Source organism: Pararhodobacter sp. (assembly GCF_034676545.1).
In the GTDB taxonomy this organism is placed as follows: Bacteria; Pseudomonadota; Alphaproteobacteria; order Rhodobacterales; family Rhodobacteraceae; genus Pararhodobacter.
On sequence record NZ_JAUCBZ010000011.1, the window covers coordinates 112,506 to 167,850 of the forward strand.

Annotated in this window: 58 protein-coding genes and 3 pseudogenes (1 of these 61 running past the window's edge); 37 read left to right on the forward strand and 24 right to left on the reverse strand. The window is 61.6% G+C overall.

What is annotated here, in order from left to right:
• The first annotated feature begins 165 nt into the window (after window positions 1-165).
• On the forward strand, window positions 166-1,008 hold the full coding sequence (locus tag VDQ28_RS02220; RefSeq protein WP_323034411.1) for a hypothetical protein: 843 nt from the start codon (window positions 166-168) through the stop codon (window positions 1,006-1,008).
• Window positions 1,009-1,407: 399 nt separating this feature from the next.
• Here the strand turns inward: VDQ28_RS02220 and VDQ28_RS02225 are convergent, their stop codons facing one another.
• On the reverse strand, window positions 1,408-1,845 hold the full coding sequence (locus VDQ28_RS02225; protein WP_089258439.1) for a MerR family transcriptional regulator: 438 nt from the start codon (window positions 1,843-1,845) through the stop codon (window positions 1,408-1,410).
• 83 nt (window positions 1,846-1,928) lie between these two features.
• Here VDQ28_RS02225 and VDQ28_RS02230 point away from each other — a divergent pair, with 83 nt between their 5' ends.
• The 5 genes from VDQ28_RS02230 to VDQ28_RS02250 are packed head-to-tail and all read left to right on the forward strand — an operon-like array spanning window position 1,929 to window position 6,434.
• A complete protein-coding gene (locus tag VDQ28_RS02230; RefSeq protein ID WP_413081135.1) occupies window positions 1,929-4,244 on the forward strand; it encodes a heavy metal translocating P-type ATPase in 2,316 nt (771 codons plus the stop codon).
• Between the two features lie 4 nt (window positions 4,245-4,248).
• A complete protein-coding gene (locus VDQ28_RS02235; RefSeq protein ID WP_089258441.1) occupies window positions 4,249-4,872 on the forward strand; it encodes a methyltransferase family protein in 624 nt (207 codons plus the stop codon).
• Complete coding sequence (gene lspA, locus VDQ28_RS02240; protein ID WP_089258443.1) at window positions 4,869-5,354, forward strand: signal peptidase II; 486 nt, start codon at window positions 4,869-4,871, stop codon at window positions 5,352-5,354. Before VDQ28_RS02235 ends, lspA begins: the two co-directional genes overlap by 4 nt.
• Window positions 5,341-5,778 (forward strand): disulfide bond formation protein B, encoded by a 438-nt coding sequence (locus tag VDQ28_RS02245; protein ID WP_089258445.1) that lies wholly within the window; start codon window positions 5,341-5,343, stop codon window positions 5,776-5,778. The genes lspA and VDQ28_RS02245 overlap by 14 nt, the downstream gene beginning before the upstream one ends.
• The gene (locus VDQ28_RS02250) at window positions 5,775-6,434 is read left to right on the forward strand and encodes a DsbA family protein (RefSeq protein ID WP_089258447.1); all 660 of its coding nucleotides are present in this window, start codon (window positions 5,775-5,777) and stop codon (window positions 6,432-6,434) included. Before VDQ28_RS02245 ends, VDQ28_RS02250 begins: the two co-directional genes overlap by 4 nt.
• 6 nt (window positions 6,435-6,440) lie before the next feature.
• Here VDQ28_RS02250 and mntR read toward each other — a convergent pair whose 3' ends face one another.
• The gene (mntR, locus tag VDQ28_RS02255; protein ID WP_089258449.1) at window positions 6,441-6,893 is read right to left on the reverse strand and encodes a manganese-binding transcriptional regulator MntR; all 453 of its coding nucleotides are present in this window, start codon (window positions 6,891-6,893) and stop codon (window positions 6,441-6,443) included.
• A 366-nt stretch (window positions 6,894-7,259) separates the two neighbouring features.
• Window positions 7,260-10,151, reverse strand: a complete 2,892-nt coding sequence (locus VDQ28_RS02260) for a Tn3 family transposase (protein WP_096873666.1) — start codon at window positions 10,149-10,151, stop codon at window positions 7,260-7,262.
• A 120-nt stretch (window positions 10,152-10,271) separates the two neighbouring features.
• Here VDQ28_RS02260 and VDQ28_RS02265 point away from each other — a divergent pair, with 120 nt between their 5' ends.
• The 4 genes from VDQ28_RS02265 to tnpC all read left to right on the forward strand — a co-directional run bounded on the left by VDQ28_RS02265 (window position 10,272) and on the right by tnpC (window position 13,251).
• Window positions 10,272-10,883, forward strand: a complete 612-nt coding sequence (locus VDQ28_RS02265; protein WP_038148987.1) for a recombinase family protein — start codon at window positions 10,272-10,274, stop codon at window positions 10,881-10,883.
• A 51-nt stretch (window positions 10,884-10,934) separates the two neighbouring features.
• Window positions 10,935-11,219 (forward strand): hypothetical protein, encoded by a 285-nt coding sequence (locus VDQ28_RS02270; protein ID WP_323034412.1) that lies wholly within the window; start codon window positions 10,935-10,937, stop codon window positions 11,217-11,219.
• The gene (tnpB, locus tag VDQ28_RS02275) at window positions 11,216-11,563 is read left to right on the forward strand and encodes an IS66 family insertion sequence element accessory protein TnpB (protein WP_238368854.1); all 348 of its coding nucleotides are present in this window, start codon (window positions 11,216-11,218) and stop codon (window positions 11,561-11,563) included. The genes VDQ28_RS02270 and tnpB overlap by 4 nt, the downstream gene beginning before the upstream one ends.
• A 62-nt stretch (window positions 11,564-11,625) precedes the next feature.
• On the forward strand, window positions 11,626-13,251 hold the full coding sequence (gene tnpC, locus VDQ28_RS02280) for an IS66 family transposase (RefSeq protein WP_323034413.1): 1,626 nt from the start codon (window positions 11,626-11,628) through the stop codon (window positions 13,249-13,251).
• A 246-nt stretch (window positions 13,252-13,497) separates the two neighbouring features.
• On the opposite strand, the gene VDQ28_RS02285 is transcribed toward tnpC, so the two are convergent.
• The 3 genes from VDQ28_RS02285 to VDQ28_RS02295 all read right to left on the reverse strand — a co-directional run bounded on the left by VDQ28_RS02285 (window position 13,498) and on the right by VDQ28_RS02295 (window position 15,335).
• Window positions 13,498-13,668 (reverse strand): hypothetical protein, encoded by a 171-nt coding sequence (locus VDQ28_RS02285; protein WP_323034414.1) that lies wholly within the window; start codon window positions 13,666-13,668, stop codon window positions 13,498-13,500.
• A gap of 157 nt (window positions 13,669-13,825) precedes the next feature.
• Window positions 13,826-14,470 carry a hypothetical protein gene (locus VDQ28_RS02290; RefSeq protein ID WP_323034415.1) on the reverse strand — a complete coding sequence of 215 codons (645 nt, stop codon included), beginning with the start codon at window positions 14,468-14,470 and terminating at the stop codon, window positions 13,826-13,828.
• A gap of 10 nt (window positions 14,471-14,480) precedes the next feature.
• The gene (locus tag VDQ28_RS02295; protein WP_323034416.1) at window positions 14,481-15,335 is read right to left on the reverse strand and encodes a ParA family protein; all 855 of its coding nucleotides are present in this window, start codon (window positions 15,333-15,335) and stop codon (window positions 14,481-14,483) included.
• A 422-nt stretch (window positions 15,336-15,757) separates the two neighbouring features.
• Between VDQ28_RS02295 and mobC the strand changes: the two genes are divergently transcribed.
• The 3 genes from mobC to VDQ28_RS02310 all read left to right on the forward strand — a co-directional run bounded on the left by mobC (window position 15,758) and on the right by VDQ28_RS02310 (window position 20,661).
• Window positions 15,758-16,252 carry a plasmid mobilization relaxosome protein MobC gene (mobC, locus tag VDQ28_RS02300; protein ID WP_323034417.1) on the forward strand — a complete coding sequence of 165 codons (495 nt, stop codon included), beginning with the start codon at window positions 15,758-15,760 and terminating at the stop codon, window positions 16,250-16,252.
• 181 nt (window positions 16,253-16,433) lie between these two features.
• Window positions 16,434-18,686, forward strand: a complete 2,253-nt coding sequence (locus tag VDQ28_RS02305) for a relaxase/mobilization nuclease domain-containing protein (RefSeq protein ID WP_323034418.1) — start codon at window positions 16,434-16,436, stop codon at window positions 18,684-18,686.
• Entirely contained in the window at window positions 18,679-20,661 is a 1,983-nt protein-coding gene (locus VDQ28_RS02310; RefSeq protein ID WP_323034419.1) for a type IV secretory system conjugative DNA transfer family protein, read from the forward strand. Before VDQ28_RS02305 ends, VDQ28_RS02310 begins: the two co-directional genes overlap by 8 nt.
• An 88-nt stretch (window positions 20,662-20,749) precedes the next feature.
• Here VDQ28_RS02310 and VDQ28_RS02315 read toward each other — a convergent pair whose 3' ends face one another.
• The 16 genes from VDQ28_RS02315 to VDQ28_RS02390 all read right to left on the reverse strand — a co-directional run bounded on the left by VDQ28_RS02315 (window position 20,750) and on the right by VDQ28_RS02390 (window position 36,571).
• Window positions 20,750-21,403: a hypothetical protein gene (locus VDQ28_RS02315; protein ID WP_323034420.1), complete on the reverse strand. Its 654-nt coding sequence runs from the start codon at window positions 21,401-21,403 to the stop codon at window positions 20,750-20,752.
• Entirely contained in the window at window positions 21,403-24,501 is a 3,099-nt protein-coding gene (locus VDQ28_RS02320; protein ID WP_323034421.1) for an HsdM family class I SAM-dependent methyltransferase, read from the reverse strand. The genes VDQ28_RS02315 and VDQ28_RS02320 overlap by 1 nt, the downstream gene beginning before the upstream one ends.
• A 638-nt stretch (window positions 24,502-25,139) precedes the next feature.
• Entirely contained in the window at window positions 25,140-26,165 is a 1,026-nt protein-coding gene (locus VDQ28_RS02325; RefSeq protein WP_323034422.1) for a type IV secretion system protein, read from the reverse strand.
• Window positions 26,165-26,584 (reverse strand): hypothetical protein, encoded by a 420-nt coding sequence (locus VDQ28_RS02330; RefSeq protein WP_323034423.1) that lies wholly within the window; start codon window positions 26,582-26,584, stop codon window positions 26,165-26,167. The genes VDQ28_RS02325 and VDQ28_RS02330 overlap by 1 nt, the downstream gene beginning before the upstream one ends.
• Window positions 26,585-26,601: 17 nt before the next feature.
• Complete coding sequence (locus VDQ28_RS02335) at window positions 26,602-27,636, reverse strand: ATPase, T2SS/T4P/T4SS family (protein WP_323034424.1); 1,035 nt, start codon at window positions 27,634-27,636, stop codon at window positions 26,602-26,604.
• A 1-nt stretch (window position 27,637) separates the two neighbouring features.
• Window positions 27,638-28,960 (reverse strand): TrbI/VirB10 family protein, encoded by a 1,323-nt coding sequence (locus tag VDQ28_RS02340; protein ID WP_323034425.1) that lies wholly within the window; start codon window positions 28,958-28,960, stop codon window positions 27,638-27,640.
• Window positions 28,957-29,643, reverse strand: a complete 687-nt coding sequence (locus VDQ28_RS02345) for a TrbG/VirB9 family P-type conjugative transfer protein (protein WP_323034440.1) — start codon at window positions 29,641-29,643, stop codon at window positions 28,957-28,959. Before VDQ28_RS02345 ends, VDQ28_RS02340 begins: the two co-directional genes overlap by 4 nt.
• 23 nt (window positions 29,644-29,666) lie before the next feature.
• Window positions 29,667-30,314, reverse strand: a complete 648-nt coding sequence (locus VDQ28_RS02350; protein ID WP_323034441.1) for a type IV secretion system protein — start codon at window positions 30,312-30,314, stop codon at window positions 29,667-29,669.
• A 26-nt stretch (window positions 30,315-30,340) separates the two neighbouring features.
• Window positions 30,341-31,138, reverse strand: coding sequence for a type IV secretion system protein (locus VDQ28_RS02355; RefSeq protein WP_323034426.1), 798 nt, complete (start codon window positions 31,136-31,138; stop codon window positions 30,341-30,343).
• Window positions 31,135-32,301, reverse strand: coding sequence for a lytic transglycosylase domain-containing protein (locus VDQ28_RS02360; protein WP_323034427.1), 1,167 nt, complete (start codon window positions 32,299-32,301; stop codon window positions 31,135-31,137). The genes VDQ28_RS02355 and VDQ28_RS02360 overlap by 4 nt, the downstream gene beginning before the upstream one ends.
• 4 nt (window positions 32,302-32,305) lie before the next feature.
• The gene (locus VDQ28_RS02365; RefSeq protein WP_323034428.1) at window positions 32,306-32,521 is read right to left on the reverse strand and encodes a hypothetical protein; all 216 of its coding nucleotides are present in this window, start codon (window positions 32,519-32,521) and stop codon (window positions 32,306-32,308) included.
• Window positions 32,518-34,914, reverse strand: a complete 2,397-nt coding sequence (locus tag VDQ28_RS02370) for a type IV secretion system protein B4 (protein ID WP_323034429.1) — start codon at window positions 34,912-34,914, stop codon at window positions 32,518-32,520. Before VDQ28_RS02370 ends, VDQ28_RS02365 begins: the two co-directional genes overlap by 4 nt.
• Window positions 34,904-35,182: a type IV secretion system protein VirB3 gene (locus tag VDQ28_RS02375; RefSeq protein ID WP_045682577.1), complete on the reverse strand. Its 279-nt coding sequence runs from the start codon at window positions 35,180-35,182 to the stop codon at window positions 34,904-34,906. The genes VDQ28_RS02370 and VDQ28_RS02375 overlap by 11 nt, the downstream gene beginning before the upstream one ends.
• A gap of 9 nt (window positions 35,183-35,191) precedes the next feature.
• Complete coding sequence (locus tag VDQ28_RS02380) at window positions 35,192-35,482, reverse strand: TrbC/VirB2 family protein (RefSeq protein WP_323034442.1); 291 nt, start codon at window positions 35,480-35,482, stop codon at window positions 35,192-35,194.
• 20 nt (window positions 35,483-35,502) lie between these two features.
• The gene (locus tag VDQ28_RS02385; protein WP_416349343.1) at window positions 35,503-36,288 is read right to left on the reverse strand and encodes a lytic transglycosylase domain-containing protein; all 786 of its coding nucleotides are present in this window, start codon (window positions 36,286-36,288) and stop codon (window positions 35,503-35,505) included.
• Window positions 36,212-36,571, reverse strand: coding sequence for a hypothetical protein (locus VDQ28_RS02390; RefSeq protein WP_210730706.1), 360 nt, complete (start codon window positions 36,569-36,571; stop codon window positions 36,212-36,214). Before VDQ28_RS02390 ends, VDQ28_RS02385 begins: the two co-directional genes overlap by 77 nt.
• 195 nt (window positions 36,572-36,766) lie before the next feature.
• Between VDQ28_RS02390 and VDQ28_RS02395 the strand changes: the two genes are divergently transcribed.
• The 24 genes and pseudogenes from VDQ28_RS02395 to VDQ28_RS02505 all read left to right on the forward strand — a co-directional run bounded on the left by VDQ28_RS02395 (window position 36,767) and on the right by VDQ28_RS02505 (window position 53,909).
• Entirely contained in the window at window positions 36,767-37,042 is a 276-nt protein-coding gene (locus tag VDQ28_RS02395) for a hypothetical protein (RefSeq protein ID WP_323034430.1), read from the forward strand.
• A 180-nt stretch (window positions 37,043-37,222) separates the two neighbouring features.
• Entirely contained in the window at window positions 37,223-38,224 is a 1,002-nt protein-coding gene (locus VDQ28_RS02400; RefSeq protein WP_323034431.1) for a DUF4236 domain-containing protein, read from the forward strand.
• 326 nt (window positions 38,225-38,550) lie between these two features.
• Window positions 38,551-38,658 (forward strand): annotated as a pseudogene (locus tag VDQ28_RS02405) (integrase); the annotation flags it as partial.
• Between the two features lie 160 nt (window positions 38,659-38,818).
• Window positions 38,819-39,043, forward strand: coding sequence for a hypothetical protein (locus VDQ28_RS02410; protein WP_323034432.1), 225 nt, complete (start codon window positions 38,819-38,821; stop codon window positions 39,041-39,043).
• 19 nt (window positions 39,044-39,062) lie between these two features.
• On the forward strand, window positions 39,063-39,512 hold the full coding sequence (locus tag VDQ28_RS02415; protein WP_323034433.1) for a 3-methyladenine DNA glycosylase: 450 nt from the start codon (window positions 39,063-39,065) through the stop codon (window positions 39,510-39,512).
• A gap of 23 nt (window positions 39,513-39,535) precedes the next feature.
• Window positions 39,536-39,652 (forward strand): annotated as a pseudogene (locus VDQ28_RS02420) (DUF1348 family protein); the annotation flags it as partial.
• Window positions 39,653-39,750: 98 nt separating this feature from the next.
• A pseudogene (locus VDQ28_RS02425) lies at window positions 39,751-40,812 on the forward strand (IS1380-like element IS1247 family transposase); the annotation flags it as partial.
• Window positions 40,706-41,164, forward strand: coding sequence for a DUF1348 family protein (locus tag VDQ28_RS02430; protein ID WP_416349344.1), 459 nt, complete (start codon window positions 40,706-40,708; stop codon window positions 41,162-41,164). The pseudogene VDQ28_RS02425 and the gene VDQ28_RS02430, both read left to right, overlap by 107 nt.
• 62 nt (window positions 41,165-41,226) lie before the next feature.
• Entirely contained in the window at window positions 41,227-42,075 is an 849-nt protein-coding gene (locus tag VDQ28_RS02435) for a pyridoxamine 5'-phosphate oxidase family protein (RefSeq protein WP_158212771.1), read from the forward strand.
• Complete coding sequence (locus VDQ28_RS02440) at window positions 42,072-42,989, forward strand: TIM barrel protein (RefSeq protein ID WP_081791463.1); 918 nt, start codon at window positions 42,072-42,074, stop codon at window positions 42,987-42,989. The genes VDQ28_RS02435 and VDQ28_RS02440 overlap by 4 nt, the downstream gene beginning before the upstream one ends.
• A 9-nt stretch (window positions 42,990-42,998) precedes the next feature.
• Window positions 42,999-43,871, forward strand: a complete 873-nt coding sequence (locus VDQ28_RS02445) for a LysR family transcriptional regulator (RefSeq protein WP_028720600.1) — start codon at window positions 42,999-43,001, stop codon at window positions 43,869-43,871.
• Window positions 43,872-43,972: 101 nt separating this feature from the next.
• Window positions 43,973-44,413: a peptide-methionine (R)-S-oxide reductase MsrB gene (msrB, locus tag VDQ28_RS02450; RefSeq protein WP_028720601.1), complete on the forward strand. Its 441-nt coding sequence runs from the start codon at window positions 43,973-43,975 to the stop codon at window positions 44,411-44,413.
• The gene (gene msrA, locus VDQ28_RS02455; protein WP_028720602.1) at window positions 44,410-44,922 is read left to right on the forward strand and encodes a peptide-methionine (S)-S-oxide reductase MsrA; all 513 of its coding nucleotides are present in this window, start codon (window positions 44,410-44,412) and stop codon (window positions 44,920-44,922) included. The genes msrB and msrA overlap by 4 nt, the downstream gene beginning before the upstream one ends.
• A 3-nt stretch (window positions 44,923-44,925) precedes the next feature.
• On the forward strand, window positions 44,926-46,365 hold the full coding sequence (locus VDQ28_RS02460) for an FAD/NAD(P)-binding protein (RefSeq protein WP_081791464.1): 1,440 nt from the start codon (window positions 44,926-44,928) through the stop codon (window positions 46,363-46,365).
• Window positions 46,362-46,862 carry a peroxiredoxin family protein gene (locus VDQ28_RS02465; RefSeq protein WP_028720604.1) on the forward strand — a complete coding sequence of 167 codons (501 nt, stop codon included), beginning with the start codon at window positions 46,362-46,364 and terminating at the stop codon, window positions 46,860-46,862. Before VDQ28_RS02460 ends, VDQ28_RS02465 begins: the two co-directional genes overlap by 4 nt.
• Window positions 46,863-46,919: 57 nt before the next feature.
• Complete coding sequence (locus VDQ28_RS02470) at window positions 46,920-47,372, forward strand: DUF417 family protein (protein WP_051578301.1); 453 nt, start codon at window positions 46,920-46,922, stop codon at window positions 47,370-47,372.
• 23 nt (window positions 47,373-47,395) lie between these two features.
• Window positions 47,396-48,874 carry a protein adenylyltransferase SelO gene (locus VDQ28_RS02475; protein WP_199416804.1) on the forward strand — a complete coding sequence of 493 codons (1,479 nt, stop codon included), beginning with the start codon at window positions 47,396-47,398 and terminating at the stop codon, window positions 48,872-48,874.
• Window positions 48,875-48,902: 28 nt separating this feature from the next.
• On the forward strand, window positions 48,903-49,472 hold the full coding sequence (locus tag VDQ28_RS02480; RefSeq protein ID WP_028720606.1) for a hypothetical protein: 570 nt from the start codon (window positions 48,903-48,905) through the stop codon (window positions 49,470-49,472).
• Window positions 49,473-49,492: 20 nt separating this feature from the next.
• Window positions 49,493-50,905, forward strand: a complete 1,413-nt coding sequence (locus VDQ28_RS02485; protein WP_036763621.1) for a mercuric reductase — start codon at window positions 49,493-49,495, stop codon at window positions 50,903-50,905.
• The gene (locus VDQ28_RS02490; protein ID WP_028720608.1) at window positions 50,898-51,425 is read left to right on the forward strand and encodes an N-acetyltransferase; all 528 of its coding nucleotides are present in this window, start codon (window positions 50,898-50,900) and stop codon (window positions 51,423-51,425) included. Before VDQ28_RS02485 ends, VDQ28_RS02490 begins: the two co-directional genes overlap by 8 nt.
• Window positions 51,426-51,427: 2 nt before the next feature.
• On the forward strand, window positions 51,428-51,886 hold the full coding sequence (locus VDQ28_RS02495; protein WP_028720609.1) for a carboxymuconolactone decarboxylase family protein: 459 nt from the start codon (window positions 51,428-51,430) through the stop codon (window positions 51,884-51,886).
• A 73-nt stretch (window positions 51,887-51,959) separates the two neighbouring features.
• Window positions 51,960-52,388, forward strand: coding sequence for a peptide-methionine (S)-S-oxide reductase (locus VDQ28_RS22545; RefSeq protein WP_231879130.1), 429 nt, complete (start codon window positions 51,960-51,962; stop codon window positions 52,386-52,388).
• Window positions 52,385-53,575: a cation:proton antiporter gene (locus VDQ28_RS02500; RefSeq protein WP_028720611.1), complete on the forward strand. Its 1,191-nt coding sequence runs from the start codon at window positions 52,385-52,387 to the stop codon at window positions 53,573-53,575. Before VDQ28_RS22545 ends, VDQ28_RS02500 begins: the two co-directional genes overlap by 4 nt.
• A gap of 19 nt (window positions 53,576-53,594) precedes the next feature.
• Complete coding sequence (locus tag VDQ28_RS02505; protein WP_051578302.1) at window positions 53,595-53,909, forward strand: antibiotic biosynthesis monooxygenase family protein; 315 nt, start codon at window positions 53,595-53,597, stop codon at window positions 53,907-53,909.
• Between the two features lie 20 nt (window positions 53,910-53,929).
• Here VDQ28_RS02505 and VDQ28_RS02510 read toward each other — a convergent pair whose 3' ends face one another.
• The gene (locus VDQ28_RS02510; RefSeq protein ID WP_323034435.1) at window positions 53,930-54,859 is read right to left on the reverse strand and encodes a CorA family divalent cation transporter; all 930 of its coding nucleotides are present in this window, start codon (window positions 54,857-54,859) and stop codon (window positions 53,930-53,932) included.
• 3 nt (window positions 54,860-54,862) lie between these two features.
• Window positions 54,863-55,345, reverse strand: partial view of a hypothetical protein gene (locus VDQ28_RS02515; RefSeq protein ID WP_052432431.1) — the 3' portion only. The gene runs 198 nt beyond the window's last position; 483 of the gene's 681 nt are visible here — the last part of the coding sequence; its start codon lies beyond the right edge, outside the window; it ends in the stop codon at window positions 54,863-54,865.

Below are 55,345 nucleotides of genomic sequence, written 5' to 3' on the forward strand. Positions count from 1 at the left end.
AACAGAAACGACGCCAGACCATAGGCCTGACGCCGCGCTGAATTCCCTCGTGGTAGTGGGAATTTAGCGCGAGCTTTGGGTCCGTTCAACCGGCAAATGCCTTTGCCGAAACGAAATTTTGCACGCCTCACGGTCTGGTGTCGCCCCAAGACGGAACGACACATCATGGAACTCACGACCGGTGCCATCCTGCGCCGTATCACCGAAACGCCGCTCTCCACGGCGGCGCACAAGCTCGCGACGATCATCCTCGACGGGATCGCCTGGAAGGATGGCTACAACGGCCTGGAGCGCGGAACAGCCGCGTTCACGCTGGCGCATCTCGCCGAGAAGATGGGAGTGTCGCGTCAGCACCTCACGGCACTGTTGGTCGAGCTTGCGGCTTCAGGATTGGCGCTGGTCCGGTGGAAGCCAAACGGTAAGTTCGCGCCGTGGCTCTTCAGGTTTGGGGGGCACGAGGCTGCCGATGCGCCGCCAGATGTCGTGTCAGCCTCAGGCGACACATCACTATCTAGAGACTCTAAGAACAAAACTATCTTTGCAGGCAGGATCGACATTGATGCAGGGAGCAACGTTTATCGCACACCTTGGGCGGATCTGATCAAGGCTGCGAAAGCGTCGCTCGCCTGCTGGAACGTCGATGCGCAGGTCATCTGGGAGCGCTTCCTTGCGTTCAACAGAGCGCGCGGGAATGCAGCTGTGCCCGCGGGGTTTCTTCTGGGCTTCATGCGGCGGTGGCGCGCCTTGCCAGAAACGAAAGTGAAAGGCGCTGTGCACGTAGAGCCGAAGCGCGCGGCAACCCTGAAGGAACAGGAACTGCAGCGGCTGATTTCGGCTGCTCCGAGCAAGAATTGGCAGTTTCACGCATCTGATCTCTGCAGGCTTATTGGCAAAGCGGCCTACGATGCCCGGGTTATTAGAGTCGCTGAACAATTCGGATGCGCAAGGTTCGCGGCCATCCTTGCGGTCCATGGCTACGCGGTCATCGCGTCTGAGATATCGCGATGAGAAGAGAAACTCCGAATTCTAATTCATCGTGGCCACGGTAAGCAGTCGTTGACCAGCTTTTTGGTTTGAGCGATTGCTTGTTACGTGACGTCTCGCGCCGGTCAGGAGGGAAAAAAGAACGACTGGTGCGTTAGTCAGACATGATTCGACCACTACTGCTCTGCACGCCAGGAACCGAAAGTAAATGATGTAGATCTCATCATTCACCGCACCCGACCTTCTTGCAAGATTCGAAAGTACCAAGGTTAACAGACTGGAGAAGATGGCAGGACTTGCCAAACCGGGAACCAGTCAAAGTTTTGTTGCGACTTGGCGCGTATATGTCCAATAGATGAAGCACACCGCGATCTCGCGCCGACGCCGCTCCGGCATCAACCGCACGCGCGCTTTTGGCGGCCGTCAATTCGGCTCAGGCTCGGGGTGGCGGTGATCAGCAGAGCATAGGGAATGGTCGCCCAGCACTTCGATCACCCGGCAATCGGCGATTTTCCCGCCTGCGCATTGCACGACCATGCGTTCCAGTTCACTTTTCAACGCCGTCAGCCTCGCAAGACGGCTTTCGACCTCAGCCAGTTGCGCCTTGGCGATGGCATCGGCGCCGGCACAGGATTGGTCGGGCTTGTCCGACAGGCTGAGGAGGTCGCGGATTGCCTCGAGGCTGAAGCCCAGGTCTCGGGCGTGGCGGATGAAGGCCAGCCGTTCCAGCGCTTTGCGGCTGTAAAGCCGCTGGTTACCTGAGCTACGCTCCGCTTCGGGCAAAAGGCCGATCTGCTCGTAGTAGCGAATCGTCGGAACCTTCACCCCGGCGGCTTCGCCCAATTTTCCGATGGTCAGCATCAGATTCCTCTTGAAGCTATAGTTGCTAGAGACATTAAGTTACTGATTCGATGAAATCAACTGCCCGCCCTGCGGCAGGAGGAATGACGATGCCAGAAGCTGCACGCGAAACGTCCTGCGACTGGACAGTGACAGGCATGGACTGCGGGTCCTGCGCAACTAAAATCAAAGATGCTGTCGCGCGTCTGCCGGGAGTAAGCGGCGTTGAGGTCGGGATCATGTCGGAGCGCCTGCGACTGACGCTCGATGAAACACAGACCGGGAAAGACAGGATCGAGAAGACTGTCCGCGCACTTGGCTACGAGATTGCGCCACGCACGGCATCGGCGAAGAAAGAGTTCGTTTTGCCCGGACAAGCTGCAGTCGAAAAGACTGACGCGGATGCGGATGTCAATCACGCCAAACACGATCATGCCAGTCACAATCATGCCGGTCACGATCACGGCCTAAAGGCAGCCGGCACCAAGCAGGACGAGTCCAGCCACGGTAGCGCCGGCCATATCCATGACGACCCTGCTGACCGGAGCAAGCGGTGGTTTCAAACGGCCAAGGGTAGGCTGGTGATCTTCACTGCCTTTTTGCTGGGTGCCGCCTGGATCATCGAATATCTTGCGCCCGAGATCGGCAAATGGGCCTTCGTCGCGGCCTGTCTGATCGGCGTGGCCCCGGTGGCGCAGCGTGCCTTTGCGGCATTGCGGATGGGGCAACCATTTACCATCGAAAGCCTGATGACCATCGCTGCCATCGGCGCGCTGTTCATCAATGCGGCCGAAGAGGCGGCGTTGGTCGTTTTCCTCTTCGCCGTGGGCGAAGTTTTGGAAGGCGTCGCGGCAGGCAAAGCGCGCGACGGGATCCGGGCGCTGGCAAATCTTGTCCCGAAGACCGCGCAACTCGTCACCGGCGACACCACGCGCGAGGTGCCTGCCGCAAGCCTGAACGTGGGCCAGACCGTGCTGGTCCGCCCCGGCGACCGGATTCCGGCGGATGGCGAGATCGTGGACGGCACGTCGGGCGTCGATGAAAGCCCGGTCACTGGCGAAAGCGTGCCCAAGACGCGCGGGCCGGGGGATGCGGTCTTCGCAGGCGCAATCAACACCGAGGCAGCGCTGCGGGTAAAAGTCACTAAGGGCGCGGAAGACAACACCATCGCCCGCATCATCCGTCTGGTCGAAGAGGCCGAGGAGGCCCGCGCGCCGACCGAGCGCTTCATCGACCGCTTCAGCCGCTGGTATATGCCCGCCATCGTTGCCGTGGCGGCGCTGGTGGCGCTGGTGCCGCCGCTGGCGTTCGACCAGCCTTGGGACACCTGGGTTTACCGCGGTCTTGCCCTACTGCTGATCGGTTGCCCTTGCGCGCTGGTCATTTCGGTCCCCGCTTCCATTGCCTCGGCTATGTCCACGGGCGCGCGGCGCGGCCTCTTGATGAAAGGCGGTGCCGTGATCGAGGCGGCGGCGAAGGTTGATGTCGTGACCTTCGACAAGACCGGGACGTTGACACATGGTCGTCCACAGGTGACGGACGTCGTGCCGTTCGGGGCCACCACCAAAGCCGAGCTTCTGGCCGTTGCGGCCGGGGTCGAGACGGGGTCGAGCCACCCGCTGGCCATCGCCATCCTGAACAAGGCAAAGGACGCAGGCGTGGCCGCGCTGTCGTCGCAGGATGCAAAGGCGTTGATGGGGAAAGGCGTGGTCGCGACGGTGGGTGGTGCGCCTGCATGGGTCACCTCTCCGCGTTACGCGATGGAACATGGTGGGCTTGAAGCCCTTGGTTTGCGACAGGCCACAATCTTCGAAGAGGATGGCAAGACCGCTGTTGCGGTGTTCCGGGAGAAGACCCCACTTGGGTTGATCGCCATGCGAGACGAGCCACGGGCGGACGCCAAGGATGCTGTGCGCCAGCTGACGGCCATGGGGGTGACCTCTGTGATCCTGACCGGGGATAACCCCCGCACAGCCTCCGCGATTGCCGGAAGCCTCGGCCTGCGGTTCGAGGCCGACATGCTACCCGAAGACAAGCTCGCCTATATCCGCGAGATTGGCTCCAAGGGTGGCGTCATGATGATTGGCGACGGTATCAACGATGCGCCGGCGCTGAAGCAGGCGTCGGTCGGCGTGGCGATGGGCTCGGGCACCGATGTGGCGCTGGAAACCGCCGATGCGGCAATCCTGCGCGACCGGGTGACAGACATCCCCGCCACGATCCGCCTGTCGCGTGTAGCGATGGCCAACATCCGCCAGAACGTGACCATCGCATTGGGGCTGAAAGCCGTGTTTCTGGTGACCTCGGTTTTCGGTCTGACCGGCCTGTGGATTGCGATCCTGGCCGATACCGGGGCGACAGTGCTTGTGACCCTGAACGCCCTGCGCCTGCTTCGGTTCAACCCTGAGCGTGAGAGCTGACATCATGATCTCAGGTTTTGGCTGGGCCGCGTTGGCCCTTCTGTTCGGCTATCTGGCTCTGTTCTTCTGGGGTAGTGCGCTGGCGGCGCAAGCGGCGGGTCGGCCTGTCTGGCTGTTTTCGCGCGCCACGGGACGCGACCGTCTGGCTGCGATGGGCTTCCGTCTCGCCTTCGTACTTGCCTTTTTCGGGCCACTCCTCTGGCTCGCCATGCCTGCCCTGCACAAGGTCGATCCCCTCTGGACCGAGGGGGGTGCCGTGGTCCTCGGCCTGATCGGAGTATTTGTCGCCGGACTTGGCGCGATGGTCGCCTTTGCAGCACAGATGTCGATGGGATCGTCGTGGCGCGTCGGCGTGGCAGGCGGCGAGACCGGCGATCTGGTCTCGAACGGGCTCTACCGCTTTAGCCGCAACCCAACCTTTGTCGGTCAGTTTGCCCTGCTGGCAGGTGTTGCGATGGCGGTTCCGGCAGTCCCGACAGTCCTCGCGCCAATCCTGTTTCTCTGGTCGGCCAGCACGCAAGTCCGGTCGGAAGAGGCCGCCCTGCATGACGCAATCGGGTCTGACTATGACCGTTACGCCGCATCGGTCCCGCGCTGGATCGGCATAAACCGAAAGGCTGCACGATGACCCGAGCGGTGCTGATCTGCCTGATCGCTGCCACAGTGGTGGCAGACCAATTGACCAAGGCAGCGGCCCTGTCTGCGCTGTCGCAGGGGATTGCGGTCCCGGTTTTTCCGGGCTTCAACCTCACCCTTGGCTTCAACGAGGGTGCGAGTTTTGGTATGATGGGTGGCGTCATGGCGGGCAAGCCGCTCCTGATGGCGGCGCTGACGGGCGCGCTGACGCTTGCCTTCGCCGTCATGGCTTTTCGGGCGCAGCACCCGCTGGAACGAATAGGTTATGGCCTGGTTGTGGGTGGGGCGCTTGGCAACATCATCGACCGCCTGCGACAGGGTGCCGTGACCGATTTTCTTGATTTCTATTGGCGCGACTGGCATTGGCCCACGTTCAACGTCGCCGATATTGCGATCACTCTGGGCGCGGTCTTGATCCTTGCCGCCTCTCTTCCCCTTCGACGCCGCAAGGAGCCTGTTCTTGACCAAAGCTGACCCGCAGAGTTTGTCGCGCGACGATCTCTCACTGATCGCCGCCTTCCTGATTGCATTGGCGGCGACGCTTGGCGCGCTCTTTATCGGCGAAGTGTTGGGACAGATGCCCTGTACGCTCTGCTGGTATCAGCGCATCGCCATGTTCCCGCTCGTGCCAATCCTTGGTCTGTCGCTCTGGCGTGCAGACGGCATAGCGCGCACATACGCCTTGCCGTTGGCCTTGGCCGGGCTGGCGCTAGCGGCCTGGCATTCGGGCCTATACGCCGGCCTCTTGCCCGCGCCTATCGTGCCTTGCACTGAGAATGGCCCATCCTGCACCGGCGAGGCGCAGATGATCCTCGGCCTGCCCATCCCCTATCTTTCAGCGGTCGCCTTCGCGGCGATCCTTGTTTGTCTCCTCTTGCCGAAAGGGCACCGCCCATAAATCGCCGCAACCTCCTGATCGGAGCATCCGCAGTCGGGCTTGCCGCCTTTGCAGCTGGCACCATCATCCTGAACCGTCGCCGTGAAGCCGAGGCCGAGGCACTGGCAGCCGCCACGCCCACCGCAGATCAGGCGCTTTTGGTCCGAGAGTATTCCCCCAGCTTCGGTCCCGCCGATGCGCCCGTCACATTGGTCGAGTTCTTCGATCCCTCTTGCGAGGCCTGCCGCGCTTACCACCCGGTGGTGCAGGAAATCCGACGGCAGTTTCCGACGCAGGTCCGCGTTGTGCTGCGCTACACCGTCTTCCACGAAGGCTCGGACGAGGCCGTGCGCATCCTCGAGGCCGCGCGGATGCAGGACAAGTTCGAGCCGGTGCTGGACGCACTTCTCGAGCAGCAGCCCGGTTGGGCCGTTCACGGCTCGCCAGAGATGGATGTCGCTTGGGAAATCGCTGGTGCGGCAGGTCTCGATCTCGAGAAGGCAGAAACCGACCAGTTCTTCCCGGGGATCACCGGAATTCTGAACCAGGACGCGGCCGATGTCGAAGCCCTGGGCATCCGCCAGACACCGACGTTTTTCTTGAACGGAAAGCGGCTGGAAAACTTCAGCGCCGACAGCCTGATCGCCGATGTGCGGTTCGCGGTCCAGAATAGCTGACGGCGTTCAGGACCGGCTAGCGAAGGCCGAAAACAGGGCCAGCGTCCGCTCGCTGACGTGATGCTCGATGCCCTCGGCATCGCGCTCCGCCGTTACGGGGTCGAGACCTAGACTGATGAGAAAGCGCAGCACGATCTCGTGCCGCCGCCGGCATTCCTTTGCCAGCGAACGCCCGTCATCTGTCAGAAAGACCGACCGATACTTCGCGCGCGTGATCAGCCCCTCCCGCGCCAGGCGGTCGAGCGTCTTGCTCACCGTCGGCACTTTCACGCCAAGCCGCGCGGCGATGTCCACGGGCCGCGCCTCACCTTGGTCGTGGATCAACTCCGCAATCAGTTCGACGTAATCCTCGGCCAGCTCATTGCGCCGGGCTTCGCGCACGCCCTGAAACGCTCCGGCGCGCAGGTCCGCAGGCCGGTCATCCGATGTGGCGTGGGGTGCAGGATCAAACTCTGTCATCGCGTCAGTGTCGCATGGGATGGATTGACAAGTAAAGGCATAGGGCAGATTGTTAGCCCTGTCTAACTTTGTGCGCCAAGACTTTGGCGCGACCATATGACTGCAGAAAGCAAAATCCATGTCCGCGAACGCTTGGCGTCGAGAGAGCGAGACACCCTCCCTTTCGGAAGTCTTCCGCACTATCGCGGTCGGCAATGGCGGCACCAGCAGGTTCAGGCGCTTCCTTGCTTTCATCGGCCCCGGATACCTAGTGGCCGTGGGCTACATGGACCCCGGCAACTGGGCGACCTCGCTCGCGGGTGGTGCGGCCTTTGGCTACACGCTGTTGTTCGTGGGGTCTGCTGCCGGACGGTGCTAAATCCTACGCTAAGCTCTTTTCGGCCACCTGTACTCCCCTGTGAGTAAGATGTGCGCCCATCCGAGGGGCGAGATGTGAGCCAGAAGGCCGGGCGAACAGTCGAGACCGGCGCGGTGGCGGCTTGTGACTGCCTGCCCGAGATGTTTGGTGTTCCAGTAGATGATGATGGCGGCGAGCAGATTGAGGCCTGCCATGCGGAAGTGCTGCCCTTCGGCGGACCGGTCGCGGATTTCCCCTTGGCGGCCGATGCGTAGGGCGTTTTTCAGAGCGTGATGAGCCTCGCCTTTGTTCAGCCCGATCTGTGCGCGGCGCTGCATGTCGGCATCGAGCAGCCAGTCGATGATAAAGAGCGTGCGCTCGACACGTCCGATTTCGCGCAAGGCCAAGGCCAGCTCGTGCTGTCGGGGATAGGCAGCGAACTTCCGCAACAATTGGCTCGGGGGCATGACGCCCGCGACCATGGTGGCAGCGCTGCGCAGGATGTCGGGCCAGTTTGCCGTGACGAGGGGTTCCTTGATCTTGCCGCCGATCAGCCCCTTCAGCTCTTTGGGGCAGGCTGCCGGGTCGAAGAGATAGAGGCGCTTCAATGGCAGGTCCCTGATGCGGGGGATGAACTGGAAGCCCAAGAGGGCTGTTACCGCGAAGACATGGTCGGTGAAGCCGCCCGTGTCGGCATACTGCTCGCGGATATTCTGGCCCGCGCCCGTCATCAGCAAGCCATCCAGAATGTAGGGAGCTTCGTTCACCGTGGCCGGGATGGTCTGGGTGGCGAAGGGGCCGAACTGGTCGGACACATGGGTGTAGGCCTTCAGCCCGGGCTCTTGGCCGTATTTGGCGTTGATGAGGTTCATCGCCTCGCCTTGTCGTGTCGTCGGGAAGAATTGCCCATCACTCGATGCCGTTTGTCCGGCACCCCAGAACCGTGCCATCGGCAGCGCGGACTGCGCCTCGATCACCTTTGCCAGTGCGCGCGACATGGCCTCGCCTTCGACATGCCATCGCGACAGGCGGGAGAGCTGGAAGTAGTCATGGGTGTTGGTAGCCCCTGCCATCTTGCTGAGGCCGAGGTTCAGTCCCTCGGCAAGCAGCACGTTCAAGAGGCCGATCCTGTCCTTGCAAGGCACACCCGTATGCAGATGCGTGAAGGCTTCGGTGAACCCGACCTCGTCATCCACTTCCAGCAAGAGATCCGTGACCCTGATTTCCGGCAGGCGCTTGTAGAGGTCGAGGACCATGGCTTCGGCTTCTTCGGGAACAGCGGCGGTCAGGCGGTCGATCTTCAGCACACCATCTTCGATCGACCCGCCCGGAATGGCCCCGGCCTTTGCAGCCCGCGCCAAGCGACGCAGGGCGTCGGACATTCGTGCCTTGCGGTCGGCGAGCCAGATATCGGGCTCAAACGGCATGGCTAGCTTCGGCGTGGCGCGGGCAACCTCTGCCGGAACAAGCGCCTCCTTCAGGTCGCCAAACCGCCGTGAATGGGCGAGCCACACATCGCCCGAGCGGAAGGATTCCCGCAGATGGAACAGAACCGCGACTTCCCACAGACGGCCTGCATCGCCGCCATCCGCGTTCAGGTGCCGCAACCACTTCGACCCCCGGCGCAGAAACGTCAGCGGCAGGATCTCCGTCGTCTCCGTGCCCGCGATGATTGTGCTCGCCGCCAGCAGCGGTTCCGCCACGGGCGCGGCGCGAATGTCGAGCGTCCGCAGCATGCGCGGTGCGTAGCGGCGGAAGCGATGATACCCATGTCCGACATGCGCCAGAGGGTCGGCGGCCAGGGTGTCTGTCAACTGGGCCGCTGTCGCGACCAGCCCCTTGAGGGATAACCAGCCACCGGCATTGTCGACAGCCTCCTCGAGCGATGCGCGATCTTCATGGGCTTCCAGCAGCGCCGAACCGAGGGTGGCGAAGGACTGCAAGGTGTCCTTTAGCGCTGCCTTGGCATCTTCCGCACGAGCGTCACGTCGGGACTTCGCCTCGCGCCAGGTCTTGCCGACGATCCGGTCATGGGTCTCCACAATGGCGTCGGCAAGGGCGCTGCGCCATTCCAGTACGCAGACGGCAAGGATGGCGAGACGGCGATCACCGGAAATGTCTCGCAAATCGCCCGCGAAGTATCGCTCTCCCTGCCTGCGAAGTCGGGCAATCCGGTGCGGCGGCACCCCAGCCAGAACCGTCTCGGTCAGCCCAAGGCGTTGCAGGAATTCCAGCCGATCCAGAAGACGGTTCATGTCGGCCGAGTTCTGCCCGGCCTCGAATTGACGCAGCCAGACAAACCGCGTGACCGATCCGCCAGCGTCTTCCGTCAGCAAGGCATCGAGGCGGGTCCTCATGGCATCGTCCAGCCGCTCCGCGATCCGGGACTCGATCCGCCGCTCCGCAGCCACAAGCGCGTCCGCGCATAGGCGCTCGATGATCGTGACGCCAGGCAGTATGGTTCGGGTCGCCCGGCACTGCTCGACAAAGCGCCGTGCCAGATCGTCATTGGAACGGGCACCCTCGGCCGCATCCTGCAGCCAGCCCTTCAGGTCGCGCGCCCCTCTCCCAGAAAACATCCTGTAGCCATACTGCTCTCTGAGCGTCGCCAGATGTTCATGGCGGGTCTCTTCACGGGTCGCGTAACCGGCCAGATCATCAGGCTTCAGGCCAACCTGCGCGGCCAGAAAGCGCGTAACTGCCAAGGGAATGACTTCACCGGGTGTCAGCAGACGACCGGGATATCGCAAGGCGCACAGTTGCAGAGCAAAGCCGAAACGGTTGTGTGGACGGCGTCGGGCGCGGATGATTTCCAGGTCATCGTCCGACAGCGTGTAATGATGCAGCATCTCGGCCTCAACGGTCGGCAGATCGAACAATGCTGCGCGCTGCCGGTCGGTCAGAACTGTGCGATGTGCCATATATCTTTTTCTTTCCGCGAATAGTTTGTGATATTCTGTTTAAGATATGGGATAAGGAACAGGGTTGATGCCGAAAAGCACCGGCCGCACGAAAGCACCTCAAACGAACGTTTGTGAAACATGTTGATCGGCTACGCACGCATCTCCAAGGCTGACGGGTCGCAGTCTCTGGATCTCCAGCGCGACGCCCTGATCGCCGCAGGAGTGCCCGCGGAACGCATTTACGAAGATCAGGCATCCGGCGCACGCGATGATCGCCCAGGACTGGAGGCCTGCCTGCGGTCATTGCGGGAAGGGGATGTTCTCGTGGTCTGGAAGCTGGACAGGCTCGGGCGCACGCTGACCCACTTGGTCAACACCGTGCGCGACCTGTCGGATCGCGGCATCGGCTTGCGCGTGCTGACTGGTCAAGGCGCTGAAATCGACACCACCACCTCGGCCGGTCGCATGATCTTCGGCATCTTCGCGACCCTGGCGGAGTTCGAGCGCGACCTGATCCGGGAACGCACCATGGCAGGTCTCGCAGCCGCCCGGGCGCGCGGTCGAAAAGGCGGGCGAAAGTTCGCACTGACCAAGGCTCAGGTCCGCCTGGCCCAAGCGGCCATGTCAAACAGGGACACCTCAGTCGCCGCCCTCGCGGCCGAGCTGGGCGTCAAACCGGTGACCCTCTATCGCTACGTCGATGCCAACGGAAACCTCAGGGACCACGGAAGGCGCGTTTTATCGGCTTAGCGTAGGATTTAGCACCGTCCGGCAGCAGACCCCGGGATCGACGGCGCGACGGTGACCCAGGTGGCGCAACGCCATGAGGTGACGCGCCAGCAGATCTACGCTTGGCGTCATGAACTCAAGCGGAAGGGTTTGTGGTCACCTGATGCGGGCGCGTTGTTCTTGCCCGCCGGCATGGTGCCCGCGATGGATCTGACGATGGTGGAGGATCGCATGCCGGCCGCCACTCCAGTGGTCTGGGTTGAGTTGCGGCTTGCGAAGGGCCGCGTGCTTCGGTTCGAAAGCAACATAGACGATGCGGCACTGTCCCGCCTGATCCGCGCGGTGGATGCCGCATGATCGGGCCGGGCACCGGGGTGCGGGTGTATCTGGCCTGCGGGCCGACGGATATGCGCAAGGGGATCGGCGGGCTGGCGGCGCTTGCGCAGGATGTGCTGCGCCAGAAGCCGACCGGCGGCGCGGTCTTCGCCTTCCGGGGGCGCAAGGGTGATCGGCTGAAGCTGCTTTATTGGGACGGCCAGGGGTTCTGCCTTTACTACAAGGTCCTTGAGCGCGGGCGCTTTCCCTGGCCGAACACCAGCTCGGGGGCGGTGCGACTGACCTCGGCGCAACTGGCGATGTTGTGGGAAGGGATTGATTGGCGGCGGCCGGATTGGGGCGCGCCACCGGCCCGGGTCGGGTGATTTATCTGCCTGAAATAACGTGTTTTTATGGCGCTTTCTGATCGATCATGGTAGGTGTTGGCATGTCGAGCGATGCGCCCATCCTTCCCGAAGATCCTGCGGTTCTGAAGGCGATGATCGCCGCCTTGCAGGCGGAAAACGCCAAGATGTCGGCGACGATCCGGGCGCATGACCAACTCATCCAGACGCTGCGGCTGCGCATCGCGAAGCTGAAGAAGCAGGCCTTCGGCAAATCCTCGGAGAAGATCGAGCGCGAGATCGAACAGCTGGAACTGGCGCTCGAGGACCTGCTCATCGCCAGCGCCGAAAGCGCCACCACCCCGGCGGACAAAGACGAGGCAGATCCTTCCCCTGAGGCGAAGGCTAGCGATGTCGACAAACACAAACCCCGCCGTCGTCCCCGCGTCTCGGAGGCTACCCCGCGGGAGCGGCGCGAGCTCGACCCCGGCAGCTGCTGCCCGGATTGCGGTGGCGACCTGCGGCTCGTTGGCGAGGACATGAGCGAGATGCTCGACCTGGTCGCGGCACAGCTGAAGGTCCTGCAGATCACGCGGCTGAAAAAGTCCTGCCGTCGTTGCGAGAAGATGGTTCAGGCGCCCGCACCCAGCCGACCGATCCCCGGCAGCATGGCAAGCGCGGCCCTGCTGGCCTGGATCCTCGTCTCCAAGTTCGATGACCACATCCCCCTCTATCGCCTGAACGAGATCTTCGCCCGCATGGGGGCCGACATCCCGGACAGCACGCTGGTCGACTGGTGCGGGCGCGCGATGCAGGTGCTGGCGCCGCTGATCGAGCGGATCGAGGCTGATGTGATGGCCAGTGATCTCCTCCATGCCGACGACACCCCGATCCGGGTGCTGGACCGATCCCTCAAGGACCGCGGCCTCGGCAAGGGGGTGAAGCAGGGACGCATCTGGGCCTATGTCCGCGATCCACGCCCCTGGGCCGGAACCGCGCCACCCGGGGCGGTCTACCGCTTCGCCCCGGACTGGAAGCAAGAGCACGTCCATGGGCATCTCGCCCAGACGCGCGGCATCCTGCAGGCCGATGGCTACAAGGGCTATGCCAAGCTTTACGAACCCGGCACCGACGGCACGCCCCGTCTGCAGGAGGCGTCCTGCTGGGCGCATCTGCGGCGCGACTTCCATGACGCATGGGACAAGACGAAATCCGCCATCGCGCGCGAGGCGCTGGATCGTATCGGCGCGCTCTATGACATCGAGCGCGAGATCAACGGACAGTCCGCCGAGATCCGTCTCGCCGCGCGCCAGAAGCACAGCGCGCCGAAGGTCGAGGCCTTCTTCGCCTGGTCCGAAACCCAGCTCACGCGGATCCCCGGCAAGGGGGATCTGGCCCGTGCGTTCCGCTATGGGCTGGCTCGCCGCGCCTCGTTCAGCCTCTTCCTGACCGACGGCCGCGTGGCCATCGACAACAACCCGGCCGAGCGCGCCCTGCGCCCGATCGGCATCGGTCGGAAAAACTGGCTCTTCGCCGGTGCCGACACCGGCGGCGAAACGCTGGCCCGCGCCATGACGATCATCGAGACCGCCAAACTAAACGGCCTGGACCCGCAGCTCTATCTCGCCGACCTGCTCGACCGCATCCACGACCACAAGATCAACCGGCTCGACGAGCTCCTGCCATGGAACTGGACACCGGTCGCCACCGCTCAGGCCAAGGCCGCCTGATCAACTGCGGTATCAACCGTGCGCTTACGCTACGTCACCGGAGGGGTTAGAGGACCTTTTGCTCGTTAGGTCCGATGGGGCGCTGTCCCAACGGAAGTTCAGCGCTTGGGATGGTGTTCAGTGTCCACGTATGAGTTATAGAAATCCCTTCTATAACTCATGATGCGTGGAAATTGGCGCGGCATGCCGTGCGACTTGTCTTCCGCACCGTCATTGATCGGTTCGCCCGTAGTCTGATCACGTGTTTCAAGCGGCCTGCACCATGGGCTCGTAGCGCACCTCGGCCATGGCCTCGTTGATCCATGACGGTTGCAGATCGCCGTTGTTCCACTGGTAGAGATAGCCCACGAGGGCGTCGGTTTTCTTGCAGAGGATGCGCATGATGGGTTCGCCTGTCAGGCGGGCTGTGTTGGACATAATCGGCTCCTCTACCTGGACCTCTGCACCGGGAACAAGGAGGCCACTCTATCCTTGGCAGGGTTGTTAATGACTGGTTTCTGCAACTGCAAGATGAACAGGCACTTTCGGGAAAATTGTGATCTGGCGCATGGCGGAAACACGCTCAAACAAGGGGTTAATGGTCGCCACCTTCACGCGGCACCGCAGCATTGGTGGCGATCTCGTCCAGGATCGTGTCGATCTCGGCCCAAACGCGGGGCTCCACCTGGCCGCGGATCAGGGTCCATTTGCTGAGGACATCGAGGGGGTCTTGGGCGCGGAGCAGCAGCGTGAGCGTGGGGGCGTCGACCGCAAGCGAGGTGCGCGCGCGCCATTCGGTGATCCGGGTCCGCTGCTCTTCGGAGGGTGCAACGAAATCCGGCTCGAGCGTCCAGTTCTTGACTGCCCGGCGCAGGGCAGCGCGGATCACATGGGCGGGATCGACGCCGCAGTCGATCAGGGCTTCCTCCTGTCGCTCCAGCGCATTCACCCGGATGTCGATCTTCCGCGTGGTGGTGAGGCGTCGGACGGGTGCTGATGCTCTCTCAGCCTGAGGCATCGCCGCCTCGGTGCTGACCAGGGCAGCCGGCATTGACAAAGAGGGTGTCGCGACCGGCTCCTGCGGCATCGGCACCGTAGGCTGCACCGGTCTTGCCATCACTGGGCCCCGACCGGCCAGCATACGCCCGTCCTCCCTTTCCGGGTCTTCCTCGCCCTCCGACCGCAGCGCGGTGGCGTAGGCCGGATCGGGCCGCGTGATGGTAGGGATTTTCTTGCGCAACGTCCTGACCTCACGCGGCAAGGATGTTGTTGAGAATGTCGGTCGCTTCCTCCAGGGCCTCGACCACATGGCGCACATGGGGGCGCATGAGGGGGTTCGGATCGGCTTGCTTCTGCAACGCCACAGCGTGCAGAAGGCCCTTCTCGTCCATCTCCTTGTAGACATTGCGGCGCATCATCACGGTCTCGACCACCGGGAACCGTGCGATAGCCGCCTCTATGAGGGCTGCATCGGCGCGTGTCGTCTTGGGATCGACCATGTTCAGCACGACGTGGTGGCGCGGCAGGCTTTCGGGATCATCGACGCGGGCACGCAGCTTCTCGAACCAGTCAGCGGTCTGGGCGCCGACATCGAGGTCGGAGGTCGAGAGCATCACGGGCGTGACTATGTGATCGGCCAGCACGGCGATGCCGTCCGACCACTCCGCCCCGACTCCTGCCGTATCGATGAAGATGAAATCCGCCGAGTCCGCTGCATAGACCTGCTCGATCCGGCGATCCACGGCACCCACGCTCTCGACGCTCGCCGAGCGCAGGAGCGGTGATCCCAGCCCCGCAGCTTCCGCCCGCTTGTGCCAGGTGCCGAGCACGCCTGTGCTGTCGGTATCGATCAGAAGGACGCGACGGCCGGCGGCAACAGCAGCACTGATCAAGGCGCGCGAGAGCGTGGTTTTCCCACTCCCCCCTTTCCGGGCCATCGTGGCGATGACCACGAGATTGTCGTTCGGCATGGGGTGGAGGCTTTCGGCAAGGATGGTGAAACACGACGAGAATGCGTGAACGTCGCTAGACGGTTGAATTGCGCGCGTCAAGCGGAAGACGTGATGCGCCCGGCCAATGAGCGGAATCCAGACGACGCGATCCATGAAACAGCGGACGCGAGACACGGAACACGATGCGGGCTGCAGCAAGCGTGCTCCAGTTCCCACCCTCCAGAGGGCGCGATGCGGGGAACACGGGACGCAAGACGTGGGACGGGATGCAGAGGCCACTCTGCGCGATGCGGGATGCGTAGGCCATTTGCCACTTGCCAGACGACGCGAAGCGGGGCGCGGAAGACGCGTTGCAAAGGACGCGATGCGGGGTGCAATGCGCGGGAAACGCAGTGCGGAAGACGCGAAACGCGATGCAATGAGCGCCCTGCGCGATGCATTTGACAGAAGACGTCAAATCGGCCCCCTGGGCCGATTTTCTACATTGAGTACAAGCCCTTGGCGCCTTCTCCGCTTGTGCTGGGAGAAGGCGGGCTTGTACGAAGTTGGCAAGAAATAGGAACGTTAACTTCAAAATGTCACGCGGCCGCAGACTGACCGAGACCGAGCGCCTGAACATCGCCCAAGAGCGATTGCAGGGCGTCGCCGCTGGCGATCTCGCCACCCGCTACGGGGTCAGTCTCAAGTCCGTCTACAACGCGGCCTACCATGCTGCAGATCGCCAGACGGCGAACGGCAGTCGGCCGAAGGTGATTGGCGTGCGCGTCAGTCCGAAGGAGCTACAGCGCTTCGACGCGGCCCTTGCGCGCCACGGTGTCCTCCATCGCTCGGATGCTCTGCGCTGTCTTATCCTGGCCGCTGACGACATCCTGCGCCCGGATGAGGGCATGACAGACGAGCTGAGGGGGCTGAGCGCGGCGCTGAACCGGGTCGGCAACAACGTGAACCAGGTCGCGCGCCGCCTGAACGAAGCAAAGCTCAAAGGGGAGCGACTGCCCTACACCCCCGCCAGTCATGCCGAGATCCGTGATCTTGCGGTGCTCGTCTTCGACATGGCCGACCAGATTTAGGAGATGTTCCGCGGTCGGCGCCGCGCGCTGGACATTGAGGTGACCAAGGCCCTTGCCGGTTTGGCACGGCAGGGGGCCGAGCATGGCGCGGAGTGAAGCGCGTGGTGTCAGCCCCGCCCTCTTCGATCGCGACTGGAGCCGGGTCTCGGGCAGCTGGCAGGGGCTGGCCAGGAATGCCCAGATGGTCCGGGCCGCGCGCGGCTACTCTCCGGCCATCTTCAAGCCGATCTCCAAGGGTGGGTGCCACACCGGCGCGCAGCTGAAGGCCCAGCTGACCTACCTCACCACCAAGTCGAGCCATATCCTCGACAGCCGTGGCACCCATGATGGCAAGAAGACCCTGTCAGAGGCGGAGATCGACCGGGTCGTGCGCCGCTTTGAGAACCAGTGGGGTGAGCGGCACAGCCCCAAGCTCGGCCATACCTCGCATCTCTTGATGGCCTTTCCCGTCGGCACCAGCGGTGAGGAAGTGCGCGCGATTACGGAATCCGTCTGCGAGCGGTTCTTTCAAGGTGAGGGGTCGCAATTCGACTATATTGCTGCAATACACCAAGATCGCGCGCATCCACATGCGCATATCGTTCTGAACCGCCGCAGCAAGGATGGCGAAATGTTCTTTCTCGGGAAGGATCACCACTTCAACTACGACGCCTTTCGGGCGGCGATGGTTGACGCGGCGCAGGTCCAGGGGATCCGGCTCGAGGCGACACGGCGTCTTGACCGGGGGGTCACGACATACCGCGCCGAGACCCGCGAGGTCTACAAGGCCCATGACGAAGGTCGGCCGCCGGTCGCGCGCCAGCGCACGGGGGCCGACCTGGCTGCCGCCCTGCAAACGGTGGCGCGCAATGCGCTCACTTATCGCGGTCTGGCGGCCGAGGCGTCTCGGTCGAACTTCGACGACGTGGCCGAGGCACTCGAGCGGGCTAGCACCATCCTTGCCAGTGGCGGTCAGATTCAATCTGACGGAGCCATCTACATGTCCCAAGACGAAACAGCGTTCGACACGCTGATCACCGAATTTTCCCAGAACATCCGTCAGATCGAAGCCGCGATCGACCGGGCACCCCCATCCGAGAGGCCGGAGATCGAGCGCAAGCTCACCGATGTGCTGGCCTCCGTTGCGCATCTCAATCCGCTCGGGGACCGCTCGGCCGCGCTCCTCGACGCACCATCCCGGGACGGGGTCTATGCGAGGGCCAACATGCGCGAGGGTCAGATGGTGCGTCTCGACGACGACACGGTGAAGGCGCGCCTCAGCGAGGCGCTGCAGGGCACGGGCATCGACCCCGAAGCCGTGGCCGCCCGCATGCGCGAGGGTGCAGGCAATGCTGCGCTCGAACGGCAATGGCTGGCGCAGGATCTGCGCGCCATCGCTAAAGCGGGCGATCTCGACTTGGAGAAGGGCGAGGACCGCGAGGAGGCGTTGGACCGGCTGGAAGCCGTCCATGTCCGCCTTGGCGACACCCTGACCGATGCGCGTATCCTGCGGGCCATCGATGATGTGGATGAGACCGACGGTGACCCGGTTGCCCTGGCCGAACGCGTCACGCTGCCCGAGCGTGAGCGCGCGGCGGGCGAGCCCGACATTTTCGCCCCGTCCGAGCGCCGGGATTTCCAAGAGCTCGTCGCCCAATTCCGCCGGACAGACTTCGACCATCCCTTTTCGGACGACCCTTCCGTGCGCAGGGCTGGCGCCGTCGAAGTGGAAGAAGCCCGCGCCGCCTTCAACGCCTATGCACAACGATCGCCTGATCATGCTGAACTGGCCTCGATGGCCTGGGATAAGATCACCGACAGCCGCAAACCGCAGGAATTCGCCGTCGATGAAAAGGACCGCAGGCTCCACGCGGGCGATATGGACCTGGCCCTGCGCCATCCTTCGGATGATCTTGGGCCCATCACGGAAGACGCGCGCACCGTCGCCCGCTACCGCGCGGAAATGCCGGATGACGAGTTCCGGGCAGCAGTGCAGAACGAGATCAACCAGCTGCGCGCCATGGGCGCCTCACGCGCCTATATCAGCGAGCGGAGCTTCGAAATCGAGGACAAGGCTCGGCAGGATTATGCCGAACGGCGCTTCATGACCGAGACTGCCCCTGATGTGCTGACCTTCCTGCAGCGGGCCGAAGCCGAGGATGTGAAGCCGCTCTCAGATACCGATGGGCAGCGCCTCGCCGCCCAGATCGACCGCAACCTCACGCCGAACGCGGTGACTGCCCTCCGCGCAGGACACGCGGATGTGCTGGACAAGTTCACCGGGGACCCACTTCGACAGTTGGAACTTGCCAAGGCCTATCTGGAAAGCAGCGAAGTAACGGCGCATGGCCCTGCCATGGAACGGGTGCTGGATGCCCTGACCGAAGAGCAGATCGAGGCACAGCGCGCCCGCCATGCCGCGGCCCATGGCGAAAAGGGGATCACCCATGGATAAGGGCAAGATCGCGGGTGGGATCCTCAGCTTGACGCTGGTCGGCCTCGCCATCGGTTATGTCGTGGCCACGGGCTACCTGACCATCCGCTATGGGCTGTCGACGCAAGCTTTCGACGTCACCCTGCTCGCGCGGGAATACCGCGCCCTCGGAGCCAGCGCCCCGCGGGACTTCCTCTGGGTGAACCTGATCCTCGCAGGCTTCGGCGTTGCCGCGCTCATGTTGAGTGTCACGCTTCTCGGCGATGCCCTGACGCGCTTCGGCACGACACATTGGCAGACCCGGGGCGAGATGAAGAGGAATGGTTTCTTCGCCAAGCCGGGTGGCGGCTTCCTTCTGGGCAAGCTCGGCCCCCCGAAATCGAAACGCCCGTTTCTTGTGTCGAAGACCTTCCCGCATGCGCTGATCGTGGCACCGACGGGTCGGGGCAAGGGGGTGGGCTTCGTGATCCCGAACCTGCTCACCTACAAGGGCTCGGCCGTGGTGCTCGACGTAAAAGGCGAGAACTTTCGCGAGACCTCGCGCTTCCGCGCCAGCATGGGCGACAAGGTATTCCGCTTCGCGCCGACCGACTGGGACCGGCCGACGCATCGCTACAATCCTCTGGCGCGCATCGCGGCCATGACCAATCCCGACCGGCAGCAGATGGAGCTGAAGCTCACCGCCAAGCTCTTCCTGCAGACCGACAATGAAAAACTGAGCGGGCTTCTGGCAGGCGGCATCGACCTCTTCGTGGCGGCCGGCCTTCTGGCTTTCGAGCGCGGCGTGCCGACCATCGGTGAGATCTATCGGATCACCGCCTCCGGCGGCGACAAACAGAAGGAATATCTCAAGCGCGCGCATGAGGTGAAGAACACCTCGGCCAAACTGATCTTCGAACGTATGGCCTCGACCAACAATGATACCCTGACCTCCTACCTTTCTCTGCTGATGACGTCGGGTCTCGACACTTGGGACAACCGCGCCATCGACGCGGCCACCGCAACCTCGGACTTCTCCTTCCGGGACATCCGGCGCCGCCCCCACGCGATCTATCTCGTGGTCGAGTCCGAGATGATCCCCCCGTTGGCCCCGCTGATCAGGCTGTTCTTCTCCGACCTGATCGCCTCCCTGCAGGCGCAGGAGCCTGGGGACGACGAACCTTGGCCGGTCATGATCATGCTCGACGAATTCGACCGGCTCGGGAAGATGCCGATCGTCGCCGAGAGCATCAAAACGCTGCGCTCTTTCGGCGGCAACCTTGCCATCGTCACCCAGACCATCCCGGCGCTGGACGAGATCTATGGCGAGAACACCCGCCGGTCGCTGCAGGGCGGCGCGGGCGTGAAACTCTACCTTACCCCATCCGAGCAGAAGACCATCGAGGAGCTGAGCCAGGCCGTGGGCAAGACCACCAAGCGCGTGGTGACGCGGTCCCGCGCCGTCGGACGAAACCCGTTCGAGGGGCGCAGTGTATCTGAGCGGACCGAAGACACGCCGCTCCTGACGGAAGACCAGGCTCGCCGCATGGACCTGGACGAGGTCATCCTCGTGATCGATGCGCAGATGCCGATCCGGGCGCGGCGGATCAAGTATTTCGAGGACCCGGCGCTGAAGGTGCTTCATGTCGGCCAGGCGGGGAGTTTCCCGTACCCCGATGAGGACGGGGTTCGGCGGGATCGGCAGATGACCGAGACGCGGGAGACGGTCGAGAAGCTGAAGCAGGAGCTGCAGGCGGTGCGGGCGGCTGCAGGGGTGCAGGGGTCTGGGACTGCATTTTCGTCGAATACGATTAAGACACCTGCAATGGAGACGCAAAATCCGCAGCCGGCGCTATCCGGTCGGGCGCGCGGCCGTGCAGCACGAGCTGCGGCTGGTGGCGGTGGGTCAGGTCAACTGTCGCTCGATCTGGGAGGGCTGGGGCTAAATGGGGCTGACAGGACCGAGCTGGCTGCAGCGGTTCAGACGACGCGGGCGATCATCGCGGAGTTCGCGTGATCAACCCAAACCAACTGGTAGTGCGTTCGGCAAGCAGCCGCGCAGCACTCCGGCAAGCTGTAGTTCGAGTTGCTTGCAGCTAACCCCGTTAGCATTTTTCCGCCGCCGCTGATATCTTCGAAAGCAGCGCGTGTCGAAGTTCGATTTTCGACCCAGATGGGCGGGTGTGCACTGTGCGGAAACGTTCTATCGTTTGGATGGCGGCAAGGGGTGTAGGCCCCTCAGCGAGTTCAAGAGGGCGATGGCCGCTGATTGCGTCTGCAATACGCGAAAGTGCGAAGTGTACGTCGCCGTCGATCACATAACCCACCATGCACCCTACAGGTAGTTGCTCGGCGTACTGTTCGGTGAGAAAACGCATCATGCCCTGCGTGACGTACACAGTAGCCAAGGAACTGCGGTTTCCGCCATTGATCACGTTGAGCCGCTTGCACTCATAGGCCAAGTATCGCTCCCGATCCCAGTCGAAGAGCACGGCGATGTCGATGATACCCTTGCTGTATTTCGACCCGTCAGCCGCTAGGCCGAACGGCTCGAACTGATACTCAACCCAATGGCATAGCCGACGCACTACGATGTCCTTGGCGAGTCGGTCGACGAGGTTGATGGTGATGTCATCTTCCCCTGGTTGTTCAGGAAGAACAGCCATGCACTCTGGCCACACCGCCACGATCCTCTCCATGAAGCGATCGTCAAACGAAACGAAATTGTCGACCCATCCCTGCACATCACCGATCAACATCAATCCGCGCCCCGCTGCTGGGGCGCGGCGGCGGCTTGCTGAAGGTCGAGCGCTATTCCATCGGCGTCGGCGAGCGCCGTGGAGCGTAGCCAGAAGCGCATCTGCATAGGCTTTATGAGGTAGAGGCAGTTCCCGACGAAAACGCGCAGTTCTGGCATGAGCTGGAAATTGCCGTTGAGGGGTCTGTGAATGTGGGCGGCAAGTTGCTCTAGCACGTCGCTGAGCTCGCCTGCCGCGTCTTCGGCATAATCTTCATGACCGCCCAGGTGCAGGCGTAGGATCGCGAGGTCAGCGCCGCGCGCGACAAGGCGCGCATCGATCTTCTTGCCTTTGAACCATTCCGCGAGGCTCGCCGACAATGTGTTCGCATATTGAGCGCGTTGCAGTTCGTCAGGCGCGCCCCAGAGCTTCGGGAAGTGGCCTTCATGGGGCTGAAGCGCAGGAAGGATCGCCTCGACGGTATCGTCAATCAGCACGATTTCATCAGGAGACAAGCAAAAATATTGGTATGCAAGCCGGTCGATCGTCCGAAGGATCTCGATGTCATCGACCTGAACTGAAAACGGCTCGTTGGAACGTTTTCGTGCATCGTCCACGATTGCGATCAGCTCCAACGCCGCTCGGGCTGCTCCGGCTTGATCTGGGACATCGTCAGGTGATGGGAATGGCAAGCGGAGTAGGTCGGCCTGCTGAACCTCGGGTCGATCTGACCCGAATGATGCAGTGCCATGAAAAGCGTACCAAACCGCGATGCGACTATTGAGTATCGCGGTCAGGAGCTTGGCACGGTCGCTCTCGCCCTCCGGCACCACGATCGCCTGAAAGATATGCTGGAAGGACAGAGGCTGATCACAATAGGCGGCGCGAAGACGGTTCTGCGATGTCTCGACCCCACGCGGGATAAGGATCCGCGGGCCATTGAACCCGGCCTCGAATCCGCGACGGCGAACCGTCGACGATGCGGCCGGAATCAAGCCTTCCACTGTCTGAGCTAGGCGCGAGTAGGCCGCGATGGGTAGGTCCGGCAGTCGGCCCACATACGCGCTTTCTAGTGGCGGCGCATCGCTATCGCTGTCGTCATTGAAAGGTTGATAGCCTTGCCCGATCACCCAGCGATCGCCCGGCTCTTCGCGCCGACGGCTTAGGCTACCAAAATCATTGATGAAGGCCTCTAGCTTGGGAAGCCGTGAGAGATAGCCGAAAAGCTTGGCGTCCGGTTCGCGCATCCAAAGGCGCTGCTTGAAGATCAGCGGATTGTCGAGCACCGCACCTACCCCGAGCGAGGCCTTGTCTGCGCTGCTCAGAGTGATGACACGCTTGATGCGCAGGTTGAGGTCTGCCTTCGGCGCCCAGTAGTCGAAGCGATACGGGAAATCACCCGCATTCGCGCTGCCATAGATGATCAGAGCCGTAGGGCGATGGGCTTTCTCGAAAAGCTGAAAGCGAAGGTCGGCAAAGTTGACGACGCGACGGACTTGGGATTTCCGGAAAAATGCATCACGTGCTTCAACAGTGTTTTTTGCATGGTTGTGCAAAAACCCCATCGCCGGCAGGAGGAACGCAACCAGTCCACCGTCGGCAAGATGCGAGAGGGCTTTCCAACTGAATGCCCAAGCGTCCTCGCCACCCGGCATCGGGTACCCTGCTTTCTTGGTCCACTTCACGGACGAACGTGCCTGACCGCGCCGACTAGTCCACGGTGGATTGCCGATGATGACCTCGTACCGGTCGCTGTCCGGCGACACTTCAAAAAAGTCACGGCAAACAAGTGTCTTGCCCCAGAGTTCCGGGAGGAGCTTTCCGCGGGTGATGAGTTTTCGGATGTCGCGTGGCGACACCTCCTCGAGGAGGGCAACGTAGAGCGAGAATACAGCGACCCGAACTGCGCCGCTGTTCAAATCCCAGCCATGGATTTGGCTCAGCAGCGATAGCAAAGTCTTCCATGAAATCGTCTGCGTTTTGTGTTTAGCCCGCCAATTCTCACACATCCTCTGAAACGAGCGAACGAGGAACACGCCAGACCCGCAGGCAGGGTCAAGGAAGTTCCCGGTCGTCCTAGTTGAATCCGGCAACATCTCCCAGACTTGGGAAATGACGGTGTCGGCAAGGAACATGGGTGTGTAGAACGCGCCGTTGGCGCGGCGTTCGGCCTCGCGCTCACCTAGAAATCGATCATAGACGGCGCTGACCAGTTCTATCGGGATATAGCGGAAATCATAGCCCCAGAACCGCTGCTGGCCGGAATTCGCTATCTCTTCGCGGCCTGATCGGAAGACAGCCAGAATTTTTAAATGGTCGGACGTGACTTCTGGTGCCTCGTCCTTGGGCTCAAAAGAGCATGGCGCGACGAACAGATCGCCGTTGAAATCCGCATGGAGCGTTCGAAAGAAAGACCGGAAGAGATCGACGTCGCCGCTTTCCAACAGCGCCGAAAAACTCTCGACTCTATTGGCAGAGACGGCTCCAAAATAGGCAGGCGTTACGATGTCCCGGTCTTCAAGATAGGCGATAAACATCGCCTGTATGAGCAGCGCTTGTGCTGCGTCGGGGGCAAGCGCTGCTTTCTGCAGGAGATTGTGGGACTCATTCAGATTGTCGAGCAAGACCTGATCGATGCGTTCTTTTTGCGGGAAAAACTCGCAGAAGTCCTTCCAGAGACGCCCAGACTCTGCACCGTAGATGAGATTTTGAAATCTAAGTGTTTCTGTGGTCAAGCTCAGACTGTCGACAAGACAGCGCGTCTCGAAGGCATCACCGGGATCGCTCAACGGAGTACGGGCGAGCGAAAACGCTCTGAGCTTATTCTCGGCAATGACCAACAAGAGGCTCGCCAGTCCCTGATTCCACAGTGCGCCGTGAAGGTCGATTATCCTCGCACGGTCGTATTGATCGGCTTCGAGGATCGCGACAGTTGGGACACCTTGGACGCAGAAAACTGCAGATACGCCCATTTCGGTCAGGGCGGCGCGGATGGCCGCCGCATGCGGCACGTCGCTGACGCTCTCGGCTGACTCGTAGAGTTCGGGTGCGCGTCGGCGTGTCAGCCCCAAACGATCCTTCCACTCCGGTGCCAACGTGGATCGCACGATATCTGTCATGCTCGTTTACCGCTGCGTTCCGGCCTCATGGGCAATGAAGTCGGCGGAAACTTCAGATTGCCTTGGACTTGATCGACTTCAGTTGCCGTAAGCGTCACGCGCAGACGCGCAATGATGGGTGCACATGGAACACAGATTGTTGACACGTCCCATAGGCGGCCTTGGACAGAACTTACGTTGACTAAGGAGAAGCTATCGGCATCAATCAAGCACACACAGTCTTCAAGCGAGAGCCAAGACTTTCCTCGGCATTCCGTGAAGAGTTGATCGAAACGGTCGCTCGCTGTTCCCACACGCATACCGAAATCCCTGATCAACTCAGCCATGATCGCCAAACAAACGACTTCACCGGGTGTGAAGCTCGGCGCATGACCTCTGTGCGCAGCCAACGCCGGGATGGCTTCCCGCCACGTTCGAAAGGCGTCCACAGAAATGGACAGGAGTTCACGGATCTGGCTCTGAGTGTAACGCATGGCACCACATTATCCGGGAATTATGCCCAAAGCAATCCGGGGTAAGCCCCCGGATTGTTCATGGTGTGTTCTTTTCGTCCTTCTTCAACGGTGCGTGGCCGCATCACTCAACATGATGATTGAACGACCAAAAAACCTTGTTCATCGTGAAAGAACTGTATGACCTCACCCCCCCAGCCGCTTCGCCCTCTCGGCCATCCGTACCACCTGCGCGCTTGCGGTTGCCGCGGCGCTCCGCACGGCGCCAGGCGTCTGCACCGCACCCCGCCCGATCGCCTCACCCGTCGTCAGTGCGCCGATCCTCGCCCGGCCCTGCACACCAGAGGTGTTCATTAGCCCCCGCAACACCCCTGCTGACCCGCTGACGATTGCAGGTGCTGCAGCCACCATCAGGTTCCCCGAGATCCCCCGCACGATCAGCGGCGTTGCTGCGACGAAGCCCTTGGCCAGGAACACCATCACGAAGAACGGCACCAGCGAGCCGATGTTGGTGGCCGAGTTCGGGTCGCCGAGCTGGGCCAAGAGCGAATTCGCCATGCCGACGACGGTCGAGAACATGGCGGCGATGACGATGGGGTAGAAGGCGTAGCTGATCGTCGTCGAGACCCATCTGTGGAAGAAATCCTTGGTCGCATCGAAGAGCGACAGGGCGATCATGATCGGCGCAAGACCGAGCATCAGTGTCAGCATCATCTTGGCGAAGATGAGGACGATGCCGGTCATGAAGCCAAGGAGGCTCAGGAGCACCAGACCGATGCCGCCGAGTATCGCGCCAGTCATCCAGTTCAGGTTGTTGCCGATCGCGTTCAGGTACTGGCTGAACTCCGTGATGAGATCATCGAACTCGGCGGCAAAGTACGTGGCCCCTGCCCCGCCGCCACCGACCGAAGAGATCAGGGCCCCGGCGACGTAGTCGAGCCCGCCGATCACGGCATTGGCGACCGCGTTGAAGTTGGCCCAGTTGAAGGCAAAGAGACCTATAAGCGTCAGCTTGATCAGGTACCAGAAGAAGCTGGCCCCATCCATGCTGCGGAACTGGAAGGCCATGTTGATACAGACGCCGATCAGCGAGAGCGTGACCATCAGCAGGACGATCGTGCCGGTATTGCTGGCCACAGCCCCGAACTGGGACTCTGCCGCATCGGCAAGGAAGCCGTCGGCCGTTCCGACCATCCAGCTGACGATGCTCATTACCAGTTGCCTTGCGTTTCGCAGATATCCTGGACGTCGCGGGCAATCTGGTTCTGCTCGTTCCGAATGGCCAGCCGAGCTTGAGTATGCTCCGCCTGAGTGCTTGTCGCGAACCGTTCCTCGTACTCGGCGGAGGCCGCATCCCATGACGGGAAGCGGACATCACAGCCGCAGTCGCCAGTTTCCTTGATCGCCTCCCAGGACCGCAACTCATAGAGCCGCATCAACGTCAGCGCCTCGTAGGCCTCGCGCGGGTGAACCTCGTCCATCCAGGTCGGCCGTGCGGGCCGGTCGTTGCAGATCCGGTATTGCTGGGGCGCGATGGTCACGGTGAGATCATTCGTGACCTGAGGCGAGGTCTGCGCCGCGAGCGGCGCGGCCAGCAGGGTGACAGCTGCGGCGAGGGTGATCTTGCGCATGGGGATTTCCTTTCGGTTCATTTGGCCGCGACCGTGGGGCGCTTCGTGCCCTCGGTCGGACCCTTGTTCTGGTCTGGATGTCTTGCCTGCCCGGGCAGGAAGAACTCGGTGATGCCGCGGGCGCCGTCGTGGCGGCCCGCCTGGATGATCACGTCGATGGAGCCCTCGATGTAGTCGACCATGTCGGCATAGGTCATCGGCACATCGGTTTTCAGGGCCGCGATGGCGAGGCGGCGGACGGCCAGTTGCGGGGTCTCGGCATGCAGGGTGGTGAGCGAACCGCCATGGCCGGTGTTGATCGCCTCGAGGAAGGTCATGGCCTCCCGCCCCCGAACCTCACCCAGCACGATCCGATCAGGCCGCATGCGTAAGGTCGAGGCCAGAAGCACATCGGCGCTGCGGGCATCCGTGTCCCGGTCCGCAATCAGCGTCACGGCATTCGGCTGTTCAGGGCGCAGTTCCGCCGCCTCCTCAATGGTGATGATCCGCTCCTCGGGTGGGATCAGCGAAAGGATCTTGCGCGCCGCGACTGTCTTGCCGGTCGAGGTGCCGCCTGAAACGATCATGTTGAGCTTGTTCTCGACGCAGAAGCGCAGGGCGGCATCGATGTCGCCGGAGGCCACCACATCGCGGAGCGCAGCGTTCCGTTCGCGGCGCAGACCTTCGAGGCTGCGCTCCTTGCCATAGAGGAAGCCAAGCTTGATGGCCTCCAGTGGCAGGGAGGAGAAGAACCGTAGCGAGATGGAGAAGCCGCCCTCGACGGCAGGAGGCTGGATCACCTGCGCCCGGATCGGACGAGCCCGGTAGAGGATCGAGACCGAGACGATGGGTTTCTTGGTGCTGAGCGTGGTCGAGGCGGCCGAGGCGATCTGATTGCCGAGGTCCTTGATCTCGGTCTGGGTCAGCGGCGTACCGAGGCCGCGCATGAAATGATCGCCCTGGAATTCGCCCCAGACGTGGCCGTCGGGGTTGATGCAGATCTCGATCGTGTCGTCGCGCTGCACGGGCGCGCCAAGCCGGTCGAGCGAGGCTTCGAGATAGCTCGCTGCCATGTCAGAAAATCTCCAGATCGCGGTCGACCATGACTGTGATCCGGGTGCCCTGGTCGACATGGATCACGGGCCGGATCGCCAGATAGTCCTGCATGACGCTTTGGGTACTGTCGCGCAGGTCCGTGCCGACGTCGCTCGCGATGTCGGCGGCAGCCTCATCCTCGATTTGTCCGGCGGCGGCTGCGGGCAAGGCCCCGATCAGCGAGATCAGCGCGGCGGAGCCGAAGCGCTGCGCAAAACGGGTGTCAACAAACCCGGTGGTACCGGTGCGGCCGAGCTCGTCTCCGCCAAAAGCGCTGATTTCCACGGTCTGGTTGTCGGGCAGGATGATGCGGTCCCAGGCCACCATCACCCGCGACTGCGCGAGCGCCACATCGGAGCGATAGCGCCCCACAAGGCGCGCGCCGCGCGGGATCAGGACGCGCGTACCGTCGAAGGAATGAACGTCCTCGGAGACGATGGCGCGGATTGCACCAGGCAGCGTGCTGTCCAGTGCCGTCTCGGTCACGGCCTGGATCATCGTGCCTTGCACGACGGTGTTGCCAGGGTTCACGATCACCTCGGCCCGCGTCACCGGGGCGGGCCTTGCGCCTGCGCGCACGAAGGCTTCGTCCTCATTCAGGCGCGCGGCCTCGATGCTGTTCTCCCGGTCGGTCCCTGCCCCGATCCCGGAAAACGCGATCATGGGCGAGGCGATGCGTTCGGCCCGCGCCTCGGCCTCCGCGATCCGGCGGCGTTCAAGTTCCGCCAGACGCAAATCCTCCTCGTTCGGTCCGAGGTCCGTCGGCGCAGGCGGTGTCAGCCGCGCGACCTCGAGGTCCATGCGCAGCTGGTCAAGCTCGCGATCGCGTTCGGTCAATTGCCGTTCGAGTGCTCGCTGCGCCTCGGTCGAGGCCTCCTGCAGCGCCGCGATCTGCGCCGTAAGATCGGCGATGGCCTGCTCCGCGCCGCTGTCCGATGCCTCGACGGGCCGCGCGCGCAGGTCTTCGAGTTCCGCGCGCAGCGTGGCGAGGCTTTCCATCAGCGCCAGTTCTGACGCGGAGGGGCCGGTCTCGGCCGGCGCCGGTGCAGACTCTACCACGGGCATGGGCGCGAGGTCACCGAAGCCCGATCCTGTCGTCTGGAACTCTTCGGGGGCGGCGGTCGGCAGGGGCGCTTCTGGCGATGGCTGCAGGGCCGCCCAGGCCAAGCCGCCCACGGCCACGATCCCGGCCACACCGAGGATGGCGGCCAGCGGGGAGGGCCGTGCGGCACCGCGCTTCTTGTCGCCCGTTGCTTCAAGCGCCGCGAGGCGCGCGACGAGGTCTTCGGTATCCTGGCTCATGATGTGGGCCCACCCATATCCTGAACACAGACCTCGTCTTCGCCGAGGCGCAGGACCCATTGGCGATTGACGCCCGAGACGCGGATGACACCATCCTCGAGTGCCGTGCTGTTCACCGCCCGCTCGCCGCCATTGGCATAGCGGAAGATCGCCGGGACCGGCGCGTTTCGCGCGAAGCGGAAATAGGTGAAGGTGCCGTCATCCCAGACGGCCGTCGGTGTGAACTCCTCTTGGGCGCTGACGGCGTAGTTTGCATTCGGCGCATCAGCGGCAACCGCGCGGGCCGGTTGTGCGCGGCTCTCGGGGTAGCGGAACTGAACCACGTAATGCGGGGTCTCCCGCGCCTCGACGACGTGGAAATAGTAGGAACGGCGGTTCGTGTAGACCGTGATGTTGGTGGCCACACCCGAGGCGGCGGGCTTGATCGCGAAGGCGCGTCCGCCCGGCACGCCGTCGAACTGGAAGCCCACCGTGTCGCCCGCGATGATCGAGCGGATAGTCTCGCCCTCGCCGAATTCGACGGTGGTGACCCGGGTCAGGGTGGTGACGATCCGGTAGACCTCCCCCTCGGTCCAGCTCGCGATCCGGACGCGGTTGTCATGGGGGCCAGCGCGCGGCGTGGTCTCGGCCGAGGCTGGGAGTGAAGTGAGCGCCAGGGCACTTGCGACCAGCAGGGCGTGCATGGAAGTACGGACGAAAACAGAGGTCATTCGGAACGGTCCGATCGGATGGCATATTGGGTGACGGTGAAGCCGAAGGGGTTTTGCCAGACGTCGTCGATCGTGCGGGTCCGTTCGGGTTGGAAGGCAAACATCAGTGTTGCAGTGAACGACCCGTCCTGCGCCCCTTGCGGGCTCGTCAGGCGCTTTCTGAGGCGCACCTGCGCGCGGTTCTCGCCGATGAGCGTGATCGAGGCGATCTCGACGGCCATCTCTGCGGCTGGGCCGTAGCGGGTCGGCGGGTAGCTCTCCTGCCCCGAGGTCCACATGGCGCGCATGCTGGCCTCGGCAGCACCGCTGGATTGCGCCAACACACGGCGCACGCGTAGATCGTTGTCGAGCTGGTTGTACGCCTCGCGATCCAGAATGTAGCGATAGATCTGCGCCTCGATGATGGCCGGGCGCTCGGCAAGCGATACCGTCTCAACCGTTGCATTCGGCAGGGCCAGACCCGTGGCGGGATCATAGGGCACGACGACCGGTGGGGGCGTCTCGACCATCAGGGCGACAGCAGCGGCCGCAAGGCAGCCGAAAACGCCGAAGCCTGCCCCGCCAAGGCCGATCATCCGCCAGAGCTGCTCCCGGCGCAGTGCGCCGTGGATCAGCTCCTCTTCGACCAGTTCGCGCGCGCTCATGCCAGCCGTCATATCTGGAGCCTTGCTCATGGCGCGAGGCTCGGCAGGGTGAAGTCCATATAGCGGCGCTCTTCGGCGACGGTGGCGGCATCCACCACCCCGGCGTTCCCTGCGCCGAGGGTCTGGATGGCTTCAAGTTCCCACATCCGAGTCATGGCGATGGCCAGTTCCGCGGTGACGCGGGTGTTGTGGTCCATCGATGCCTTCAGGTCCTCCATGTCGGGGATCATCGCGACAAGCTGTTCGACGCGTTCGAGTGACTGGGCCGCCTCGGAATGGCTGTTCTGGGCGGCCGCCGACATCACAGCACCGGTCGTGGCGCGGGTGGCGACACCTTCGGCCCCAGGATTGCCGCTAGTGGCGATCTCGCGCAGCGAGTCCTCGTCGAAGCCAGCACTGGCAAGCGCCTGTTTCATCTGCGTGCGCAGAGGCCCCGCGTTGGGGCCGATCAGGCTCGACCAGTCGCCCGCCTGGATGCCCCGGATCAGACCAGGGATATCTTCGAAGTTGGCCTGCAAGAGGCCGTCGAGGTCGCCGCCCATGGCGAGACCCAGAATGCTACGCGGCCCGGTCAGCGAGGCATACATCTCCTCGAGCTGATCGAACTGCTGCTGCAGGAGGTCGAGCTGTGCCAGCGCATTGTCCAGAAGATCGGTCTGGATCCCGAAATCTTGCAGCATCTGCTGAAGCTGGCGGATTTCCTGGGCGATGTTCTGGGTATCGACCGTGGGCACGCCCTGTGACGCGACGGGACCTGCAAAAGCGAGGCCAAGCGCAAGTGTCGCGGCACCGGTGGCAAGGGAACGGGACATGCGCTTGATCATCGCAAACTCTCCAAGGTGAAATCCATGAACTGCCGCTCGGCGGCTTGGGCCGCGGCCATGGCGAGTTGCTCCTCGCTCAGCGGCTGGGTCTGGGCGGCCTTGATCCGGGTGCGGATCGCGACGAGCCGGGCAAGTTCGGCGCGCGCATAGGTATTGAGCGCGATGGCCTCGTGCAGGTCTTCAGTCTCGCCGATGCGGCGGATGATGTCCTGAACCCGCAGGGCTGCGGCCTGGACCGAGACCAGCGAATAGTCGCCATAGACGCCTGCGCCATGAGCCGAGAGGCTGAAGCTCGCATTCGCCAGAAGGACCGGATCGATCGTGCCGAGCGCATCGATCCCGCCCACGGCGGCGAGGTAGCTGTTGTACTGCTGCGGTATCACCACCACGTAGTGCTGGGTCTCTGCAAAGGGCGGGACGCCGCCGTAGTCCTGCACGTTGCCAGGGCCTGCGTTGTAAGCGGCCAGCGCATGGATGATGTTGCCATCGAACATGTTCAGCATCTGCGCGAGGTAACGCGCACCGCCTGTGACCTGCAGGTACGGGTCGTCGTAGTAGGCCGGGTTGATGCCAAGATCGCTAGCGGTAGCGGGCATGATCTGCGTCAGCCCGAAAGCCCCAACGGGGGAGCGTGCCCCGATCTGGAAGCGGCTTTCCTGCCAGATCAGGGCCTGCAAAAGGCAGCGCCACTGGACCAGTGACAGCCCTGCGCGGCTTACGCCTGGCAGGCTATGCGTGTCGCGCGCGGCGCGGATAATCAGCTCCTCGATCCCTTCCCGGGCATCGCCAAACATCCGGGCTGCAGCCGGATTGTTGTCCTCGGGCGCGTAGAGGCTGGCGGCTGCGCTTTCGACGTCGCCAACAGCCCCCTGCCCCGCCTCGAGCCCGGCCACGGTGCCTGCGACATCGCCGGAGCCGAGGGACATGGCATCCACCAATCCTTCGAGGGAGGCGAGTTGCTCGCGTTCGATCTCGGCCAGCTCCTCCTCGCGGGTCAGCCGGTCCTGCTGCAGCGCCAGATCCTGATCGGTCTGCCCGAGGATTGCCTGCCGCTCTGCGAAGAGGCGCAGGTCGAAAGTCGGCACGCCTTGGGCGTTGGCTGGCCCCGCAGCGGGACCAGCCAGCGCCAGGCTGACCATCGAGAGGGGAAGCCAAGTCCGCATTGGCTCAGCCGCCCGCCCCCAGCATCACGAAATCGCAGGTCGTGTCGCGCCGCGTGACTTCCGTTCCCATGGTCGAGATCGTGGTCGTGGCAGTGGCACCTCTTGCGGGTGCATCGCGAAAGTTGAAGCAGTTGGCCTGCGCGGGATTATGCTGCGCGCATGCTGTCAGGGTCAGGCCGAGGCCAAGCAGCACAACGTTGCGGATTATGGAACGGGTCATGTCACTCTCCAGAAATCAGGGCGGTCACGGTAATCCGGGCCGACAAGGGCCTCGCCCTTCTCCATGCCGCCAAGGATGGTCACGAGGGGGCCGAGCGCGCTGAGATCGGCGTCGATCACCATCGCGCCCCGGTCATCGCGCACGAGCGCAAGCCGCGAGACGGAGCCGACGCCCAGAAGCACGTCGAGTTCTTTGTCGCTGAGGCCCAGCATCGCGTAGTCTGCGGCTGAGGCGCGGATGTTGGGCAGGAGCACCTGCGTTGGCACGGCTTCCACGATGGTCTTGCCGGTCCGGGTCCGCTCGAGCTGGCTGGCATATTGAGTCATCATCACGACGACCGCGTTCTGCTTGCGCGCCGTCACCAGCCAGTTCGAGAGCCGCTCCGCGAAATACGCGTTGTCCAGCGCCTTCCAGGCTTCGTCGATGACGATGATCGTGGGCTTGCGGTCCTCGATCACCCGTTCGACCCGGCGGAAGAGATAGGAGAGGACCGCCATGCGTTCCCGCTCGCTCTCGGAATCGAGGATGCCGGTCAGATCAAAGCCCGCGACGTCCGCGTCGGTGCGGCCCCCGATCTGGAACGTATCGACCGTGTTCGCCCCAAAGATCCAGCCGTAGCGGCCATCGGCCGTCCATTCCTGCATCCGCTCGAAGAGATCGCCCTCGTCGTCGGTCGAGACGAGGAGTGAGGCGAAGTCGGACCAGTTGCGCAGCCCCGCGTTCCCCGCACTGGCGTTCTGGCGCACGACCTCCTGCAGGCGGTTGGTCTGCACCGGGGTCAGCGGCCGGTCGCGGCGCTCGAGGAGGCTTGCGAGCCAATCGGCAAGCCAAGCCTGACCGCGGGCGTCGATTTCGGTCTGCAGGGGATTGAGCCCCGTGGGGCGGCCGGCCCGCACGGTCGAATAGCTGCCGCCTAGCGCGCGGACGGCCATTTCCATGCCGGCGCGATAGTCGAAGACGAAGACCCGCGCACCTGCTCGCCGTGCCATGGTCATCAGGAAAGCCGCCAGCACGGATTTGCCCGAGCCGGGGCGCCCTAGGATCAGGGTGTGGCCACCGGTAGGCTCGCGATCCGGTGCGCCCTGTTCGTGGAAGTTGAAGCGAAAGCCGCTGCGCTCGGGCGTCGGGAAGAGTGTGATCGGCACGCCCCACGGCACTTCCCTACCAGTCTTGCCAAGCGGTGTGCGGTGAAAGGTGGCGAGATCGGCGAAGTTGTGGTTCGTGATCGCTGCCTTGCGGCTTCGCGCCCCGGTATTGCCGGGATGTTGCGCCATGAAATGCGCCCGCGCCCCGAAGGCCTCCGAGATCAGGTTGATGCCGGAGGTGGCAGAGATGTTGCGGATTTCGGCTGCGATATCGTCAAGTGCGGCTTGGCTGCGCGCATAGACGGCCACCGTCATGTGGTGCTCGCCGAAGATCAGGCGTTTGGATTCCAGATCGTCCTGGGCGAGTTCCAACTCCTGAGCGAGGCTGACGGCCCCGTCGTTGGCCGCCTGCATCAGGCGCAACTGCCGCTTGATGCGTCCCGCCATGATGTTGGCGTTGATCGGCACGAAAGAGTGCGTGACCACCATGTCGACGGGCAGGTTCAGCTCGTCGAGCATCAGGCTGTCGGTCTTGGCGGGGTAGTTCTTCACCGCGAAGATCGCGCCGAGCTTGTCGCCTACGGCACCGTCGGAAAGCGCGATGGTCGTGCCGCGAAAAGTCACCCGGGTATTGGCCACGTCCTCGGCGATCACGCCCAAACGCGACCGCGGGAAGAGCGGGTGCTCTTCTCCGGTGTTGAGCGAGCCGAGGAAGCCCAGAAGTTCGCCGCTGCTGGCGGCCAGCAGGCGCGGCTTCAGCTCGTCGAAGGACGACAGGAGAAACCCGACGACCTCGTCGAGCTTGCGCAAGCGGCGGGTTGTGTCCGCTGCATGTCGCGCACGCGACGCCCCCAGACCGAAGGGCAAACGGCTCCCCGCCTCGGGGCGCTTCAGGACCGTCAGGGTCAGCGTCTTGTCGCGCAGGCCGGATTGACCCAGATGCGCGCGCCAGCGCTGGTCCACGGCGGCGGCGAACCCCTCGCCCGGGATGGACGGCAGGGTCACGTCGACCGCTTTCGAGACCTTGTGCAGGTAGAAGGAAAACTCCGTCCCTACCTGCGCGACGATCCCGGCAAGAAGCCCGCCGATCCGGTCGAGATGGGCGTCCTCGCTCGTGGTGCTGTTCACCCCTTCGAGCCGGATGCATTGCATCAGTTCGTTACCGCGCGTCCGGATCGTCCGGTCGGTGACAAGGCTCACATAGGGCAGCATCGACGAGAGCCGCTTCTCGCCCTTGACCCATGCCGGCAGCGCGGTCAGCGGGTCGAGGGCGTCGGCCACGTCACGGCCAAGTCCATCACGGGGCATAGCTGTCGCCCCCGTGGAGCTTGCGGTTCGCCGTGGGTGGGGTTTCCTGCAAGGTGATCACCAGGACGTCGAGGAAGTTCGGATCCCAGTCCGCGGCTTTCCAAAGCGCCGGCCAAGCCAGCCCCGCGAAGACGGCCACCACCCAGCTCTGCACCCAGAGGAACAGGAGCGTCGAGCCGAAGAGCCAGACCATTGCGTACATGATCGGCAAGCCCATCAGCTTGGGCGGCCTGAGAAGGCCAATGAACACGCGGGACTGGTCAGACATCAGTTTTGCTCAGGTCGTCCAGATGGCGGCGACGATGGTGGGCGCTGCGGCGATGCCCGCGATTGCGACCACGACCCAGAGCGCCTGGCGGAAGTCGAGGATGCCGAAGAGCCAGGAGAGGAACACACCGATCAGCGCCAGTGTCCCGATCACGATGCCCAAGGGGCCGGTGATCGCATCGACGATGCCCTGCAGAAGCGTCTGCACGGGTGACAGGTCAATGCTTTGGGCCAGCGCCGGGCCAGCCAGCACGATGAGGGCGGTTGCGCCGAGCGCGACAAGGGCCCGCGTGCGGAGCACGCTTTGAAGATTCTTGGACGTCACGAAAGGTCTCCTCTCAGCCGCTGGAACACGGCTGTCACACGGGCCACATGGCCTTGGGTTTCTCGAAAGGGGGGAATGCCGCCATGGCGGGTGACCGCATGGGGACCGGCATTGTAGGCCGCGAGCGCCAGCGCGGGATCGCCGAACTGCTCGAGCATCATCAGCAGGTAACGCGCCGAGCCATCGAGGTTTTGGGCGATGTCATGAGGGTCAACGCCGAGATCGCGCGCGGTGTCGGGCATCAGCTGGCCGAGCCCGATAGCCCCGACAGGGCTTAAGGCGCCGGGGTTGTAGGCGCTCTCGACCTCGATATTGGCGCGGTAGAACAGCGCCCAATCGCTGACTGACAGACCCGCCTGACGCAGGGCGCCATGGCTGCCGTAGCGCAGCGCCGTGGTCTCGATGGCGTGGAGGATTTCGGGGGAGGCGCGGACGGCACGCGGGGCGACCGCTGCGGCAGCTGTCACATCTCTCAGGGGAGCATCATCCCTATGGGACTGCGGTGCTGCAAAGAGAAAGAGGCGATCTGTAAGGGGCCCATTCTGGGCGTCTTCGTCACCGGTGAACGAGCGCAGGGTGCTCGTGGCATCAGTTGTGTCGATCAGTCGACCATCGGGACTGACCTGGAAGATGAAACCGTCGGCAAGGGCCAAGGGTGCGGAACAAACACCTGTACCCAGTGCAACGACGAGCGCAAACGCGCGGTCAGTTGTCCTTGACCAGAACCGGGCCGGTCCGCGGCTCGGACGTGCGTCCGGGTGCTGCGTGGCGCTCGCGGGCACCCTCGACAAGCGGGATGCTGGCGGTCGTGCAGCCCATGTCGGCAAGGAAGCTGACAAGGCCGACGATGGTCTTGAAATCGCGCAGCTTGAGGACGCTGCGGCTCGTGACGAGCATCTTGTCGTCCCCCCCATCCGGGGCAACCGCCCGGATGACCCAGGCGCCGTACCAGCTGTTGTGGCGCTTCTCGGCGCCTTCCTTGCAGACCACCTCGATGAGATAGCCTTCGGCAAGGAGTCCGCGCAGCCCGTCTTCTGTAACCACATTCGGTGCTTCTTCTATCATGGCCTTCCCTGGGTCCTTTTTTCTGCGTGAGGTGCAGTCTCGGGCCCACGGGGTCGCAACACCGCGGGCGATACAAGACAACATGAACGATAGCAAGACAATTAAAACGACTTGACGCAGATTGCCTTGCTTCGATAACGGTGATAGCTGACAAAGTCGTGATCTTAAAGGCGGCAAAGGAGTTTTGCCCTGCACATGTCCTGTGCGTGCAACATCCCCCTGGCGCTGCTGTTCACCGTCCTTGTGGTGAGTGGTCCGGCCCATGCCTGCATCCCGCCGGAACGGCCGTTCCTGCCCGCGTCCCGAGAAGACATGCGCGCCTATGCGGACCTGATCCGGGGGGATTTCGAGGCCTACATCGCCGATGTGCAGGAGTATTTCCGCTGCATCGACGAGGAGCGCGCGCGGGCCTTTATTGAGGCCAGGGAAGTGAGCGAGGAATACGGGCGGTTCATCGAGGCTGTCGAGTAGCTCCCTTCCTGCTGGCACTGGACGCCCCTGATCCTGTGCCGATGTTACATTGATGATTTTGTTGGAGCATGTTCGGCCTGGATCCCGTCCAAGGCTCCCACGCATCGGTTGCCTGTGCGGCCGCGATGCGGTTCAATCAGGGTTCGTCTCCGGCCAATTTACCGAAAGGATTTACGCCCCGTGTCACTGCGTTTCTGGCAACGTATTCGTCTTGCGCCCGGGGTAACGCTGAACCTTTCGAAATCGACGGCCTCTCTGTCGTTCGGACCGCGCGGTGCCAAATACACTGTCAGCCCCCGGGGAAACCGGGCCACACTCGGGCTGCCGGGCTCGGGCCTCTTCTACACCATTCAGGACCGCAAGGGCGCGCGTGCAGCCACCCCAACACGGGACAAGCTGTCCCTCGGATTCTTCCGAAGGCTCGTGACCCCACCCGAGGAAAAGGCCTTCATAGACGGGCTGCGTGCGCTGAACGACGGTGATGAGAATGCAGCACTCTCACAGCTGGAAGCCGCAAGCGAACTGCCCGACGCCGCCTGGATGGCTGGCATGATCCGCTTGAAGCGGGAGGCATTTGCGCAGGCGCGCGTGCATCTGGAAGGCGCGCTTGCGGCGGGTGACGGGCTCGGCGCGCTGTTCACGAAATATGATCTCTCGCCCCAAAGCAATCTGCCGATCGCCAAGGGCATTTATGCGCATATCTCCCCCACCGAACGCGGCACACGGCTTGCGCTGGTGGAACTGTGCGAGGCGAGCGGGGACGCCGAAGGCGCGGCGCAGCATCTCGAGAGGCTGCTGGTCATCGCGCCGGAGGATCCCGTGGTGCTCTTGTCCTTCGTCCAGATCGGGCTCGACACACCTCAAGATCACGACCTGCTGGACAGGGTGATCGCCTTGACCGCCGCAACCCAGAACGAGACGCCCATCGACACGGGCATTCTGCTCTACCGGGCTCGAGCGCTCGCCGCCCGTGGCCTGCCCGACGCAGCCATCGAGGTGCTGACCCGCGCTGGCCGCCGCCGCAAGGACCGCCCCGATCGTCTCCTCCACCAGATCCGTCATGACCGCGCGGAGCTCTACGAACGCGTGGGTCGCAAGGCCCAGGCACGACGTGAGTTCGAGAAGCTCTACGTGGAGGCACCGGAGTTTGAAGGGTTGGCTGAGCGACTGGGGTTGAGGTGATGAGTTCGTCGCGATGGGCGGATTCCAGCCATCCGCTGCGGGTGCAAAGCGACCGAGCGATTTCAGCGGGAGCTGACATTGGGACGAGGTTGAACCGTTTCTTCTCGGCACTGCCGCAAGGCGGCTTGGGGCCCAACCTGTGGATTGGATTTTCGTGCTGCACGCGCGCACAACGCGAAAAATGCCGCGATAGTGAGAAAACTGGCTCCGTCGCTCAAAGAAAAGCCGCTTATTCGTGGGTGGCGCAATATGGGTCACGTGTTAAACCTACAAGTCGCGGGACAGAACCGCCGTTTACGACGGAGGCTAATGTCGGCCCTTGGGGTGACCGCCCGCATATCAGGGCAAGTCAACATGGGCGCCTTGTGCGTGACTGGGTGACAACGATTGTCCTGGAACCCAGTGGATACGGGACACACTCGATGCGCCGAACCTAAGCTGCGGAGATTTGCCGACGAACGGGCAGCTATTGAAACTATGCCTGCGTTCTATTGGAAAAGACTGAGGCCTTTCCCTAGTCTAGTGGAGACCGCCCGGCACACCGGAAGTGGCCACTCTCGACATCCCCGGAACCACATTCTTGAAGTAGGCTTGATGAGACCTTTCCGCGAAATTCTGTCGATGGCTGTGAAGAGACACGGCAGTCTTGAGGCCGTTGAGGCGCGCATTGAACACCCGGCACCCATCACAGACCTGCTTGCACGCAGTGACGATCGATGGCTCGCAGATATGACACGACACGTCTTCAACGCGGGCTTCAGCCGTAAGGTGATCCGCGACAAATGGCCGGGATTCGAAGCAGCTTTTCAAAGGGTTTGACCCAAGCGTTTGCGCAATAATGGATGACGACTGGTTCGATATGCTGCTCAAAGATCCGCGCATCGTGCGCAACGGGGCGCGGATCCGATCCGTTCAGCGCAACGCGATGTTCATTCTGGACGAGACAGAAAGACATGCCAGCTTTGGCGCTTTCATCGCCGCGTGGCAGCACAAGGATTTCGCCGACGTTCTTGATTATCTGCGCAAGCATGGTGATCGACTGGGCGACAAGACCGCCCAGTATTTCCTGCGCGAAGCCGGTGTAGATTCCTATGTTTTGTCGTTTGATGTCTTGAAACGCCTGTCACTCGAAGGGGTTGCTGACACTCTGCCAGCGTCGTCGAAACAGCGGCGCGCCATACAGAACGCCTTTGACGGATGGAAAGAAGAGTCGGGCAAGTCGCTGACATACATCAGCCGCGTGCTCGCCATGAGTGTCGAAAGCGACCGCCAGCCAAGATTTACATAAACATTCCCAGAAAGGATCAATGAATGGAACAACGCCAACCTCTCCCGCCCTTTACGCGTGAGACAGCAATTCAGAAGGTCCGCCTTGCCGAAGATGGCTGGAACGGTCGCAATCCAGAGGCAGTATCCAAAGCCTATACAGTAACCCACATTTCCCAAGTAAGGCGCTGATTTCGCTGTCCTGACCATTATATTTCCTATATAAAACATGGTGTTGAAGGCTGCGAGGGGCGCGTTTCATGGATCACCCAGAGGGTGCGGGCTTGCAACGGGCAGATCGGGTGGATTTCGACCCTCGCGTGCGGCTGGAATTTCGCGGCACGCAGCTCAGTTCCGACGGCGGCCTTCTGGTGATGCGCGAGCTTGATGACGCGCTCGGGTTGTCCGATTTGGCGTCAGCGGCGCTGCGCGATACTCGCTCTGGCAAGAACACGGTCCATCGGCTCGACGGCCTGTTCCGGCAATCAGTCTTTGGGCGGCTGGCCGGATACGAGGATGTCAACGACGCCAACCGTCTCGCCTGCGATCCGGTCATGCGCCAAGTTGTCGGCGGCAGAGCGGTCGATGCACAAGCGGCCTCGGCATCGCAGATGGGACGGTTCGAGACCGAGACGCTGGCTCTGGCCGGGAACCGTGCCGCGCTGGCCGACCTGAACGGGCAATGGATCGACCGGTTCCATGACCGTAACGGGCTGAAGTACATCGTTCTGGACATGGACAGCTCGGTCAGCCCGACCCATGGCGACCAGGAAGGGTCCGCCTGGAATGGCCATTTCGACTGTAGCTGCTATCACCCCAACTTTCTGTTCAACCAGTTCGGGATGCTGGAACGCTGCGCCCTGCGCCATGGCAACGTCCACAGCGCCGATGGCTGGCGTGATGTTCTCGACCCCGTCATTGCGCGCTACGCGGAGCGCGACCTTGGTGGCAGGTTCTTCCGGGCCGATGCTGCCTACGCGATCCCGGCGATCTATGAGCGATTGGAAGAAGCGCGGTTCTTCTACGCCATCCGGCTGCCCGCAAACGCGGTCCTCAAGGACAAGATCGCGCATCGGCTAACGCGCCCTGTCGGGCGGCCGTCACTGACCAAGGTCAAGCGGTTCTTCGAGGAATTCGAGTATCAGGCGGCGTCCTGGGACAAGGAACGCCGGGTGATCGCCAAGATCGAATGGCATCCGGGCGAACTGTTCCCGCGTGTCGGCTTCATCGTCACCAACCTGCCGATGGAGCCGGACTGGGTGGTGCGGTTCTACAACCAGCGCGGCACCGCCGAGCAGCACATCAAAGAGGGCAAATACGCCAGTAAACACCAAATGGCGCAACCGCGCGACATTTGTGAATGGTCGCGATGAGGTGGTAGCTTTCCTAGCGGACAAATGGGCCAAGGAATTGGACTACCGACTGGTCAAGGAACTCTGGGCCTTCACGGATAACCGCATCGCGGTTCGATACGCGTATGAATACCACCATGCTGATGGAAACTGGTTCCGCGCCTATGGCAACGAGAATTGGGAGTTTGACGAGAATGGCCTGATGACGAACCGGCACGCCAGCATCAATGATCTGCCGATCAAGGAAAGCGAGCGTCTGTTCCACTGGCCTTTGGGACGCCGTCCTGATGACACGTCAAGTCTTTCTGAATTGGGACTGTGAGGATGAGCGGGGGCCCTTTTCACGATGGTGAACGCCTTGTCCAGAAAGCCACGGGGGAGGACGTGCTGGCCCTTCGGAACGGGCGTTTCATCAGCACGACACTGTCTGCAAACAGCGAACGGATGCTGGGTATCGCGACAACCCTGAATATCGCCGTAAGTGATGCTGAGGGGCGTGTCTGGTCTTTTCTGGCCAACGGTCCAGAAGGGCTTGTTGCCCGAGCTGATGACAAGACGGTTTACCTGAATCGGACCGAAATGACCGTTCCGTCCGCGCTATGGACGATGGTCAGTGCCGGAGCGCCGATAGGCCTTGTTGCAATGGACCTGACCAGCGCGCGGCGGTTTCGCATCAATGGTTCGGTTAATGAGGTTACGCCTGAGCGGGTGACAATCGATGTTGCGCAGACCTGTCCGAATTGTCCGAAATACATCCAGCAAAGACTGCCTGTGGCAGACAATCGCTATCAAGGTGTTTCGCCCGCTTCGGGATCTGATCTGCCGGATAACCTTGCGGACCTGATCCGACAGGCCGACACGTTTTTCGTGGCCAGCAAAAACCCGGACGGAGATCATGATGCAAGCCATCGTGGTGGGTATCCGGGATTTGTAAACGTGAAGGGAAATCAGCTTATCGTTCCCGACTACTTCGGTAATTCGATGTTCATGACATTGGGCAATCTGGCGCTCGAGCCTCGAGCGGGCATTACCTTCGTCGATTTCGACACTGGCGCTCAGCTGAACCTGACAGGTCACGCCACGCTCAACTTGGAAGGGCGCATGGCTCATGACGGTGCCGATGGCCGGTATTGGACCTTCGACATAGAGGCTTGGCAATTGACGCCGCATCGCCCTGAACCGGCTTGGAAACTGGGTGCATATTCTAGATTCAATCCACCTTTGGAAACATGACAAGGCTTGCCATTCCGCCCGATATCCGTTTCGGCGTTGGCGGTTTTCCTTTGGCATTCACTGAACGTCCGGAAGCCAAGGATCGGGGTGCCGTTTTCGCGTGGCTGCGCTCAGTCGGGCTCGACGCAATCGAATTGCAAATGACGTATGGGCCACGAATGACGGCTGAACAGGGGCGTCGCTACCGCGCGCTGGCAATAGCAGACGACATCAAGTTATCGATCCACGGGTCTTACTACATCGTTCTTGCCAGCCCCGATCCGGCCAAGGTCCTGCGCTCTGTCGACACGCTTCTACGGACCTATGAGCAAGCCGACATTCTGGGCGCGCGCGAAATCGTGCTGCATCCCGGGTCGCTCTACGGCGCGCCCGAAGCCGATGTGTCTCGCCGGTTTGCCGAAAACCTTGAGCGATTCATGGCGCAATTGGGCAAGACTGACATCAGCCTTATGATCGAAACCGCTGGCAAGGTCGGGCAGATGGGGTCTGTCGATATGATTCTTGATGTGGCCTCGACGGTCAAAGGGGTCGGGCCTTGCATTGATTTCGGGCATGTTCATGCGCGCTCGCTCGGCGAGCTTGAGACGCCCGACGCGATGGCGCAAGTGTTTGCAAGGATTGACGAGTTCCAGCGGTCCAACCCAGATACGCCGACACATTTTCACTACACACCGATCCATTTTGGCCCAAGAGGCGAGATCCAGCACCGGGCGCTCAGTGACATCGACGGCGTTTCGAACAAACCGTTCCATCCGCGCCCGGAACCTGTCGCGGCCGGGCTTGCAGGCCTGCCCGGTCGTTTCACGATCATATCCGAAACCCACAACTCACAAGAGATGGGCGCTATCAGGTTGAAAAACTTGATCAATTCAGGCACTTGTGGGCATAAGGAAGTCGGCTACCTTGTGGAGTGACGCAGGCAAATGGATCTTAATCAGGTCAGGTACTTCCTGAATCTCGCCGAATCCCTGAATTTCACGGAAGCGGCCCGGGTGAGTGGGATATCTCAGCCCAGTCTCACCAAGGCGATTCAACGTCTGGAAGATGAGTTTGGCGGTCCGGTGCTGTATCGCGACGGCAAGGACACGCGCCTGACGGCCTTGGGCCGTGATCTGATCGTAGAGTTCATGCGCATTCAATCAGCGCTCGAAAACATCACCGAGCTTGCGGAAAACTCGGTCGCAGGGCGCAGCCGGAAGATCAATATTGGCGTCGCAAGCACCATTGCGCCGCGGGTCTTTGCCAAATTCTGGGCGCTCGTTCTGAAGGAATTGCCCGAGGTCGAGCTTCTTCTTCATCCTCTGAACCCCGGCGAGGCGGAGGCGGAGGTATTGTCGGGCAAGTATGACATGTGTCTGCTGACCAATCCGCCGGAACCGAATTTCAAACTGACGATCCAACCGCTGTTCCAAGAGCGGTTGCGCTTGGCCTTGGCAAGTCATCACCCGCTCGCCGGGACAGATGAAATCACGCCAGAGCAGATGATGGAGCAGCCCTATATCGACAGGATGCACTGCGAATTTCGCACGCAACTGATCAAGCATTTCATGGATCGGAACATTGTCATGCGTCCGCGTTTTCAGTCAGAGCGGGAAGACTGGGTGCAGCAGATGGTGGCGCAAGGTGCGGGTGTGTGTTCCTTGCCGGAACATTCAGCGATTGTTGATGGAATCGTCCTGCGCGCGGTAAAGGGCCTGACCCTGTCACGCAACATCAGCATGGTCGCCGTTTCTGGTTCTGCCAACCCGCGCGAAGTCCGTGTCATCCTTGGATTATCCAAAGATTTCAATTGGTAATAGGCACACGCGCGCGGCTATAAAAACTATTCCCGCCAGGAATTTCACAAACGGATCGAAAGTCTCCATCTTCCTCTCAACGGAAGAAGAAGGAGATACAAATGACCTACGAAAAATCACAGGATGCGCTCTCCAAGCTGACACCCCAACAGTATCACGTTACGCAAGAGAGCGGGACCGAGCGCGCCTTTACGGGTGAGTATGACAAGCATTTCGAACCGGGTATCTACGTCGATATCGTTTCCGGCGAGCCGCTTTTCGCATCCTCAGCCAAGTTCAACTCCGGTTGCGGTTGGCCCGCATTCTCGAAACCCATCGATAACGTGACCGAGCATCGTGATGCCTCGTATGGCATGGTCCGGGTCGAAGTCCGCTCGAAACACGGCGACAGCCATTTGGGGCATGTCTTCAATGATGGCCCGCGCGAAATGGGCGGCCTGCGCTACTGCATCAACTCGGCCAGCCTGCGCTTTGTGCCGAAAGACCAAATGGAAGCCGAGGGGTATGGCGCATACCTCGATCAAGTGGAGGAAAAAGTATGACTGAACGTGCCGTATTGGCCGGAGGCTGCTTCTGGGGGATGCAAGACCTGATCCGCAAGCTGCCCGGCGTCGAAAGCACCCGGGTTGGCTACACCGGCGGTGACGTGAAATTTGCCACATACCGCAACCACGGAACCCATGCCGAAGGGATCGAGATCCTCTTTGACCCCTCGAAAACCAGCTATCGTGCGCTTCTGGAGTTCTTTTTCCAGATCCATGACCCGACAACGAAAGACCGCCAAGGTAACGACCGCGGAAGCAGTTATCGGTCCGCCATTTACTATGTGAATGACGAACAAAAAGCGATTGCCGAAGACACGATCGCGGACGTGAACGCATCTGGGATCTGGCCAGGCAAGGTCGTGACCGAAGTAGAACCGGTGAGCGATTTCTGGGAAGCTGAGCCAGAGCATCAAGACTACCTGGAGCGTATCCCGAATGGCTATACTTGCCACTTCCCGCGGTCCAGTTGGGTTTTGCCCAAGCGTGCGGCGACGGCGGCTGAATAAGCCATGCGTGGGCCTCATCACCATCTGATTATTGGCGATGGGGCCAGCGCAGCGGCGCTTGCGGAAACATTGGTGCTTACGTCTGGTGACCAACTGACCATTCTTGGGGCCAACGCGGGTCAATTCGGCAAAGGGATGGCATATGCGGATCATCCGAGCGCCGCGCCTTGGCGATATGCCTATCTGTTGAATTCGCCGTCAGGTGCCTTTGGTGAGAGTTTCGTCGAATGGTTCGAGGCAAACTGGGGTGATATTCGCTCAAGGATTGCCGCCTACCAACCACGCTGGTTGGACTTCGCGGCGGATCATCTGGATGCAGGCGATTTCGGCGCTGTCTTTGCCCCACGCGCGGTCTTTGGCGACTATCTCGCCGAGATCGGGCAGGGCATTCTGGCCATGCACGCCGAAGCAGGCGTGCGGGTGCAGCAGCGGACGGCTTTGGCCACCGATCTGGCCAAGGATGAACACGGGTTTCGGATCACGCTTGCCACAGGCGAGGTGATCCGGGCGGACCGGGTGGACGTGGCCACCGGGGGACCATCGCCTCAACGATTTGGGGCGGATAGCGGCCCCACGGCGTTCACGACGCTTTATGGCAACGAGCAAACGATTGCCGAGGTCCTGCGTCCTGGACAGGAAGTGACCTGCCTAGGAGGCAACGCCGCGATGCTGGATGTCCTGCGGCTTATGCAGTCCGTCATGGACGAGCAGGACATCCGGCTTCGGGTGATCACCCGTGGGTCCAAGCCGGAGCAGCTGATCTGGGCGCGCCCGCGTAAAGAGCCGGTGACGCCCAAACTGACGGGCCCTTACCGCGATGCAGACGCGCTTCTGGCTGCGGTCGACGCCGAAATTGCCGCGTTCCGTGCCAAGGGGGCAAGCATGGCCGAACTCAGACCAGGCTATCTGGGTTGGGCAGCCGAAAGGGGGCTTGAAACCCTGCTGCCCTCCCTCTCGGAGCGCCGCAAGGTCATGCCACAACTGGAGCGGCGGTTTAGGCGCGCAACGCACAACAGCCTTGCCGACTATGCACGGCTCCAAGCGGCAGGCCAGATCGTGGAGGAGCACGGCGAGATAACTTGGGTCTATGCCGAAACCGAGGGCAAGACCCGCATCCGTCTGAAACGGGCTGGCACAAGAACGAACGAAGAAATCACGACCTCAGTCGTGATCAACACATCCGGTCCGGGAGACCAGCTTGCCATGGACCTGCTAACCAGCGGCCTGATCCGCAACGGCTGGTTGCGGATGAACGAAACGAAGACGGGCCTGATCGTCGGGCCCGGACTTGAAACGGAGGTTGAGGGGCTTCGCTATCTCTCGCCCGCCGTCACCGAAATCGGCGCGGAGGTTCTGGCGTTTCCGCTCGAAGACGTCAGTGCGCTGGCGGCGCGGGCGAAAGCAGCGAACCAAATCGCCATATATGAAAGGTTTCAGTCATGAACTTTGGACAACTTCGCAACACGGCGCCCGAACTGCGCGTCAACGATTGGATCGATGCGGATGGCAAGCCGATGGACAAGCCGCTTCGACTTTCGGATATGAAAGACGGCTACAAGATCATTTATTGCTTCCAGCACTGGTGCCCTGGCTGTCATTCGCGCGGTTTTCCGACGCTGCGCTTTCTGCATGACAAACTGAAGGACAAAGGGTTCGATTTCGCCGTCATTCAGACCGTTTTTGAGGGTGCCGAGACAAACACCCGCGATAAGCTGCGCATCAATCAGGAGCAGTATGGGCTGAAAATGCCCTTTGGTCATGACACCCCGCCCGCAGGTGAACGCTACCCGACCTTCATGGAGGATTACCGTTCTGGCGGCACGCCGTGGTTCACCGTGATCGATCCGGAAGGGAACGTTGTCCACGCGGACTTCCGTCTTGATCCGCAGCGATTTCTTGCCGCGCTCGGGGCCGACGATGTCGAGTTGAAGCGCGCCTGACCATTGGCTCCGGCGGCCAGATCGCCGGAGCCAAACAATCAATAACGAGGGACGAAAATGGAACTGGTCGCAGAAATCACCCACTGGGTGCCAGCAATGAAACTTTTGTCACTGGCGCTTGCGGCAATCTTCGTTGCCTTCGGCATCGCCAAATTTGCCCGCTATGAACAGGACGCTGTCAAGACGCTGGTCGCGGGGCATCCGATCTTGCGGTTTGGCCCGAAACTGATGACGCCGGCGGGCTTCAGCATATTTCTGGGGATTGTTGAGTTGAGCACCGCTTTGCTTCTGGTACTTGGCATCTTCTTTCCCAGTTTTGGCCTTCTGGGCGGTTTGCTTGGCGTGCTGACCTTCTTGGTCACACTCAGCCTGTTCCCTTATGTTCAGTATTTCGAGGAAGAAGCAGGCCGTCTTTTCCTGTCCTCGCGTGGGCAATTCCTGATGAAGGATTTTGGCTTGCTCGTCGCCTGCCTTGCTATCGCACACCATCATGCGCTGGCCCTTGTTTAGCCCATCGTAGAAAGGAAATGACCATGCTTGATGACCTTTCGTTCCCCTTCAACAACAGCTTTGCCGACGAAATGGAGGGCTTCTTTGTCCCTTGGCAAGGCGACAAGGTTCCCGATCCGCAGATCGTCGTTCTGAACATCGCCTTGGCGGCAGAACTGGGGCTCGATCCCACCGTCTTGAACTCGGCCGCAGGCGCCGCCGCCCTGTCCGGCGCGATGGCACCCGCCGGGGCATCGCCTTTGGCCATGGCCTATGCGGGCCATCAGTTCGGCGGTTTCTCGGCGCAACTGGGCGATGGCCGCGCGATCCTGTTGGGTGAGTTGATCGACACCGAAGGCCGCCGCCGCGATCTGCACCTGAAGGGCTCAGGCCGCACGCCGTTTTCACGCGGCGGAGACGGCAAGGCCGTTCTTGGCCCCGTCTTGCGCGAATACCTGATGGGCGAGGCGATGCATGCCCTCGGCGTTCCGACAACGCGCGCTTTGGCTGCGGTCACGACGGGCGAAGAAATCGCGCGCAATGGGCTGGAGAAAGGCGCTGTTCTGGCACGCATCGCGGCCTCGCATCTGCGGGTTGGAACCTTCCAGTTTTTTGCAGCGCGCGGCGAGACCGAAAAGCTTCGCAAGCTGGCCGATTATGCCATCGCCCGCCACTTTCCAGACATCGTGGGCCGCGAAGATCGATATCTGGAATTCTTCCGGCGCGTCAGGGATGCACAGGCGTCGCTGGTCGCGAGATGGGTCAATATCGGCTTTGTCCATGGTGTGATGAACACCGACAACACAACGATTTCGGGCGAGACCATCGATTACGGTCCCTGCGCCTTCATCGACAACTATGACCCTAAAGCGGTGTTCAGTTCGATCGACCAGCACGGCCGTTATGCCTATGGCAACCAACCGGTGATCATGCAATGGAACCTGTCGCGCTTTGCCGAGACGCTGATTGATCTGGTGAACCCCGAGGACAGCGACGACGCGATCCGGCAGTTGACCAATGAGATCAATGCCTTTCCCGCGCACTACCAGCAGGAATGGCTGCGGGGCATGCGGGCCAAATTGGGTCTGCTGAAGGAACTGCCCGAAGATCTGCATTTGGCAAATGATCTGCTCAAGGCCTGTGAAGGGCAGGATGTTGACTTCACCAACCTGTTCCGCGCTTTGGCGGGGTCTGTTCGTGGCAATGACGAACTGGCGCGTGCCAATTTCGATGATCCCGCGGTATTTGACGCTTGGGCGGCCCGCTATCACACGCGGCTTGCGGCGGAAGATATTGCCGCGGAGTTGCGGGCGGAAGCGATGAACAGGATCAACCCGATCTACATCCCGCGCAACCATCTGGTTGAAGAGGCCCTGAAGGCCGCCGTGGGTGGCGATCTTGAGCCGTTTCACAAGCTTTTGGCTGTGCTGGCACATCCGTTCACCGAGCAAGACGGGTCAGAAACCTATGCGCTACCCGCCCCAGTCGACGCGCACCGTCACGTCACGTTTTGCGGCACCTAACCTTACCCAAATCCGAAGGGAACGACCCATGAAAATTGATGCAACTGATGCCGTGGCCGCTTTGTCGGAACTCGTAGACGCCGGGTTCACCCATGACTTCCGCATTCAGAACGGAAAACTCGTGGATGTAAGCGCAGGCCTCGCTGTAAATCCGGCGGAAGTGACGGTCCGGATGAAACTCCGCTTTGAGACCGAGCCGGGTTCGGGCGACGCCTCGAATATCTATGCGCTTGAGATCGCAGATACGGGCGTCAAAGGGTTTCTTGTCGATGCGCTTGATCTTGAGGGGGATGGTGCCCCGCAAGATCTGGTCAAGTCACTGAAAACTGCCGAACCGGATACGCGCAGCGAGATGACCGAGGACGAGGATTACCGATACGGTGTCCGCAAGGTCCGCAAGAGCGAGTTCAACGCCGACCCCGGACGCTATGTTCTCAGGCTTGGGTTCCCTGACTTCCCGGAATGCCCCTTTGGTCAGGGTTTTACGATGCTTGGCTTCGATACGGCCAGGCAGGAATACGTTTGGCTGGTCACCAAGATTATCGGGGATGAGCGCCTCCAACGGGTGCCTTTCCAAGGCGAAAACAGCGAAGCGTGAGAATGGCAGAGGACGAAGACATGAATCATTTTGACGCCGTAATCATCGGTTCTGGCCAAGCGGCACCTTCGCTCGCGGTTGGGTTGGCCAATCGCGGGCAATCCGTTGCCCTGATCGAGGGCGACAAGCTGGGCGGGACATGCGTCAATAGCGGCTGCACACCCACCAAGACGTTGCGCAAGTCGGCGCGCGTTGCGCATATGGTGCGGCGCGCGGCGGATTTTGGCGTCTCCACGGGCGCGGTTACTGTGGATTTTCCCGCCGCAATGGCGCGGATGCGCGAGCGTGTCGATACCGCCCGCCGGGGACTGACAGCATGGTTAAAGCGCACCAAAGGTGTCGAGGTGATCCACGGTTGGGGCAGTCTTGCCGGGTTCGATGAAAACGGCCGGTTCATCGTCTCTGTAGGCGAAAGCAAGTTCTCGGCTGACAAGGTCTTTCTGAATACCGGGACTCGTTCGTTTACCCCGCCAGTTCCCGGCCTTGAAAACATCGATGCGCTCGATAATGCATCACTTCTGGCGCTCGATGAATTGCCTGATCACCTCATCATTGTGGGAGGTTCTTACATCGGCCTTGAGATGGGTCAGATTTTCCGCCGCCTCGGCAGCAAGGTCACGGTGGTACACCGTTCCGACCGTTTGGCCGAACGCGAGGATGAGGATGTCTCGGAAATCATCGCGAAGTTTTTTCAGGATGAGGGCGTGACGCTGCACCTGAACGCCAAGATCGCAGGTGTCGGGCGCAGCATGCGCGGCGTTCTGATGACGCTCGAGGATGGTACCGAGATCGCGGGAAGTCATGTCCTGTTTGCCACGGGGCGTGCCCCGAACACCGACAAGCTGAACCTTGCGGCGGTCGGGCTGGAGACCGATTCACGCGGTTACGTTCCGACCGATGCCAAGCTGCGCACCAAGGTGCCCAACCTCTGGGCGCTTGGCGATGTGAACCGGCGTGGTGCCTTTACCCATACCAGCTATCACGACCACGAAATCGTGCTGGCCGATCTCGATAAGATTAAAGACCGCTATCAATGGAAGGACGCCGATCAGCGGCCAACGACCTATGCCATGTTCACCGACCCACCGCTGGGACGCGTCGGCCTGTCCCGCACCGAGGCGCGAAAACTTGCTGCCGAAGGGCGCAATATCCTAATCGCCGACATGAAGATGGCCGACATCAGCCGCGCCAAGGAAGAAAGCGAGACAACCGGCCTGATTCGCATCATCGTGGACGGCGACAGCGAGGCTATTCTGGGTGCCACAGTGTTCGGCATCGCGGGCGATGAGATCATCGCGATCTTTTCGAACTTCATGGCCACGGGTGCCAGCTACAAGATCATGCAACAGGCGCTGCCCGTTCACCCGACCGTCGCCGAGTTGATCCCGACGATCCTTGCAGGCTTGAAACCGCTGGCGGCCGCCAATGCATGACATCACCCTGTTTGGCGAGGTCCGCTGCCACAAGACGCGGTTCTATCAGTCCGCCCTGGAAGAACGCGGGCTGGCCTATGAATTGGCCGAAGTTGATAAGGACCCGCGCGCGGCCGTGCGCCTGACCAAGTTGGCGGGCAGCGCAGATAAGTTCCCGACCTTCCAGATCAAGGGCCGCAAACTGCGCAACCCAAAGCTGCCTGAACTTGAAAAGGAACTAGCCCGCGCGGGTCTTTACGACCCCGGCCTTATTCACGAAGAACGGGCGCAACGTTTTGTCCGGCACATGGCCCCATCTGACGCGTTCGTCAGCTATGTCTGGCAAGGCGACCGGATGATCCTGACGCATATCGAGGTCGATCCATCCTTTCGTGGCAGCGGCCTTGGCGCACGTTTTGCGGCCGAGGTCTTTGAAGAAATTGAAACCCGCTCCCATGAAATCCGTCTGACTTGCCCATTCCTGCGCAAGGTCGGTGGGACACGCGCAAACTGGCGCAAGAAATTCAATCTGGGAGATTGAAAATGCCTGTCACATTCGAGAATACCCGATTTGATCCCGATTTGATCGAGTTTCACGGGATCGCTAAGCAAATGGCGGCCTCGGTTGGGTATACTGCCGATCTGTCGGTAGATGGACGTTTGGCCCAGCTTTTGCGTCTACGCGTCGCCCAGATGAACCCCTGTTCCTATTGCCTGATCCTGCACACCAAAGCGGCCCATGATCAGGGAATCGCGGTTGAAAAGGTCGCGCATCTGGCAAGCTGGCGCGAAAGCACGATGTTCACCCCGGCAGAACGCTGCGCGCTGGCTTATTGCGAGGCGCTCACGGCCTATGATCCGGCGGCCTTTGCAGCGCGGCATGAAAGCCTGACGTCACATTTCGACGAAAAAGCCATCGCCGAAATCGCGGCCATCGTCATCAACATGAACCTCTGGACCCGCCTGAAACTGGCCCAAGGTCAGGTTCCAGTGGCGGAGTGATCTTGTGGTAACCATCGGCTTTGGAGGCGGGTGCCATTGGTGCACCGAGGCAGTTTTCCAACCGCTTGAGGGCGTGTCAGAGGTGCGGCAAGGCTTTATCCGCTCCGACGGCCCTGACGAGGCGTGGTCCGAGGCGGTGGAAATCTCCTTTGATCCTGATCGCGTGAGCTTGCGAGACCTGATCGCGGTCCACCTGAGCACCCATGCCAGCGAGGCCGATCACAAGATGCGTGGCAAGTATCGAAGCGCGGTCTACAGTATGACCGCGGAGCAGCAAAACGCGTGCGCGACGCATATACGGGACCTTGCCGCAGAGGCGGAGGTGCATTTTGTTACGCGCAGCCTTATGCACCGGGGCTTCAAGCCTTCGGACAGCCGATTTCACGATTACTACAAATCCAACCCCGAACGGCCCTTTTGCCGCACCTATATCGCGCCGAAACTTGCCAAGCTTCGGGCCCGGCACAGTGCATTGCTCAAGAAGGAATACACAACGTCATGACCCCCGCAGTCCTTCTCGTGCTTGTGGCCTTTGCCATTTACTCGTTGCTCAGCAAAGCAATCTCGCGCAGCTTGCTTACCCTGCCAATCATCTTCACAGCGCTTGGCTTTGCATTGTCCGTGCCATTGAGCGCCAGCTTGTCGCCGGATGTGATCCACGAAGGTAAAAAAATTCTGGCCGAGATCACGCTGATCCTGATCCTGTTCTCTGACGCTAGCCATGTGCGCTTTAAGAAACTGGTGATGGATTGGCAGATCCCGACACGGATGCTGGTGATCGGGCTGCCGCTGACGATCGCGCTTGGGACACTTGTCGCGCTTTGGCTCAACCCTACGTCTGGGTTTGCCGTTGCATTGCTGACCGCCGCAGTATTGACGCCGACGGATGCCGCGCTGGGGCAATCTGTCGTTTCGAACCCAGAGGTGCCAGACCACCTCAGCCAGACAATCAATGTGGAAAGCGGGCTGAACGATGGGCTGGTGCTACCCTTCGTTCTTTTGGGTGCAGTCCTTGCGTCGTCGGTTGGCGGCGCGCAGACCGATGGTTTGGCGCTGGAGGCCGCCACCGAGATTGTGCTCGGTCCGCTCGCTGGTATTGCCGTCGGTTGGGTGGCGGCCAAGGCGATGGACTGGGCGCAAAACCGCGACTTGATGCAAGAGGCGGCGGGGGCGGTGGTCTTTCTCGTGACCGCCTTCGCAGCTTACGGGTTTGCTGTTGCCATCCACGGAAACGGGTTCATTGCGGCCTTTGTTGCGGGCATGGTCTTTGGCAACACCTACCGTCATGACATCCACTTTATCAGCGAGTTCATGGAGGGGGCTGGCCAACTTTTGACGATGGCGGCGTTTCTGGTGTTCGGTGCGTTTCTGCTGCCCGACGGATTGGCGCACGCAGGGCCAAATACGATCATTCTTGCGTTGGTCTTCCTCACGCTGGTCCGTGTCTTGCCAATCTTCGTTTCTCTGACAAGAAGCGGGCTACCCGCGCGTGAGAAGCTCTTCCTTGGTTGGTTCGGTCCACGCGGTCTGGCCTCGATCCTCTTCACATTGCTGATGATGGATCAATTCGATTTCCCGAATGAAGAGGAACTGCTGGCTTGTGTCTCGCTGACTGTTGGCCTGTCCATCCTGTTGCACGGCCTCAGTTCAACCCCCTTGGCGACCCGCATCGGGCGCATGAAATCTTGAACCAGAAAAGGAGACTATAATGGCAATGCATGTAGAGGTTTTTCGCCACCGGGTTGATCCCGACTTCCAAGGCGAGTTTGACGAGCTTTACGCCCGCATGGTGACCGTGGTGAAGGGGCTAAAGGGGTATATGAGCCACAAGGTCTTTACCGCAGAGGACGGAGAAAAGGTGCTTATCGGTTACTTCGAAGATTTCGAGGCGATCGAGGAATGGGATGTCCACCCCGAGCACAAATACGCCAAAGACCGCGGCAAGAACGGTGTCTTTTTGGAGTATGATGTGGTTGTTGCCGAGGTCGTTGAGCATCACGCGATGAACTTCACCGGCGCATGAAAATGCAGCCGCCACCTCCGTCAGAACCACTTTCGCCAGCGGAACAAGACCAGCATCCCTGCGACCAGAGCCAAACAGATCACCATCAGTATGGTGAAACCATTTGCATGCCCTTCGAAGGGAACCCCCATGAGGTTCACACCGAACGCGCTGACAATAAACCCAAGCGGAAGGAACAGCGTCGCCACGACCGAGAAGACAAAGGATCTGCGCGTCAGTTGCCTGTCTTGAATGCGGGCAACCTGATCGTTGAGGATATCAACGCGGTCCCGCAGGTTTTGCAGGGTTTCAAGATACCGCAAAAGCTGATCGAGCCCGTCATCGATCCGCGTGCGCTCTCTTTCGCTCAAAAGGGAGTGCTTGCAGCGCGACAAGTGTTCCAGCACAGGTTTTTGTGGCCCGAGGTGGCGCAAGAAGCCGCTGATACGCGATTGGGTTTGTGCCATATTGGGGCAGGCAGCCTCGGTCTGATGAGTGCCCACAAGCCCTTCGATCCTGTTGACCGCGTCTTCCAGTTCCTCGATGTGGTCATCGACCTCATCGAGGTGTTCTTCGATAAGATCAGCCAGAAACTCACCCGGTGTGGTTGGGCCTGCACCTGCGGACAACTTTTGATGAAGGGCCAGGATCGGGTCAACATCGGCCTCGCGTGTAGTAATGACGCGCGTCTTGTCGATCCAGATCCTGATCGACACCATGTCTTCAGGGCGTGCCATGTCCTGACCGACATGCATGGCCTTCAAAAGCACCATGATCCCGTCATCAAGAACGCGCACGCGCGAACGTGTGTCCTCTTCGATCATCGCATCGACAACCAGGTCGTCGAGCATGGCCACCTCCATGAGATAGGCGCTGGTCTCTCGATGCTTGATACACATATGGAGCCATTCCCCGCCCCCGTTCAGTGCGTGCAGGTGAAGAAACCCCGGCGATGTTTTGACGTCTGTCATGCCTCAGTGCGCTCCTGTATCTGGGGTCAATCCATGGGCGGCGGCAAACTTATGATGGGACGCCCTTGGCCCCGCCAAGACCATGGCCGATCCTTCAGGCAACGGCGTTCCGTCCCACGGGTTTATCTCGGCGTTGAAGGCGCTGCGCACACCGATGAGGGTCAGGTCGCCGGGCCACTCCACATTGTTCGAAGGAGGTGCCTTCGCCAAACTATGTTGGGCAATCACCCTGTCCGCATCCAACTGGTACAAAACCGTGAACGGAACATGCGCCATGTGTTTGACAAGCCACGCATGTGCCATGCCGCAAATGAACTCATCGACGACAGAGGAAAAGAGCACGTAGCGCACAAAGGCGATTGCCGTGATGATCGCCGTAAGCTGAAGCAACAACCCGCTGGCCGTTTCCTTGATCCCGAAGGCCCCAACCACAACAGTGGCAACCACCGAGGCCAGACCAACGGAACCGGTAATCATCAAGATCAC

Bases quoted from the DNA above. Each gene is read 5' to 3' on its own strand.
- VDQ28_RS02220 (WP_323034411.1), top strand. From the start codon at position 166: ATGGAACTCACGACCGGTGCCATCCTGCGCCGTATCACCGAAACGCCG.
- VDQ28_RS02225 (WP_089258439.1), bottom strand. From the start codon at position 1,845: ATGCTGACCATCGGAAAATTGGGCGAAGCCGCCGGGGTGAAGGTTCCG.
- VDQ28_RS02230 (WP_413081135.1), top strand. From the start codon at position 1,929: ATGACGATGCCAGAAGCTGCACGCGAAACGTCCTGCGACTGGACAGTG.
- VDQ28_RS02235 (WP_089258441.1), top strand. From the start codon at position 4,249: ATGATCTCAGGTTTTGGCTGGGCCGCGTTGGCCCTTCTGTTCGGCTAT.
- lspA (WP_089258443.1), top strand. From the start codon at position 4,869: ATGACCCGAGCGGTGCTGATCTGCCTGATCGCTGCCACAGTGGTGGCA.
- mntR (WP_089258449.1), bottom strand. From the start codon at position 6,893: ATGACAGAGTTTGATCCTGCACCCCACGCCACATCGGATGACCGGCCT.
- VDQ28_RS02260 (WP_096873666.1), bottom strand. From the start codon at position 10,151: ATGGCACATCGCACAGTTCTGACCGACCGGCAGCGCGCAGCATTGTTC.
- VDQ28_RS02265 (WP_038148987.1), top strand. From the start codon at position 10,272: ATGTTGATCGGCTACGCACGCATCTCCAAGGCTGACGGGTCGCAGTCT.
- tnpB (WP_238368854.1), top strand. From the start codon at position 11,216: ATGATCGGGCCGGGCACCGGGGTGCGGGTGTATCTGGCCTGCGGGCCG.
- tnpC (WP_323034413.1), top strand. From the start codon at position 11,626: ATGTCGAGCGATGCGCCCATCCTTCCCGAAGATCCTGCGGTTCTGAAG.
- VDQ28_RS02285 (WP_323034414.1), bottom strand. From the start codon at position 13,668: ATGTCCAACACAGCCCGCCTGACAGGCGAACCCATCATGCGCATCCTC.
- VDQ28_RS02295 (WP_323034416.1), bottom strand. From the start codon at position 15,335: ATGGATCGCGTCGTCTGGATTCCGCTCATTGGCCGGGCGCATCACGTC.
- mobC (WP_323034417.1), top strand. From the start codon at position 15,758: ATGTCACGCGGCCGCAGACTGACCGAGACCGAGCGCCTGAACATCGCC.
- VDQ28_RS02305 (WP_323034418.1), top strand. From the start codon at position 16,434: ATGGTCCGGGCCGCGCGCGGCTACTCTCCGGCCATCTTCAAGCCGATC.
- VDQ28_RS02310 (WP_323034419.1), top strand. From the start codon at position 18,679: ATGGATAAGGGCAAGATCGCGGGTGGGATCCTCAGCTTGACGCTGGTC.
- VDQ28_RS02315 (WP_323034420.1), bottom strand. From the start codon at position 21,403: ATGTTGATCGGTGATGTGCAGGGATGGGTCGACAATTTCGTTTCGTTT.
- VDQ28_RS02320 (WP_323034421.1), bottom strand. From the start codon at position 24,501: ATGACAGATATCGTGCGATCCACGTTGGCACCGGAGTGGAAGGATCGT.
- VDQ28_RS02325 (WP_323034422.1), bottom strand. From the start codon at position 26,165: ATGAGCATCGTCAGCTGGATGGTCGGAACGGCCGACGGCTTCCTTGCC.
- VDQ28_RS02330 (WP_323034423.1), bottom strand. From the start codon at position 26,584: ATGCGCAAGATCACCCTCGCCGCAGCTGTCACCCTGCTGGCCGCGCCG.
- VDQ28_RS02335 (WP_323034424.1), bottom strand. From the start codon at position 27,636: ATGGCAGCGAGCTATCTCGAAGCCTCGCTCGACCGGCTTGGCGCGCCC.
- VDQ28_RS02340 (WP_323034425.1), bottom strand. From the start codon at position 28,960: ATGAGCCAGGATACCGAAGACCTCGTCGCGCGCCTCGCGGCGCTTGAA.
- VDQ28_RS02345 (WP_323034440.1), bottom strand. From the start codon at position 29,643: ATGCACGCCCTGCTGGTCGCAAGTGCCCTGGCGCTCACTTCACTCCCA.
- VDQ28_RS02350 (WP_323034441.1), bottom strand. From the start codon at position 30,314: ATGAGCGCGCGCGAACTGGTCGAAGAGGAGCTGATCCACGGCGCACTG.
- VDQ28_RS02355 (WP_323034426.1), bottom strand. From the start codon at position 31,138: ATGATCAAGCGCATGTCCCGTTCCCTTGCCACCGGTGCCGCGACACTT.
- VDQ28_RS02360 (WP_323034427.1), bottom strand. From the start codon at position 32,301: ATGCGGACTTGGCTTCCCCTCTCGATGGTCAGCCTGGCGCTGGCTGGT.
- VDQ28_RS02365 (WP_323034428.1), bottom strand. From the start codon at position 32,521: ATGACCCGTTCCATAATCCGCAACGTTGTGCTGCTTGGCCTCGGCCTG.
- VDQ28_RS02370 (WP_323034429.1), bottom strand. From the start codon at position 34,914: ATGCCCCGTGATGGACTTGGCCGTGACGTGGCCGACGCCCTCGACCCG.
- VDQ28_RS02375 (WP_045682577.1), bottom strand. From the start codon at position 35,182: ATGTCTGACCAGTCCCGCGTGTTCATTGGCCTTCTCAGGCCGCCCAAG.
- VDQ28_RS02390 (WP_210730706.1), bottom strand. From the start codon at position 36,571: ATGATAGAAGAAGCACCGAATGTGGTTACAGAAGACGGGCTGCGCGGA.
- VDQ28_RS02395 (WP_323034430.1), top strand. From the start codon at position 36,767: ATGTCCTGTGCGTGCAACATCCCCCTGGCGCTGCTGTTCACCGTCCTT.
- VDQ28_RS02410 (WP_323034432.1), top strand. From the start codon at position 38,819: ATGAGACCTTTCCGCGAAATTCTGTCGATGGCTGTGAAGAGACACGGC.
- VDQ28_RS02415 (WP_323034433.1), top strand. From the start codon at position 39,063: ATGGATGACGACTGGTTCGATATGCTGCTCAAAGATCCGCGCATCGTG.
- VDQ28_RS02440 (WP_081791463.1), top strand. From the start codon at position 42,072: ATGACAAGGCTTGCCATTCCGCCCGATATCCGTTTCGGCGTTGGCGGT.
- VDQ28_RS02445 (WP_028720600.1), top strand. From the start codon at position 42,999: ATGGATCTTAATCAGGTCAGGTACTTCCTGAATCTCGCCGAATCCCTG.
- msrB (WP_028720601.1), top strand. From the start codon at position 43,973: ATGACCTACGAAAAATCACAGGATGCGCTCTCCAAGCTGACACCCCAA.
- msrA (WP_028720602.1), top strand. From the start codon at position 44,410: ATGACTGAACGTGCCGTATTGGCCGGAGGCTGCTTCTGGGGGATGCAA.
- VDQ28_RS02460 (WP_081791464.1), top strand. From the start codon at position 44,926: ATGCGTGGGCCTCATCACCATCTGATTATTGGCGATGGGGCCAGCGCA.
- VDQ28_RS02465 (WP_028720604.1), top strand. From the start codon at position 46,362: ATGAACTTTGGACAACTTCGCAACACGGCGCCCGAACTGCGCGTCAAC.
- VDQ28_RS02470 (WP_051578301.1), top strand. From the start codon at position 46,920: ATGGAACTGGTCGCAGAAATCACCCACTGGGTGCCAGCAATGAAACTT.
- VDQ28_RS02475 (WP_199416804.1), top strand. From the start codon at position 47,396: ATGCTTGATGACCTTTCGTTCCCCTTCAACAACAGCTTTGCCGACGAA.
- VDQ28_RS02480 (WP_028720606.1), top strand. From the start codon at position 48,903: ATGAAAATTGATGCAACTGATGCCGTGGCCGCTTTGTCGGAACTCGTA.
- VDQ28_RS02485 (WP_036763621.1), top strand. From the start codon at position 49,493: ATGAATCATTTTGACGCCGTAATCATCGGTTCTGGCCAAGCGGCACCT.
- VDQ28_RS02490 (WP_028720608.1), top strand. From the start codon at position 50,898: ATGCATGACATCACCCTGTTTGGCGAGGTCCGCTGCCACAAGACGCGG.
- VDQ28_RS02495 (WP_028720609.1), top strand. From the start codon at position 51,428: ATGCCTGTCACATTCGAGAATACCCGATTTGATCCCGATTTGATCGAG.
- VDQ28_RS02500 (WP_028720611.1), top strand. From the start codon at position 52,385: ATGACCCCCGCAGTCCTTCTCGTGCTTGTGGCCTTTGCCATTTACTCG.
- VDQ28_RS02505 (WP_051578302.1), top strand. From the start codon at position 53,595: ATGGCAATGCATGTAGAGGTTTTTCGCCACCGGGTTGATCCCGACTTC.
- VDQ28_RS02510 (WP_323034435.1), bottom strand. From the start codon at position 54,859: ATGACAGACGTCAAAACATCGCCGGGGTTTCTTCACCTGCACGCACTG.